Annotated in this window: 48 protein-coding genes and 4 tRNA genes (1 of these 52 running past the window's edge); 17 read left to right on the plus strand and 35 right to left on the minus strand. The window is 61.8% G+C overall.

Annotation, left to right across the window (positions count from 1 at the left end):
• On the minus strand, positions 1-1,639 hold a 1,639-nt coding region (locus tag GOEFS_RS22690; protein WP_007319934.1), incomplete at its 3' end, for a DUF222 domain-containing protein.
• A 161-nt stretch (positions 1,640-1,800) separates the two neighbouring features.
• Here GOEFS_RS22690 and orn point away from each other — a divergent pair.
• The 4 genes from orn (at position 1,801) to GOEFS_RS20825 (ending at position 4,009) form a co-directional block, all read left to right on the plus strand.
• On the plus strand, positions 1,801-2,400 hold the full coding sequence (orn, locus tag GOEFS_RS20810; RefSeq protein WP_040525835.1) for an oligoribonuclease: 600 nt from the start codon (positions 1,801-1,803) through the stop codon (positions 2,398-2,400).
• Positions 2,401-2,494: 94 nt separating this feature from the next.
• A tRNA-His gene (locus GOEFS_RS20815) sits at positions 2,495-2,567 on the plus strand.
• A gap of 407 nt (positions 2,568-2,974) precedes the next feature.
• Positions 2,975-3,154 carry a hypothetical protein gene (locus tag GOEFS_RS23315; RefSeq protein ID WP_138918094.1) on the plus strand — a complete coding sequence of 60 codons (180 nt, stop codon included), beginning with the start codon at positions 2,975-2,977 and terminating at the stop codon, positions 3,152-3,154.
• Positions 3,155-3,514: 360 nt separating this feature from the next.
• Positions 3,515-4,009 carry an MspA family porin gene (locus GOEFS_RS20825; protein ID WP_083837384.1) on the plus strand — a complete coding sequence of 165 codons (495 nt, stop codon included), beginning with the start codon at positions 3,515-3,517 and terminating at the stop codon, positions 4,007-4,009.
• 550 nt (positions 4,010-4,559) lie between these two features.
• On the opposite strand, the gene GOEFS_RS23320 is transcribed toward GOEFS_RS20825, so the two are convergent.
• Positions 4,560-4,874 (minus strand): hypothetical protein, encoded by a 315-nt coding sequence (locus tag GOEFS_RS23320; RefSeq protein ID WP_007319937.1) that lies wholly within the window; start codon positions 4,872-4,874, stop codon positions 4,560-4,562.
• Positions 4,875-5,999: 1,125 nt separating this feature from the next.
• Here GOEFS_RS23320 and zwf point away from each other — a divergent pair.
• Positions 6,000-7,532: a glucose-6-phosphate dehydrogenase gene (gene zwf, locus GOEFS_RS20835; RefSeq protein ID WP_007319938.1), complete on the plus strand. Its 1,533-nt coding sequence runs from the start codon at positions 6,000-6,002 to the stop codon at positions 7,530-7,532.
• Positions 7,533-7,541: 9 nt separating this feature from the next.
• Here zwf and GOEFS_RS20840 read toward each other — a convergent pair.
• Positions 7,542-7,615 (minus strand) — tRNA-Cys (locus tag GOEFS_RS20840).
• 133 nt (positions 7,616-7,748) lie between these two features.
• Between GOEFS_RS20840 and GOEFS_RS20845 the strand changes: the two genes are divergently transcribed.
• On the plus strand, positions 7,749-8,003 hold the full coding sequence (locus GOEFS_RS20845) for a hypothetical protein (protein WP_040525841.1): 255 nt from the start codon (positions 7,749-7,751) through the stop codon (positions 8,001-8,003).
• A 32-nt stretch (positions 8,004-8,035) separates the two neighbouring features.
• On the opposite strand, the gene GOEFS_RS20850 is transcribed toward GOEFS_RS20845, so the two are convergent.
• The 8 genes from GOEFS_RS20850 to GOEFS_RS20885 form a co-directional block, all read right to left on the minus strand.
• Positions 8,036-9,550, minus strand: a complete 1,515-nt coding sequence (locus GOEFS_RS20850; RefSeq protein WP_007319939.1) for a glycoside hydrolase family 183 protein — start codon at positions 9,548-9,550, stop codon at positions 8,036-8,038.
• 95 nt (positions 9,551-9,645) lie between these two features.
• A complete protein-coding gene (locus GOEFS_RS20855; RefSeq protein ID WP_007319940.1) occupies positions 9,646-10,788 on the minus strand; it encodes an acyl-CoA dehydrogenase family protein in 1,143 nt (380 codons plus the stop codon).
• Between the two features lie 94 nt (positions 10,789-10,882).
• On the minus strand, positions 10,883-12,100 hold the full coding sequence (locus GOEFS_RS20860) for a L,D-transpeptidase (RefSeq protein WP_007319941.1): 1,218 nt from the start codon (positions 12,098-12,100) through the stop codon (positions 10,883-10,885).
• A 134-nt stretch (positions 12,101-12,234) separates the two neighbouring features.
• On the minus strand, positions 12,235-13,305 hold the full coding sequence (locus GOEFS_RS20865; protein WP_007319942.1) for an SLC13 family permease: 1,071 nt from the start codon (positions 13,303-13,305) through the stop codon (positions 12,235-12,237).
• A 375-nt stretch (positions 13,306-13,680) separates the two neighbouring features.
• Positions 13,681-14,580, minus strand: coding sequence for a DUF4231 domain-containing protein (locus GOEFS_RS20870; RefSeq protein ID WP_007319943.1), 900 nt, complete (start codon positions 14,578-14,580; stop codon positions 13,681-13,683).
• Positions 14,577-15,128, minus strand: coding sequence for a TIR domain-containing protein (locus GOEFS_RS20875; RefSeq protein WP_007319944.1), 552 nt, complete (start codon positions 15,126-15,128; stop codon positions 14,577-14,579). Before GOEFS_RS20875 ends, GOEFS_RS20870 begins: the two co-directional genes overlap by 4 nt.
• Positions 15,129-15,318: 190 nt before the next feature.
• Complete coding sequence (locus tag GOEFS_RS23860; RefSeq protein ID WP_007319945.1) at positions 15,319-15,957, minus strand: hypothetical protein; 639 nt, start codon at positions 15,955-15,957, stop codon at positions 15,319-15,321.
• A gap of 61 nt (positions 15,958-16,018) precedes the next feature.
• Entirely contained in the window at positions 16,019-16,351 is a 333-nt protein-coding gene (locus GOEFS_RS20885) for a hypothetical protein (protein WP_138918096.1), read from the minus strand.
• A 77-nt stretch (positions 16,352-16,428) separates the two neighbouring features.
• Here GOEFS_RS20885 and GOEFS_RS20890 point away from each other — a divergent pair, with 77 nt between their 5' ends.
• A complete protein-coding gene (locus GOEFS_RS20890; protein ID WP_007319947.1) occupies positions 16,429-17,451 on the plus strand; it encodes a hypothetical protein in 1,023 nt (340 codons plus the stop codon).
• A 198-nt stretch (positions 17,452-17,649) separates the two neighbouring features.
• Here GOEFS_RS20890 and GOEFS_RS20895 read toward each other — a convergent pair whose 3' ends face one another.
• Both GOEFS_RS20895 and GOEFS_RS20900 read right to left on the minus strand, forming a co-directional pair.
• Positions 17,650-18,252 carry a hypothetical protein gene (locus GOEFS_RS20895; protein ID WP_007319948.1) on the minus strand — a complete coding sequence of 201 codons (603 nt, stop codon included), beginning with the start codon at positions 18,250-18,252 and terminating at the stop codon, positions 17,650-17,652.
• A complete protein-coding gene (locus GOEFS_RS20900; protein WP_007319949.1) occupies positions 18,249-18,830 on the minus strand; it encodes a recombinase family protein in 582 nt (193 codons plus the stop codon). Before GOEFS_RS20900 ends, GOEFS_RS20895 begins: the two co-directional genes overlap by 4 nt.
• 206 nt (positions 18,831-19,036) lie before the next feature.
• Here GOEFS_RS20900 and GOEFS_RS20905 point away from each other — a divergent pair, with 206 nt between their 5' ends.
• Positions 19,037-20,827 carry a restriction endonuclease gene (locus GOEFS_RS20905; RefSeq protein WP_007319950.1) on the plus strand — a complete coding sequence of 597 codons (1,791 nt, stop codon included), beginning with the start codon at positions 19,037-19,039 and terminating at the stop codon, positions 20,825-20,827.
• Between the two features lie 23 nt (positions 20,828-20,850).
• Here GOEFS_RS20905 and GOEFS_RS20910 read toward each other — a convergent pair whose 3' ends face one another.
• The 5 genes from GOEFS_RS20910 to GOEFS_RS20930 form a co-directional block, all read right to left on the minus strand.
• Entirely contained in the window at positions 20,851-21,828 is a 978-nt protein-coding gene (locus GOEFS_RS20910) for a BsuBI/PstI family type II restriction endonuclease (RefSeq protein ID WP_007319951.1), read from the minus strand.
• On the minus strand, positions 21,825-23,270 hold the full coding sequence (locus tag GOEFS_RS20915; RefSeq protein WP_007319952.1) for an Eco57I restriction-modification methylase domain-containing protein: 1,446 nt from the start codon (positions 23,268-23,270) through the stop codon (positions 21,825-21,827). Before GOEFS_RS20915 ends, GOEFS_RS20910 begins: the two co-directional genes overlap by 4 nt.
• Before the next feature lie 348 nt (positions 23,271-23,618).
• Positions 23,619-23,691, minus strand: a tRNA-Lys gene (locus tag GOEFS_RS20920).
• 220 nt (positions 23,692-23,911) lie between these two features.
• On the minus strand, positions 23,912-25,108 hold the full coding sequence (locus tag GOEFS_RS20925; protein ID WP_007319953.1) for a L,D-transpeptidase: 1,197 nt from the start codon (positions 25,106-25,108) through the stop codon (positions 23,912-23,914).
• Positions 25,105-25,326 (minus strand): DUF3618 domain-containing protein, encoded by a 222-nt coding sequence (locus GOEFS_RS20930; protein WP_007319954.1) that lies wholly within the window; start codon positions 25,324-25,326, stop codon positions 25,105-25,107. The genes GOEFS_RS20925 and GOEFS_RS20930 overlap by 4 nt, the downstream gene beginning before the upstream one ends.
• Before the next feature lie 175 nt (positions 25,327-25,501).
• Between GOEFS_RS20930 and bcp the strand changes: the two genes are divergently transcribed.
• Together bcp and GOEFS_RS20940 are read left to right on the plus strand one after the other, a co-directional pair.
• Positions 25,502-25,975, plus strand: coding sequence for a thioredoxin-dependent thiol peroxidase (gene bcp / locus GOEFS_RS20935; RefSeq protein WP_007319955.1), 474 nt, complete (start codon positions 25,502-25,504; stop codon positions 25,973-25,975).
• Positions 25,976-25,991: 16 nt separating this feature from the next.
• Positions 25,992-26,630, plus strand: a complete 639-nt coding sequence (locus GOEFS_RS20940) for a TetR/AcrR family transcriptional regulator (RefSeq protein ID WP_007319956.1) — start codon at positions 25,992-25,994, stop codon at positions 26,628-26,630.
• 4 nt (positions 26,631-26,634) lie between these two features.
• Here GOEFS_RS20940 and acpS read toward each other — a convergent pair whose 3' ends face one another.
• Positions 26,635-27,027 (minus strand): holo-ACP synthase AcpS, encoded by a 393-nt coding sequence (acpS, locus tag GOEFS_RS20945; protein WP_007319957.1) that lies wholly within the window; start codon positions 27,025-27,027, stop codon positions 26,635-26,637.
• Positions 27,024-36,374, minus strand: a complete 9,351-nt coding sequence (locus GOEFS_RS20950) for a type I polyketide synthase (protein ID WP_007319958.1) — start codon at positions 36,372-36,374, stop codon at positions 27,024-27,026. Before GOEFS_RS20950 ends, acpS begins: the two co-directional genes overlap by 4 nt.
• A 409-nt stretch (positions 36,375-36,783) precedes the next feature.
• On the opposite strand from GOEFS_RS20950, the gene GOEFS_RS20955 reads away from it, so the two are divergent.
• A complete protein-coding gene (locus GOEFS_RS20955) occupies positions 36,784-37,209 on the plus strand; it encodes an HIT family protein (RefSeq protein WP_007319959.1) in 426 nt (141 codons plus the stop codon).
• Positions 37,210-37,350: 141 nt separating this feature from the next.
• Here GOEFS_RS20955 and GOEFS_RS20960 read toward each other — a convergent pair whose 3' ends face one another.
• Complete coding sequence (locus GOEFS_RS20960) at positions 37,351-37,644, minus strand: rhodanese-like domain-containing protein (protein ID WP_050949994.1); 294 nt, start codon at positions 37,642-37,644, stop codon at positions 37,351-37,353.
• A gap of 198 nt (positions 37,645-37,842) precedes the next feature.
• Entirely contained in the window at positions 37,843-39,567 is a 1,725-nt protein-coding gene (locus GOEFS_RS20965) for a DEAD/DEAH box helicase (protein WP_007319961.1), read from the minus strand.
• Between the two features lie 198 nt (positions 39,568-39,765).
• On the opposite strand from GOEFS_RS20965, the gene GOEFS_RS20975 reads away from it, so the two are divergent.
• Positions 39,766-41,550, plus strand: a complete 1,785-nt coding sequence (locus GOEFS_RS20975) for an AMP-dependent synthetase/ligase (RefSeq protein ID WP_007319962.1) — start codon at positions 39,766-39,768, stop codon at positions 41,548-41,550.
• A 181-nt stretch (positions 41,551-41,731) separates the two neighbouring features.
• On the plus strand, positions 41,732-42,814 hold the full coding sequence (gene opgC, locus GOEFS_RS20980) for an OpgC domain-containing protein (protein ID WP_373278235.1): 1,083 nt from the start codon (positions 41,732-41,734) through the stop codon (positions 42,812-42,814).
• Positions 42,815-42,858: 44 nt separating this feature from the next.
• Here the strand turns inward: opgC and GOEFS_RS20985 are convergent, their stop codons facing one another.
• The 3 genes from GOEFS_RS20985 to GOEFS_RS20995 all read right to left on the minus strand — a co-directional run bounded on the left by GOEFS_RS20985 (position 42,859) and on the right by GOEFS_RS20995 (position 46,383).
• Positions 42,859-43,806: a dipeptidase gene (locus GOEFS_RS20985; protein WP_007319964.1), complete on the minus strand. Its 948-nt coding sequence runs from the start codon at positions 43,804-43,806 to the stop codon at positions 42,859-42,861.
• Between the two features lie 116 nt (positions 43,807-43,922).
• Complete coding sequence (locus GOEFS_RS20990) at positions 43,923-44,714, minus strand: SDR family NAD(P)-dependent oxidoreductase (RefSeq protein WP_007319965.1); 792 nt, start codon at positions 44,712-44,714, stop codon at positions 43,923-43,925.
• Between the two features lie 136 nt (positions 44,715-44,850).
• Entirely contained in the window at positions 44,851-46,383 is a 1,533-nt protein-coding gene (locus GOEFS_RS20995; RefSeq protein ID WP_007319966.1) for a DUF7782 domain-containing protein, read from the minus strand.
• A gap of 238 nt (positions 46,384-46,621) precedes the next feature.
• Between GOEFS_RS20995 and GOEFS_RS21000 the strand changes: the two genes are divergently transcribed.
• Positions 46,622-47,425, plus strand: a complete 804-nt coding sequence (locus tag GOEFS_RS21000) for a crotonase/enoyl-CoA hydratase family protein (RefSeq protein ID WP_007319967.1) — start codon at positions 46,622-46,624, stop codon at positions 47,423-47,425.
• A 396-nt stretch (positions 47,426-47,821) separates the two neighbouring features.
• Entirely contained in the window at positions 47,822-48,445 is a 624-nt protein-coding gene (locus GOEFS_RS21005) for a TetR family transcriptional regulator (RefSeq protein WP_007319968.1), read from the plus strand.
• Between the two features lie 158 nt (positions 48,446-48,603).
• Here the strand turns inward: GOEFS_RS21005 and GOEFS_RS21010 are convergent, their stop codons facing one another.
• The 9 genes from GOEFS_RS21010 to GOEFS_RS21055 all read right to left on the minus strand — a co-directional run bounded on the left by GOEFS_RS21010 (position 48,604) and on the right by GOEFS_RS21055 (position 56,031).
• Positions 48,604-49,380, minus strand: coding sequence for an enoyl-CoA hydratase (locus tag GOEFS_RS21010; protein WP_007319969.1), 777 nt, complete (start codon positions 49,378-49,380; stop codon positions 48,604-48,606).
• A 34-nt stretch (positions 49,381-49,414) separates the two neighbouring features.
• Positions 49,415-50,521, minus strand: a complete 1,107-nt coding sequence (locus tag GOEFS_RS21015; protein WP_007319970.1) for an enoyl-CoA hydratase/isomerase family protein — start codon at positions 50,519-50,521, stop codon at positions 49,415-49,417.
• Positions 50,522-50,606: 85 nt separating this feature from the next.
• Positions 50,607-51,176, minus strand: coding sequence for an HNH endonuclease family protein (locus tag GOEFS_RS21020; protein ID WP_304608046.1), 570 nt, complete (start codon positions 51,174-51,176; stop codon positions 50,607-50,609).
• A 379-nt stretch (positions 51,177-51,555) separates the two neighbouring features.
• Complete coding sequence (locus GOEFS_RS21025; protein ID WP_007319972.1) at positions 51,556-51,780, minus strand: excalibur calcium-binding domain-containing protein; 225 nt, start codon at positions 51,778-51,780, stop codon at positions 51,556-51,558.
• A gap of 158 nt (positions 51,781-51,938) precedes the next feature.
• Positions 51,939-52,124, minus strand: coding sequence for a hypothetical protein (locus GOEFS_RS21030; RefSeq protein ID WP_007319973.1), 186 nt, complete (start codon positions 52,122-52,124; stop codon positions 51,939-51,941).
• Between the two features lie 288 nt (positions 52,125-52,412).
• The gene (locus GOEFS_RS21035) at positions 52,413-53,036 is read right to left on the minus strand and encodes a hypothetical protein (protein ID WP_245549931.1); all 624 of its coding nucleotides are present in this window, start codon (positions 53,034-53,036) and stop codon (positions 52,413-52,415) included.
• Positions 53,037-53,301: 265 nt separating this feature from the next.
• Positions 53,302-53,634, minus strand: a complete 333-nt coding sequence (locus GOEFS_RS21040; RefSeq protein WP_007319975.1) for a histone-like nucleoid-structuring protein Lsr2 — start codon at positions 53,632-53,634, stop codon at positions 53,302-53,304.
• A 180-nt stretch (positions 53,635-53,814) separates the two neighbouring features.
• A complete protein-coding gene (locus GOEFS_RS21045) occupies positions 53,815-54,702 on the minus strand; it encodes a mechanosensitive ion channel family protein (protein ID WP_007319976.1) in 888 nt (295 codons plus the stop codon).
• A 1,244-nt stretch (positions 54,703-55,946) separates the two neighbouring features.
• Positions 55,947-56,031 (minus strand) — tRNA-Leu (locus GOEFS_RS21055).
• 120 nt (positions 56,032-56,151) lie between these two features.
• Between GOEFS_RS21055 and GOEFS_RS21060 the strand changes: the two genes are divergently transcribed.
• Entirely contained in the window at positions 56,152-56,586 is a 435-nt protein-coding gene (locus GOEFS_RS21060; RefSeq protein ID WP_007319977.1) for a hypothetical protein, read from the plus strand.
• A 5-nt stretch (positions 56,587-56,591) separates the two neighbouring features.
• Positions 56,592-56,948 carry a DUF3817 domain-containing protein gene (locus GOEFS_RS21065; protein ID WP_040525863.1) on the plus strand — a complete coding sequence of 119 codons (357 nt, stop codon included), beginning with the start codon at positions 56,592-56,594 and terminating at the stop codon, positions 56,946-56,948.
• 287 nt (positions 56,949-57,235) lie between these two features.
• Here GOEFS_RS21065 and rdgB read toward each other — a convergent pair whose 3' ends face one another.
• On the minus strand, positions 57,236-57,671 hold the 3' portion of the coding sequence (rdgB, locus tag GOEFS_RS21070) for an RdgB/HAM1 family non-canonical purine NTP pyrophosphatase (protein WP_007319979.1). 179 nt of this gene lie beyond the right edge of the window; the window shows 436 of its 615 coding nt (coding positions 180-615); the start codon falls outside the window, past its right edge; its stop codon occupies positions 57,236-57,238.

The raw sequence follows: 57,671 nt of genomic DNA on the forward strand, positions 1-57,671 counted from the left end.
GGAATGCCGAATGAGTATTGCCCGGGATCAAGGTGTAGCAATCTCGGATGCGGACAAACATATCGAGAGACGTAGAGGGCCGATAAGGATTGGACGGTTGCGTTGACGGCAGGACGATCTGCTGAGTCACCCGGTGCCGCGTCGTTGAAGCGGATGGAGTTGTGCCGCCGAAGCTTTCGGCGCACTCGTTTTCCACGTCCTGATTTTCGGCGCACTCGTTTTCCGCGCGCTGATTCTCTGCGCACGAATTCTCGGCACTCTCGTATTCGCCATCCGAGTTCTCACCCGCGCTTTGCCGCATCTGCGCCGTCCGGATGATGCGTTGCGCGCCGTGGGTCTCGGCGGCGTCGACGGCCGGCGAGGTGTCGGTATCGGTCAACGAGGTGTCAGTATCGGTTGGCGAATTACATTCCGGCACAGTCCCGTTCAGCGTGGGCCTGTTCAGTGGAAGACTGTTCGGGGCGAGGTCATATGACGCGTCGCGGTCCAGAGCCTCAATGAAAGTTGCCAGCGCATTGTCGGGCCCCAATGGCGAAATGATCGTCGTCGGTTCGTCAATGAGGTCCTGTACGTGATCTCCCGAGATCACTCCGTGCCCTTCCACGAATCCTGGATTGCGTTCTCTTCCATCGACCGTGGCCTTGTCTGCCACCACGTGCACGACGACCTTCGTCTTTACCGGCACCAGAGCGATGTCGTCAGCCGAGTCGACTTTCGAGATCGTTGCGGTGCAAGTCTGCGCGCCGTCGCAACCGCATTCGAACGCCACCTGATTGAGCAATGCGAATACCGCGTCTGAATTGCGTTGCGACACGGTCCGTGGATCGTTGGGGCACACCGACTTCGCCAGCGCCCGCACCGATTCAATCGACAATCGGACGCGCTCGCCGGTCATGGTCGCCGCAATCAACCCCATGTCGTCGCCTTGATTTGACGTCCACACTCGCCGATCTGCTTTCGCCGCCTCTCGACGCGCCCGCACGGCGTCGGGGTGCTGGCGGAAAACGATGCGATCCGCCATGTCGCGGGCGAGGTGTATTGACCAGGCGCCGGCACCGCGATCCAATTCGGCCGCGATAGCAGAATCCACTTCTTCCAGCGCGCTGGGCGTACCGCTTTGCGCGACTGCGGCCTCAGGTGCACCTCCATCAGATTCGTCAGATCCATCGCTCTCGTCAATGATGAGATCGGTGCGCTCAATGAGCTTCGCGGCGATGTCTCGATCTATCACGCCGTCGCGCATACGTTCAGCGACCCGCGGAAGCCGCGTCATGAGATCAACAGCCTCCTGCAGCATCCCCTCGGCCCTGCCCTGGCTCACCCCGAGCGCCATTCCGATCTGACTCGCGCAGTCGACAAAAGCCTTCCGCGCGACGGCGCCGGAACGAAAATCCTGGAGCGCTCGCGTCTCCAGTTCGAGAACCCGTTCCCGGTGCATCGCGGCGAACAGTTGGTACCGGTGATAGTTGAGGTAGCCCTCGCCCCGCCAATCGTGCAGAGCACCTGCCAGCAAGTCGCCCATATCGCCGGAGGCGGGATCGGTGAGGCCTAAAGCGTCGGGATCAGTCCCCGACCACGAGGAAGGCGCCGACGATAACCAGCGGTATCCGCCGCCCCGATGCTTCCTCCGGTCTCCCATACCTTGAACATACATTCGACCTATGACAACTCTCTGGCGTCAAACTCCTTCGCGTGCGGCGTCACTTCGGACACTTCCCGACCGCGCGATAACCGCCGTCGCCGCAGAGGCCAGCGATGACAGACCAAAGCCTGTCGGCCCGATGGCCTAGTGTTGAGCGCGTGCAAGACAAACTCGTATGGATCGACTGCGAAATGACCGGTCTGGACACGGTCAACGACAAGCTGATCGAGATCGCCGCGCTGGTGACCGACAGTGACCTCAACATCCTCGGCGACGGTGTTGACATCGTCATCGGCGCATCCGACGAAGCGTTGGCGAATATGCCCGACGTCGTCAAGGAGATGCACGCGTCGTCGGGCCTCACCGATGAGGTCCGCGCGTCCACGGTGACGATCGAACAAGCGCAGGCCGAGGTATTGGCCTACATCCGCAAGCATGTCCCGACCGCTGGATCAGTTCCGTTGGCGGGCAACTCAATTGCCACCGACCGCTCGTTCATCGCGCGGGATATGCCCGAGCTCGACGCCTATTTGCACTACCGCATGGTGGATGTCAGCTCGATCAAAGAACTGTGCCGACGCTGGTTTCCCAAGATCTATTACGGCCAGCCGCAAAAGGGGCTCGCGCATCGCGCGCTCGCCGACATACGCGAGTCCATTCTTGAGCTGCGCTACTACCGTGCGGCGGTGTTCGTGGAGGCCCCGGGCCCTGACACCGACGCGCTCGCGGCCATCGTCAAGGAACTCGGACCTGCGTAAACACGCGGTCGGTAAACCGATTGGCATTCCGGCGGTGCGACCCGCTAAAGTATGAGCCTGGCTCGTGGGAAGGTTCTTCCCGACGATGCCTATGGTGGGTGTAGTTCAGTTGGTAGAGCACCAGGTTGTGATCCTGGCTGTCGCGGGTTCGAGTCCCGTCATCCACCCGACAGGTCAGAGGGCATTTTCGCCCTCTGACCTTCTTCTTTTAGATCAGGACTGCAACGCTAGGTGCCTTTCCGCGAACCGAACACTCACGGAAGAGTCCCAAACGCAACCGTTCACAGATGTAATGCCCGCGTTCGCCGCTCCCCCTGGCCCCATCGCAGATGTATCTGCAAGCACTCAAAGTTGCGAGCCTGTGATGACGCTTCTTGATTGACTAGCCAAACTGAACAGTCGCTGCCAACCTCAAGGCGGTCGGTGTAGTTGCCAGCGTGTTCCACCTTCAACCGACAGTCGCCGAGCAATCGGAATCTACTGAAATTTGTTGGGGCACTTTCGATGTGGAGTTGCTGCATACTTTCCCAGCGAACGATTGTGCCGTTGGAGGCGAAGACCTGGGTGAGTTTGGATGACGGCATCGAGACCCGGCATGTGTTTCGACGTGCAGAGTGCGTTGATGGACGCGACTGATCTGGAAGCGTTGGCGGTGGGGTTGTCGTCGGCATCGGAACTGATACAGCGCGTGGAACAAGGGCTAGCCGCATGTTCTGTAGCGCACTTGATGACTCAGGCTGACCGGTCCCGCTAGAACGAGCAAGAAGCGCCCCACCTCGAACGGCTGAGTCTTGGTGGGGCGTTTCTATCAGATTGTCGGGCATCCTGTCCGCTCCTGCTCCAGGCGAACTGAGTCGATCTTCCTCGTCGCAAAAAAGAGGACATACAAGAAGTGCAATCCGTGGTTTAATAACTCCACCGTCTGGCAATCGCACTGATATGCCTGACTACAACACACGAGGGGTTCAACATAGTGTTACGCCGGACCGGGGGGATCGCTGCCATTGCCGCAGCCGCCCTTCTTGCAACTTCAGGATCTACAGGGACCGCGACGGCTGCTCCATCATCGTTCGCTGACCGGACGGTTTCTAAGCGCACCGATGACGGGTGGGTCGTGTCGGCGTCGAAGCTGCGCGAGAAGGTGCGTTCGGTGCCGCCGTTGGATCAAAGCCCCTGGACGCGAGAGGGATATCTTTCGTTGAAGGGCACCGCTGATATTCGCGGCGCTGGCAAAACTGCGGTGAACTCGGGTGCGCTCTCAGTGGGGTTTGCTGTCGCCTGCAACACCGATGTCACCTCCGGTATCACCCTCGGAGTTACCGGTGGTCCCACCGCGCAGATGTCGATCACCTACCCACCCGCACTGGTAATCGGCGCCCAAGTCCTCCCGAATGTCTCCACCACGCTTCGTCCCGGCACCATCTCCGACGTTTCATTCGGCACGAAGATACTCGCCGCCGCGCACGCCGGAATCGAACTCGACGGTGTCCACCTGAAAGTCTCAGGATGTCTCGGACCGGTTGCCGTTAGAGCGTATGTGTCGGTCGCGATCTCAACACCGTTGAACGACAACACCATTCACGTCTACGGCAAACCACACTACCTATGAAACACAACAACGTCGGTCGTCGGCTCATTGCCGGACTCGCGTCCACTACCGCCGTCGTTCTAGCAGTTGGACTGGCGACAACGTTCTCAGCCAGCACCACCGCATCAGCAGACGCACTCTGCGACCAAATGCGCGCCCAATACGGCTCCAACTGGCCGTGTATCAGCGTTCCGACATATACACCTCCACCAACTCAAAACACGCCGCCCCCGGCAACAACCGGAAATGGCGGCTCAGTGGCGGTCCGAACATCGGCGCCAACCCTGGACCAGGGCCCGGCGAAGGCAACGGAACACCCATCGTGCGCGTTCCGCACCAGCCAACCTACCTACCCCATACACCGAGGGCTCAGATCGGGCCTCAATTGCCCACGCCCTCCGGCTCCAGCGAAGCGCCGACCCCAACCAAATACAGCGATCTCGATGAATACATGCGGACAAATCGAATAGCCAAATCGTCGCCCACACTGAGTAATGAATACGCAACTTTGAAGTCACAACATTAGAAGTTCAAAATCGGCACCGCCGGAAAAGGGACCTACACCGACAGACTAAGCAAGACGATAGTAATCGACGCCGATAGTTTGAATGGAAACCCAGATGATCTTGCGCGCCCGCTCGCACACGAAATGGGCCACGCGCTCGATAATACATCCGTAAGATCGGTAGATGACCAGCTCACAGGCGAAGGGCACGCTGTACTTAATGAAATGAAAGTTCGCGATGACGTATTGCAGGCGACCGGGAAAGATCTCGGATACACTATGTCCGATAGCGGCGAAGATTCCGCTGCCTTGGATAAACTCTATAAAGAATGGCAAGGCGGTCGGCGGAGCCAGCAGGACGCGGCTTACGAGATCGGCCAACGTGTGGCGAAACTCCGACCCTCGACATGCCCTCAAATCAACTACCGCGAGTATTATTCGAAAGGGTGTCCGTAATATGGGCGTATTATTTTCCAAGTCTTCGGTCACTGCTGCAGCGACAGTGGTGGCAATGCTATGCGCTGGAGCCTGCAGTGCTGACGCATCTCCGACCAATTCCCCGTCAACGAGCAAAGGCACTCAAGCTGGTGCACCCGTCTGGCGACTAATCGCTGAGCTCGCGGATGACGCACCACACACCGCGCGGGGGGTGGCAGCGCGAACAGGAGCTGGACTCAAAACATATCCAGCCGATTCAAGTCGGAACGAGTTCGAAGGATCTGTAACATCCCCGCAGGGCGTTCATATCAACGAAGTTCTTGTCATCATCGACACTGAAAGCCAAAAATGGTCCTACAGCTTTGTGCGATTCAATCTCCCAAGCTGCATTGGTATTGAAGAGGCAAACGCTCAGTATGCCGGTATAGACAAGGCGCCAAGGAAAATCATGGACACATCATCCGATCCGACATATATACGTTCATTGAGAGTCAGGCCTAATGTCCAGCTTTCGCTAGGTTTCGGCACTCGGGACAATTGCCTTAGGTCCGTGGTTATCGAGCCAATATCCTGAGCAAAGAAAGTTCCTCAATGCTGGATACCGCCTCAGATAATTTTCAGTCTGGGCACCCGTTGGCGCCTCCATGAGCAACCATGACCGCACTAGCTGCCAACTTGGGCAGAGAGCCATCATGTCTGCCGCAACAGGAAGGTTGCAGTCAACTTGCTTTGGAAAGTGCATTGGAGCAAGCCAACAACTAAATATTTCCCGTCACGGAATTTCTGGTTGTGATCCTGGCTGTCGCGGGTTCGAGTCCCGTCATCCACCCCGAGAAATCAGTGCCCTCACTTGCCCGTGCAGGTGAGGGCACTGTCCTTTCAGGCGCCCCGTGAAAATCGTCCGAATAGGTGGTCGGCGAGGGCACATTGCCCTTGCTGGGCACCTATTCGGACGATTTTCACCGGCGCCGGGGCCAGCGGCCCGGGCACCGGTTCTAGCCCGCCACGACCCGTCCAAGGTCATCGAACCGAGCAGCGCATACGCCAGCGGAATGGCACCATGGCACGGTGACGTCGACAACTAACTCCACCCCACCCGACGCTGAGGACGCATCGCGCGAACCTCAAACCATTGCCTATCCGAGTCCAGCGGCGCAGGGCCATCGATCAGAAATCCACGGTCAACCGCACGTCGTCGTGCTGTTCGGAGCCACTGGCGACCTCGCCCGACGCAAATTGCTCTGCGGCCTTGGACATCTCGCGGTCTTGAAACTCACCGCGGATATTCGCGTAGTCGGTACCAGCCTCGACGACATGGACGACGAGAAGTTCCGGGCCTTCGCGCGGGAATCAATCGCCACCGTCGGTGCCCGCAAGATGACCGACGACGAATGGGCACAGTTCGCGCCGATGCTGCATTTCGTCCCGACGTCGGCGGGCCCGGAGGCCTTGGCCGCCAAGGTCGCTGAATGCGAGGCCGAACTGCCGGGCACACCACGTCGGCTGCACTACTTGAGCGTCCCGCCCAAGGCCGCGACGGCTGTCATCGACACATTGGTCCAGGCCAACCTCATCGAGCGGTCCCGGGTAGTCATGGAGAAGCCATTCGGCGTGGATCTTAATTCGGCGATCGCCCTCAACGCCGAACTGCACGAAGCATTCCACGAAAGCCAGATCTTCCGCATCGACCATTTCCTCGGCAAAGAGGCCGCACAGAACATCCTCGCGTTCCGGTTTGCCAATGGGCTTTTCGAGCCGATCTGGAATAGAAACTTCATCGATCATGTGCAGATCGACATTCCCGAAGAACTCGGCCTCGATGCCCGCGCGGCCTTCTACGAGCCGACCGGCGCATACAAGGATATGGTGGTCACCCACCTCTTTCAGGTATTGGCGTTCGTCGCGATGGAACCGCCGACAGCCCTTGAGCCTCGGGCGATTTCAGAAGAAAAGAACAAAGTCTTCCGCTCGCTCGAACCGATCGAGCCGAGCAACGTCGTGCGCGGTCAATACGCCGGATACCGACAGGAAGCCGGCGTCGATCCCGAGTCCGACACCGAAACCTTCATCGCCCTGCGCGCCCACATCGACAATTGGCGATGGGCCGGTGTCCCGTTCTATCTGCGCACCGGAAAACGGATGGCCGAGGGCAAACGCATCATCTCGATCGCGTTCAAAGAGGCACCAAAGTCGATGTTCCCGACCGGCTCGGGTATCGGCGCGCAAGGCCCCGACCACCTGACCTTCGACCTCGCCGACGAGTCGCGAGTCTCGCTGTCCTTCTACGGCAAACGACCAGGCCCGGGCATGCGTCTCGACAAATTGTCGATGCAATTCTCGACCGAGGAGACCGACCGCGCCGACGACGTACTCGAGGCCTATGAACGACTCATCCTGGACGCGATGAACGGCGATCACACGCTCTTCAACACCGCCGAAGGCATCGAATCATTGTGGGAACGTTCGATTCCCCTGCTGGAGAATCCGCCACTGGTGAAGCCGTATGCTCCGGGCTCGTGGGGGCCCAATCAGATTCATCAACTCATCGCACCGCATGCGTGGCGCCTCCCATTCGAAAGAGGTTGGCGCAGTAACGAATAGCGTGACCATTGGAGCGAGTGACGGGATTCGAACCCGTGTAAACGGTTTTGCAGACCGGTGCCTGACCACTCAGCCACACCCGCGGAAGTGCCACCAGACTGCTAGATAGTCGCGGCATCGACAAGGGTTGAAATCAGCGCCGCGCTAAACGGGCATGATCTGCAGAACTGCGCGGAAGTTCCGACAGGCCCTCGACATGCGCGTACCTTGGATTACATGCCCGCCAAATCATCGGGACTGATACTCCTTGCCGCTGTCTGCGCGTCGGCTGTTGCTCCCGCTGGCGTGGCGGCCGCTCAGCAGCCCGTAGCCACCTCTCGATACCTAGCGGCCGGGCAGCCGTCCATCGGCGACCCATGTAGCGGCGCCGAGACGGGACGACGTACTACAGACGCTGCGGGCCGCGCCATCATCTGCTACAAGTACCGCTGGTCACTCGACGTCGGCCAGCGCGCTACGCTCGCGCTTTAACCAATATCGTTGCGCGTCAACCGCATTCGAATTCAGTAATCCACTCGCGCGCGCATCAGCGAGACGTTGTAGTCGGTCCACGTGGACATCGTGAAGTAGAGATCATTGCCAGTCGACCACGGATGTAAGAATCCGCCGTATAGCTGCGGATAACGCCCGGAGTTCACCATCGGCGCGGCTTCCGACCAGGCCCCCTGCGGCGATTTCGACGTGCGTAACACGATCGAACCGCGCAAAGAGTCGAGATAACTGAGTTCCCAGCGAGCGGCTTTTTCGTCGTAGCGTGCCGACAATTCGCCGGTGGGACCGGCGAGGAGGACCGACGCCGCATTGCCGTCGCGAGCTGGAATCCAACGGCCATCGCGCCAGTACTGATAAGCGGTCTTGTTGAGTACTTGATCCTTCGGGACTCGTGCGAGGCCGATAGAGCCGATCCGCGAATTGGGCGTACCGAACATGTAGACGTAGTCACCCTGCGGGACCATGCTCGATACCTGGAACTGCGAAGTGCCAAAGATGTTGTCCCAGCGGGCATATGGGTCACGCGTCCACGTGGAGCCGCCATCGTCGGAATAGGCAAGGCCGCCATAGTTGGTCAACCACACCCCCGGAATCGGTCCCCAGGTCCGTACCGACATATACGTCATGTACTGGCGGTCACCGATGGCGAAACCCGACGTCGGGATGGTGGTCATCTCGTAGTAGTTGACGTGGCGCGAACTGAGCACCTGAACTGCGTGGCACCGACTGTCCTGGATCATCGTGTCGATCGCGAGGCCCTTGTGCAGGTCCTTGGCCTTGGTCGACGAGAAGCCGAGGATGTTGCTGCGCCAATCGCGCCCGTTGGCGCCCGGCGGCTTGAAACCCTTACCGAAGCTGTCGCCGAATGCGATGGCGACTTGGCCCGGCTTTGACTCCCACATGATGCCGAGGTCGGTGCCTTGCACCTGCCAGCGCTTGTCGGTGCGACTAGTCGACCCCTTACCCGTGACAGTCGACACCCAGCGCACCTTGCCGATCCGCGGTGTCGCGGGCTTGCTGGTCAGCGGAGCGGCATCGACTCCAGGCCGGACCGCTGCCGGCGGCTTCGGTTTGGCCGGTGGACTGGGATTGGGAACGACGATGGGAATGTTGATCGGATTGAGGTCGAATCCGATCTTGGGAAATTGAATGGACAGACTGCCGTTGCCGTCGGTCGCCTTCTTGGGCTTCGGCGGGTCGGTGATATCCGGGCACGGATCATGGCAGATATTCTTCGGCGCCGGTTCCGATTTGATGCGGGTGATTTTTTCCTTGGGCGCTGGCTCGGGCACCGGAATGATCTTGGGATATGGCAGCGGAATGCCAATCCGATCGGGCAGTTTTGGAATCAGATCTTGGGGTGTAGTCGGCCGTGGCTTGGGCTTCGGCGGGAGGTCGTTCTCGCAGCCTGAACTAGGTAAATAGTTGGCCGGCACGGCCTGCGCGTTGCCCAGTGGCGTCAACCCCGCACCGACGATAGCCGCTGACAGCGCCGATGCGGCGAGAATGCCCGCGCGTGCGCGCATGTAGAAGGCCTTTCGTCCGGGTCGGTGGTCGATGCCGCAACCAAGGTGGCAACACACTGGCAGAGAACTTACCACCGACCCGGACCAAGACAGCGCTACAGCGAGCGAGCGATGATTTCCTTCATGATTTCGTTAGTTCCCGCGTAGATCTTCTGCACGCGGTTGTCGGCCCACATGCGGGCGATCGGGTATTCGTTCATGTAGCCATAGCCGCCGAAAAGCTGCAGACATTCGTCCGCCACTGCCATCGCACGGTCACTGACCCACCACTTGGCCATCGCGACCGTCGGAATGTCGAGTTCGCCCTTGATGTGCTTCGAGATGCAGTCGTCGACAAAAACACGGGCGACCTTGGTCTCCGTTGCTGCCTCGGCGAGTTTGAACTTGGTGTTCTGGAAGCCGAAGATCGGCCGTCCGAAGGCGGTGCGTTCCTTGGTGTATTCCAAGGTCAATTCCACGGCGGCTTCCATACCGGCGACCGAGGTAACCGCGATGATCAACCGTTCCTGCGGAAGTTGCTGCATGAGCTGGATGAAGCCCTGACCTTCTTCGGTCCCCAGCAGATTCGACGTCGGGACGCGCACCCCGTCGAAGAACAGCTCGGAGGTGTCCTGACCGCGCTGCCCGATCTTGTCGAGTACGCGGCCGCGGCGGAAACCTTCGCGGTCGGCTTCAACGAGAATGAGCGAGATACCCTTAGCCCCTTCGGACACATCGGTTTTCGCGACGACGATGATCAGATCGGCCTGCTGCCCATTCGTGATGAATGTCTTGGAACCGTCGATGACGTAGTCATCACCATCGCGGATCGCCTTGGTTTTGACGGCCTGCAGGTCTGACCCGGTGCCCGGTTCAGTCATCGCGATCGCGCCGACGACCTCGCCCGATGCCATCTTGGGCAGCCACTTCTTCTTCTGCTCTTCGGACCCGTAGGCCAGCAAGTAGTGCGCGATGATTCCGTTGTGCAGGGTGACGCCCCACGAAGAGTCGGCGACGCGAGCCTGCTCTTCCATCAACACGGCTTCGTGTGCGAATGTGCCACCGCCGCCACCATATTCCTCGGGAATCGACATGCAGAGCAGGCCGACCTCGCCAGCCTTATTCCACAGGTCGCGGTCGACGTGATGCTGCTCGCGGAACTTCTCGCTGTTCGGCGCCAGCTCTTTCTCGCAGAACGCGCGAGCCATCTCCCGCAATGCGGTGAGTTCTTCTGTCTCCCAGGGGGATACCACAGCCATGTCTATCGAACACTTTCCTTCGACGGGTTGCTAACACCGGCGATCGTATCATTGCTCGATGTCAAGGTCGTCGTCGGCCAGCTGCCGGTCGTGGCTACGCGTTGCCTTTCGACCACACCGACCACGGCACATTCCAATCGCCCAGTCCGTCCGTTCCGGGGAGCCGGCCACCGACGGTGTGACGCACCTCTACCGGATCGCCGCGCAGGGTGGTGTTCATTACCCACAGGGCATTGTCTGGACTGAGATTCAGACAGCCGTGGCTCGTATTGGTGTTGCCTTGGGCCCACACCGACCATGGTGCCGAATGGAAATAGATGCCGCTGTAAGACATCTGTGTGGCATAGTCCACGGGCGTTCGATAACCATCGGCTGAGGTGACCGGCACACCGTATGTTGACGAGTCCATGACCAGCATCGAATGCTTGTCGCCGACCAGGTAGACCCCGTTGTCGGTGGGCGTAGCGTCCTTGCCCATCGAGGTTGGCATTTTGCGGATCACCTTGCCGTCTCGACGGAACACGACCTGCTTGGTCTTGTCGTCGGCAGTGATGATCATCGAGCGGCCGATCTTGAACGACGAGCGCAGATTCTCCTGCCCGAATAGGCCGCCGCCGAGGTCGATGCCGTAGGTGTTAACCGCGACGTCGACTTTGGTGCCGGTCTTCCAGTATTCCTTGGGCCGCCACCGTACTTCTTGGTCGCTGATCCAGTAGAACGCGCCCTCGACCGCAGGTGTCGTGGTCACCTTGATCGCCGCCTGGGCGGCCTTCTTGTTAGTGATCGGTTCGTCGAATTTCACCGCGACCGGCTGGCCCACGCCGACGGTCTCGCCGTTGCGCGGTACCAGGTACGCCTGAGTGAGATTCTGCGGAGCTCGCGTCGTAAACGACACGTTGCTCATACTCTCGCCGCCAACTCCGGCAGCCTTCGCGTTGACCGTATAGCGCCGGTTGTATCCGAATGGCTCCGCGCTGGTCCAGGTGGTGCCGTCGGCGCTCAGCTCACCTTTGAGGGGCGAGCCGTCGGCTTTGTTGATGGTGACCGAGGTGAGCGATCCACCGCCCGCCTTCACTGTGATCGGGGCGCCGGGCTGAATACCGATGGCGTCGTCGACCAGTGGCTTGTTTGCCCACTCGGTGACCGCCAACGTCGGCTTGAGCATGTCGTCGAAGCGCGCAGAACTGCCGACCTGGTCACTGTAGGTCGCTTCCTTGGTGCACGACGTCAGGCTGCCCACCAGACCGACCAACACAATGGCACTGAGTACCGGCACCAACCGTCGCCTCAATCCGGCACGACCATTCACCATGAATTTTTCCTGCTTCCGTCGCCAACCAACCGCGATATCACCGTGTGCGACGCGGGGCATTCCCACCCGCGCGCAAGAGTAACGTAAGTGTAAAGGAATACCTGGCGGGGCCGCATCATTCGCACGTCAGACAACTAGGTCGTACACCACAACACCGTGGTAGCGACCACGACAGCGACCAACGCGACCACCATCCCCTGCCCGACGAAACGTCCGACGCCGATATAGACCCCAGCCCGTGCACAACGCTGACGCCACAGAATCGTTGCCAGCGATCCCCAGATCGTCACGATCGGTCCGACATTCACTCCGATCAGCAACGCCATCAACCGCACCGGCGAGTCGGCGGCCGCCGACTCCAGTGCCAGATAGGCCGGCAAGTTGTTCACCACGTTCGCTGATGCCGCCCCGACTCCGGAAAGTCGCAGCAAGGCTCCCAGCCCATCTCCACCGCCAGCGGCCGACAACACCAGATCACCCAGCACGCCATCGGTGAGCACCCGCATCAAAGCCAGCAGTGCCGCCACCGCGATCGCCATATGCCATGGCACCGCGATGCGGCGTATTTGCTCGCGGTCGCGTACCCATAACGCGATCAGCAGGATCAGCGCCGCGGCAACCGCTGGAATCGCCGGCATCAGGCCGGATATGAACGCGGGTACCAGCGCGATACATACCGCGCACGCCACCGCGAATAGGACATGATCGCGTGGGAATTCGACGTCGAGATGCCGCTCGTAGCGCCCGCGCAATTGCCGACGGTAGAGCAGCGCCGCCGCCACGATCGTGATTCCGATGGCGGCGAGCGCCGGTCGCCAGGACAGCGCGAGATAACTCTGGTCGCCAAAATGATGCAGCGCCAACAGATTTGACAGATTCGACACCGGCAGCAGCAGCGACGCCGTATTGGCGAGCCAGACGGTGACCATCGCGAACGGAAGTGCCGGCATCTTGGCCTGCCGTGCCATCGCAAGCACGACCGGCGTCACGAGCACGGCCGTGGTGTCGAGGCTCAGGACGGCGGTCGACGTTGTCGCGAGTATCACGACCAAGAACCACAGTGCCCATACTCGCCCCCGGCCCCACCTCGCCGCTAACCGAGCTGCAGCGTCGAAGACTCCCGCATGCTGGCATATCTCAGCGACCACCGTGATGGCGAGCAGGAAGACGAGTACCGGAGCGACCTGCGCTACAAAGGATTCCACCGCTGCTCCACTGGCACAGGATAGGCACAGGTCGGCGCGAGCGGCCGAGCGCATCCCACTGAGAACCGCACCACAGTTACCTGCCGAGGACACGACGCCCCCCCCGAAGGGAGCAAACGGTTCGGTTCTCAGCAGCGGTAAAGCAAAACCTCCGCCCGGACAATCCGGACGGAGGTTGCTGGTGCGCCATAAGGGACTTGAACCCCGAACCCGCTGATTATGCCCAACACAAGCAGTGAATCTGCTGGTGGCAAACGTGTATCGACTGGTCAGAGCGTCCCCAACGGTTCGAAGGCGAGCCCTAGTCGTCCCTGGGCATACCCGCGTCGTCCTGCTATTAGAGGGTCGATTAGAGGGTTCCTTTTCGCTTCTGGTTCAGGAGCCACTTCCATACGGTCGAATGCTAGTTCTGGATGCCAGCCACGTGGTGTGCTCCCGGCTGATCGCCTCCTCCGCGTCGGCCACGACGAATGCCCAGCGTTCCTCTTCAACCGAGCGAAGCCGATTCGCCTGGATTCCCAGTTCTGCCGTTGCCACCGAGTACGCAGATGCCAACGGTGCGAACTGCTTCACCGCGACCCACGCGGCGCCGGCCCCAATGAACGCGGCGAACAGGCCCGCGAAGTCAATCTGCCAGTTCCCGAACAGCTTGCCCAACGCGAGCATCACCGCCGTGACCTCTGCCAGCACTAGGACAACGCGCCAGATCTGACCGCGCTTGCGATTGAATTCCGCTTTCCTGGCGTACCACTTCTTCTGATCTATGGTGCGCCCGTCCACATAGGCGTCGCGGCGCACTGGGAACGCCGCCGTGCGCAACTCATCCATGCGCTGGGTGACGATGACATCTGATGTTTTGAAGACGACGACGTCGGACACCTCGCGTGTGATATCCGACAGTCGCCGACGGAGTAGGTCGTGGGCGTCGGCGCGCGGCATGTCTGACGGGAACGGATCGGCTCCGATCGCATACCGCCAGGCGAGCGTCTTCGCCGACTCGGCAACCGCTCGCCCGTCGTACCACTTCTGCTCGGGCTTGCACAGCGCCGCAGTGACCTCGCAGCCGAGCGCCACGGAGAAGCCGATAAGGATCATCACGGCCGCGAGGTCGACGCGGCCGAATTGCCACGTCAGTGCGCCGCCAAGCGCAGCGAACACACCGCCGCCGACTTTCGCCCTAGTCAGGCGCAACGTGAGATTCTGGGCGCTCAGTGACGAAGTATCTGCGTCCCGCCACACTCCAGGAAGGTCCGCGTCGGCGAGCCCTGCGGTCATGCGTTTCGCAACCGCAGGGCGCGGGTGTTGTCGCGCAGACCAGCGCGCGACGTCCGGGCGTCGTACGCGATCTCGATCAGTTGGGCGAGGCTCTCGGTGCTCGTTGGGTACTGCCACCAGCGCGCGTATCCATCCCGCCCTTCCGCACCCGCGACGTTGTCATCGACTCGCGCCGGTAGCTTCTTGTCGTAGTAGTCAGCGGCAGACGGGAGCGTGATCGCCATCAATCCGCTGGCCGTCGCAGTCGAGGTGTTGCGGAGGGAGGCGGCGATCTCCCAGTCCACAAACTTGCGTCCCCACGTGTTGCGGCCTACCAGGACAATCGTGACGGTCGTATCGCGGAGGTACTTCTCGCGAATCTTCGACTTGATGTAGTCCTCGATTGTACTGTTGATGATGTCGCCGGACATGCTCGCGCCGATCCCTCGGGCTATCAGCACGTCGTTGCTGTGATCGAAGGTCTCGATGAAGTCCTGGACCTCCGACTCATCGTCGTGGTGATAAGAGATGAAACACTTCCGTCGAGTCTTCGTCGCGAGCAAGGACATATCTACTACTCCTGGGGATTCGAATGCGATGGCGATGCGCCACTCCGAACCCTAGCGAGACATCCTGACAGGGCGCCCCTAGATCACAACTTTGTCCCCCGGACAGCCTAGACCGCCCGTAGCCGGCGCTCCTTGGCGGCGGCGACCATCGGCGAGAGGTCGATCTCCGCGGCGACGTAGTGGCTCTGGTTCACTCGGTGTGGCCGAACCATTCTGCTCGGACGTGTGCCGGCAGATGATAGTAGAGAGTGTTCGCGGTCAGCGTCACGCGCTGGCCGAGGATGTCGGCGGTGCCACCGGTGGCGGTCGGCGTCAGCATGTACGTCTGACCCAGGACGCTGATCGAGTTCCCGTCGACGCTGACCGGCAGCACCACGTAGCCGGTCACGGCGTCGGCGTGCTTGATCGCGGTATTGCCCCGGTAGCGGCCGTCGGCGACTCCGCCTGCGGTGTCGGCGCTGGCCGTGCCGGCCCCGACGATGCCTGCGGCGCTGATCGCCTCGCCGGTGGTCAGTCGGTGTTCCTCGACGGCGGCCTCGACCTGGCCGGCGTTGGCCCGGTAGGCGCGACCGCACCGGCCCGCCACGACGTCGGTCAGCACCACACGGGTGCCGACCGGCAGGTCGACGCCGACCATCGACAGCGCTGCGAGGGCGACGTCCTGCGCCTGCCCAGGCGAATACAGGTAGTCGTGGTCCTCGGGGGTGAGCGCGTTGGCGGCGTTGTGCTGGTCAGCGGCCTCGGCGCGGCTGAGGCCGCGGGCGCCGGGTGCCAATCGGCCCTGGCGGATCTGTCGTTCGACCCAAGGATCGACGAGCGTGGTGGTCATGACGGCCCCTCCCTCGGTGTGGTGTTCGAGGTGGCGGTCGTCGACGGCTTCGCCGTCGCAACTACCCGTAGGAATCGACTCTCAGGCCCACCAGGTGCGCGAAAGGCGCAGGAGCACTGAGGATCTCGACCTCGTACGCAGCAGGAACGTCGGCGTACTCAGGCCCCTCACCCGTGTACTCGTACAGGTGGTCGTAGCACCAGTCGTAGACGTCTTCGTGATCCCGCGGCGCGGGAGCGGCGACGTCGTAGAGGTGCTCGAAGGCCGTTTCTGGGTACGAGTTCGTGACCTTGAGCTGCATGGCGATCTCGGCCATGGCAGCGCGGGCAAGCATCTCGGCCAGGGCGGCGGCGGTAACCGGGGTGAACGACAGGGTCTCGCCGTTGTCTGCCATCACGCTGACGATGGGCTCTGCGCCGCCGGTTGAGTCAATGTTGCGGAGGCTCACGGCCCGCGTGGGATACTGCCCTGATGATCGAACGGACGGTCAATTTCGAACGCCTCCGCTACATGCGTTGCGGAACCTGCTCTCATGAGTGGGAGGTCAGCGCCGAGTGGCTCGACCGCTTCGACACGCGCGACCAGTCCTGTCCGGCGTGCGGGACCGATTGCACCAGTGAGCACCGCCCGAACTTCTGGGTCCGTCCACAGGACCCTGTTTACGACGACAGCACGGTTCGGAGCCTGTACTGGTACCACTCGTCGACGCACGCCGTCTGGCCAGGCCGGGATTTCGACCCCGCTGCGCAGCTGACTGACGTCGCCAAAGAGCGGATGGAGGAGAGCGGGCTGTCTCCTGGGACGGTCGAGCGCTGGGTGGCGGGCCAGAAGGCCAAAGCACTCCACGTCGGCACCTACGAGGCCGCCATCGAGAACATGCTCCGCAGGATGGACAGTCAGAGCGATGCGGGAAGTCAGTTCTACCTCCACCGAGTTCAGCTCCGGTCCGATTGCGTCATCGAGCCGGGAATACACGCAGAGCTACCCAGCCTCATGGGCGACGTGGAACTAAGCGCGAAGTGCGCCCCGGATGTCAACGTGTTCCGGTACGTTAACGTCCACGAGGACCCGTCCAACGTGTCGCTGGCCATCGAGATCGGCGCGGTATGGCGGGTCCAGTCGGTACCGATCCCCTTGGTCGTCAGCACTGACGACTCTGAGTTGCGCGTAGCCACAGCGCGTCTCCTTGCCGAAGCGGGGAAACACGCCGTAGAGGAGCCGCCGGAGGACGACGATGATCCACACGAACGGCTGCTGCGTCGCCACCGCAAACAGGTGACACCTCTCGCGGCCGAAGCCGGGGTGCTCCAAGACGAGGCAGCCGATCAGCTGCCGTGGCTATGGCGGGCCCGATTGAGCGTCGCGTTCGACGAGGCAAGGTTCGCCGCCGCCCCGAGCACGTTTCCCGCCAAGCTCATCGGTCTTGCGCGTCTATTCAGCGATCCGCACGCGGTCATCGATACTCTCGCCGAGCAGCCGTGGCGGCGCGTGTAGCTGCACCATGAGGAGGAGAGGCGGTGGCGGGCCGAGTTAGTCGGCCGCGTCGCCGAGCGTGTTGATCGCATGTCCCAGATCCGCGGTTCACCGGAACATCTCATCCGCCTCCACGCCGGTCAGGTCCTCGTCGTCGCGCACGGTGTCTACTTACGCGCACGGTGCCTACTTAACAGCTTCGCCGCTCGCGTTCGCTCGTTATTCGCTGCTGTTACCGGTCAACAGTTTGCGACGACTGAGCGTCTCGTAGTGCTCCTGCAGGCGGCAGAATGCATCCTCGTCCTTCAGCTCAGGGAGACGGAGGGGCTTGTGCCCGTAGTTCTTGTGGAAGTCGTTGACGGCGATCTTGATCGCATCGAGATGCCACTTCAGGAACTCAGCACGCTTCCTCGGGAGGACCCCCCGGAAGTACTTGACGCCCCACCACATAGGCCACTTGCTGCAGAAGGCCTTGACGGTGATAGCCGCATACTCGACGGCGTACAGGAGCGTGAAGTAGTCGTTGATCGCCTTCTCGCGCCTCTCCTTGGCGTACTCATCGATCGGCGCCGTTTGCTTGGACATCTGCCGGAAGAGCCGGTCGCGGGCAGCATTCGTACGCTCGCTGGTCAGCTCGCGATGGAGGTTGTTCAGCTGGACCTCCGCTTCCCGGCGCCTGCCGGCCATGCCCACGATGACGATGGTGGCAAGCCCGACCATGAGGGCGGTGAGCGGTCCGGAGAGCACCTGGGCCCACCAATACCCCGACGGTGGCTGCGGATCACTGGTCACAGCCTCAGAGGCAGCTATCATCACGCTCACGACGCCACCTTCGTACCGGCGCGCTCGACGGCGCGGTAAACCGTCGCCCGGCTGACTCCGAAGTCCTCGGCCAGCTCGCCGACGGTGTGCTCGCCGGAGTGGAACAGTTCGACGAGACGCCGTTCCTGGTTGGTCGGGAGCTTAGGCTTCTTCCCCTTGAGCCGGCCTTTCGCCTTCGCGACGGCCATGCCCTCGCGGGTACGCGCACGGATCAGGTCGGCCTCGAACTCGGCGACCATCGCCAGTGCGTTGAACAGCAACCGGCCGGTCGGGTCGTCGGGATCGTGCGGGCTCTCGCCGATGCGGAGCTTCACGCCCTTCTCGGTCAGGCCCTTCACGATGTCCCGGGCGTCGGGCACGCTGCGGGCCAGGCGGTCGAGCTTGGTGACCACCAGTTCGTCGCCAGGACGGCTCGCCGCGGCTAACGCCTCGCGCAGACCGGGCCGATCGCGGTTGGTCCCCGTGTAGCCGGGGTCCGTATATAGGTGCTGCTCGTCGACGCCGAGCTTGGTGAGGGCGTCGATCTGGGCGGTGAGGTCCTGCTCGTCGGTGGAGCAGCGCGCATAGCCGATCTTCATGACTCAATCGTACGTTAGAGGTACTCTCATTGCGACTATCACCGGACGGGTCTTACGAGACTGTGCGACCTGGGCGGCCTGCCACCGGCCGGCCGCTCGGAGAGCGTCTCACTGAACGGGGACCGGCTTGCGGACATTCCGAAGTCACGACGAAGTCACGACGTGTCGACCCGGTGGATACCTCGGCCAATGCCAGAATTGTCTGCATGACTCGGATCGAGTGGACACGACTGTCTGGCGAGGAAGTCGAGGCGGTCGTCGGAATGCTGCTGTGCTCGCGATATCCCAATGCGTGGCGAGTGCGGCCTGGCCGCGGCGACGGAGGTGTCGACATTTTCGTCCCGCAAGATCCGGGCAGGCGCCGTCGAAAGGTATTCCAAGTCAAGCGGTTCGCGGAGAACCTGACGAACAGTCCGAAGCGGAAGATCGTGAGCTCGTTCAACCGGGTCGTAACGTCGGCCGAAGCGGAGGGGTGGGATATCGACTCGTGGACGTTGGTCATGCCGTTGGACCCGACGCCGGGCAATGAGGGCTGGTTCACGACTTTCACCGAATCAGCCGGGTTCCCTTGTGAATGGATGGGTCTGAATCAGGTCGAGTACTTGGTTAGTCAGAATCCGAAGGTGATCGACTACTACCTACGCGACGGTCGAGAGCGACTACAGGAACAGCTGGACCGGCTCGCAGGAATTATCGCGGGCCGCGAAGGTCGGTCGACGGGCGAGCCGCTTGAGCCCATCGATGTGAGAAACGATCTTCTGGACATATATCAGGCTATCAACGAGTACGACCCTCACTATCGCTACGAAGTGTCGATGACGGCACAGCCCCCGGAACGTACGTCTGCACACCGTGCCGGACTGGTGGCGGTCTCCGGATACGGATCCGATTCTCACGGGTGGGTCAACGTCAGCATCTTCGTGACGTGCATGGCTGCGCTGGAAGAGCGTCCACTCACCGGCAATCTGACGATCTACGCGCCCGAAGCCGGGACCGAGTTGGCCGAGCAGTATCGGAGGTTCCTCGATTACGGCACTCCGGTGGAGCTTCCAGAGGGGCAATCGGTGGTCGATTTCCCTCTTCCAGGCGGTCTTGGTGTTAGTAGCTCAGACGGAAGGCTCCAGATCGCACCTGTCGGTGACGACGGTGAGATCGAACCGCCGGCGAAACTTGTCGTCGGGGTGCTGTCTCCTGCGGGTGAGACGATCGCGGAGGTGCAGGTAGAGAGGGTCGAGCGTACCCAAGGTCCCAACGGCGGATACCGGACGGTATGGCGAGATGCTGCGGGGATGCTGCTGTTCGAGATTCTCGTCCCCAGCGATGCGTCGGGCACTGTGAACGTGAGCTTGGTGGGAGACTACGTTGGCCGAGCACCTGACGATGTCGTTGATGCGCTGGAGTTCTGGTCACATTCGCATAGGCCGAACTCAGTCGGGTTGTCTCGTGTCTACGGGCCGAGAGAGTACTCGACAATGAGGTCCGGCGAACTGCCCCGAGAGCCCGACAGTGAGATGAAGTCGATCGCGCGAACTGCGCGAAACCTCAGTGTAATCCAGGTACATACGTCACATCGACTGCTATTGCCATCAGGAATGACCCGGGCACAGGCGCTGGAGGTACACCGCATCGCGCAGATCATGTCGGGGAACGCAGTAAGAGGTACGTGGGCAGAGTTCGACGTGGTGCTACACGCTGGTGGGAATCTCGCGCTGGAAGTTGGCGACGAGATCTCGGTAGCGGTTGTTCAAGGTCTCGAACTTGAACTCGGCGGTGTGACAGTGTCCGTGGGCAAGGAGATTGCGCTACTGGAAGGGCGGGTCGCGGTGTTGACTGACACGAAGCTGAAGGTTGAGCCGCGTACAGGTGCCGATGGCGACGTCGAGGTAGTCGAGCTCAGGTTCGACGGTTCGGAGGACGACGGTCGCGTCTTCTACAAGGCCCTGAATGACGCGCAGCAGGAGGCCAAATCAGTGAGGACCGGGGATCAGCTCACGTGAGCGTCGTTCCTAGTGCAGCACCCTCATGCGTGCGGACCGAGGAAGCGGTCGCCGTTGAAGTGAATCATGTGGGTGGGATCTGAGGCGCACCAAACCTCGGTCTCCCACGCCAGGTCGGCGAGGAACTTCCGCATCGTGGCGCGGTCCGGGAAACAGGATACGTACACGAGGCCGGCCGTCGATCCGGCAAAGAGGGCCTGGAGTTCGCCGTGGCGCTTCGCGTCGACCGGTCCGTGGGTCGACGCTGCTTCCATGAGAAAGAGCCAATTCGTATCGCGTTGGTAGACAACGAGGTCAGGCATCTGGCCATGTGTGTTGACGGTCACTCCGAGAGATGCAAGGGTGTCGACGTCGAAGTGCATCAGCTTTGCGTCGGCGTCGCCGATGTACAGCACTTCACCGCCTGGCACGAACAGCGCACAGAAGTCGTCGATCATCTGCTGGATGAGGACGTTCTGGCCACCTCCGCTCAGGGTGAGGCTCTTGCCACCTGGGAGTGTGACCGGGATTCGCGTCATCTCGCGAGCCGCCTTGTACTTCGCTAGGAGTCCGGGTGCGGTTTCAAGGTAACCGGAAACGGCCCCAGCGAACCCCTGCGTGCCATACATCCGGATCGCGGCGAGTGCTTCGGAATTGACCCGATAGTTGTTGTGGCTTGAGTTCGTGAGACGCCCGGGATCGTCGTCGTTGTAGATCACGAATCCTGCGTCCCGGAATTGGTGCAGGGTTTGGCGCCTCAATGTCTCCCGGGAATTGGGGGCGTAGACGTTTCCGTTGTTGTGCGCACGGAGGACATCTTCGTATCGACCGTTGACCCAGAGGCGGATACCGTCGACGGTCAGCATCGGGTTCTGCGCTTGCGACCAGTCTGACGTCGGCTCGATCTGAAGCAATGCGAGCAGGATGAGTGCCGACCGGGTGTTCGTACGTACTGTGTCGAATCCGAAGGCTTCCAGAATCTCCTTGGCTTGGTCGAGTTTGAGGACGCCCGAGCGTGTCATGCTGTCACCGCCATAGTCGTGAAGAGCGCTTCGACCGCTGCGTCAATGCCGCCCTGGTCGGTCGCTGCAACTTTGCCGAGTTCTCGTAGTTGCACGAGGGACGGGAACCGCATCTGCCGAAGGTCAGTTGCGTTCACCTGCGTGTGACCTGAGAAGACACGGAAGTAGCTGTCGAGCTGCGTCGAGTTGAGAAAGACTACGAGACCACGAGCCGTTTCCTCGTCGATTCCGTGGCCATCCTGATGGATGTAGTTGAGCTTGTTGTCGAACGCCACTGCGCCGGATGAGCGCCATAGCCCCGCGACGACGCGACGCCGCTCCTCTTTGGCCGAGAACCTCTTGATGAGGACGTAGGTTCCGCCGGGCACGAGCAACTTGGCGGCAGTCTCGGGGTCAGCGAGGAACCATTCGGGCTTCTTGGCTCTGACGGGATGCTGCGTCGTACCGTTGTGGAGGTGAGTGGGGTACACCATGGGTGATGCGCCCTCGACCTGCTCGTGGTGGAGGAGCTCACGCGAGCGGAAATCAACAACACGCCCGGTCGACACGGTGAGGCTCAACTCGGCGAGTGTGTGAGAGACGTTGGCGGCCATCCACGCGACCGCCTCGGCATCGCGATCGGTCGCTGGTACATGGATGAAGTCCGGGGTGACGATGTCCGTATATGCAACTGTGCGTGACGTGGGTTCGGTTCTGTGGTCGTGCGAGGTGCCGACCCTCACACGTTCGGGGGTCCGCCCGACAGTTGCCGAGACGACGATCGATTCCTGGAGCACTCCGGTGTCGCCGAATACCTTCGATCTGCTCTCGAACGTGTGAATCGCGTCGATACCGGCCGTGTCGACGAACTCACGGCGGAACGACGAGTAGTAGGTGCCATTCATCCATGAGCGTGGCGTGATCGCGACCTGCTGCCCATCTTTATCGAGCAGGCGCAACCCGAGCGCTAAGAACGCTGCGTAAATGTTCGGAACGGATATGCCCGCCGCGCGCAGCATATTCTGCGGAGCGCTCCCGGTACGGAGCTTTGCGTACGGAGGGTTCTGGATCACCAGGTCATAGCGCGTCGACGTGCTGATAGCCCAGCTCAGGAAGTCCCGAGGCACCACATCGAAAGTTGCTCCGGTGAACTCAGATACGTCCGTGAGCGTCTCCGACAGCACCGGGTGGAGGACCGGATCGTCCTCGACCGCCGTAATTCGCAACTCCAGATCCGGTCGTTCAGATTGCAGGCGCATGGCAAGTGCCGCGGTAAGAATTCCACTGCCTGCTCCGGGGTCCAAGATTCGAACGCAGCCGCCAGCCGGCACCCGGGGCAACCCGGCAAGGATGCGCGCAGCTTGGAGTGGCGTGAAGTACTGGCCACGGGCTGACTGATCTTCAGCGTTCAACCTTGCGAGCGCAGCAGTGCGGCGCGACTCCGCGCGTTCGAGCAAATCCATAGGGGTAACCCTACTGAGCGCCACCGACAATCGGCCGGGAGGACACGTCGGTAGCGCCCGGCCAACAAGGGGATGGTGCCATGTCATCCATGCCAGAGAGCTGGCACGCCGGGCCTGGTCCAGGACTTACCCGGTGAAGGTGTCCATGGCTGCGCGGCTCGACCGACAGGGCGCCGCTCAGTTGAGTTGTTACATACCGAGCAGACGACGAAGCGCCGGTGCATGACGTGAGTTCTCCACAGCACACATGAGTGTCCCTAGCCGTCACTACAGTCGCATTAGAGGGCCCATTAAAGGGTTCAGACCCCTACCAGATTTCTCCGGTAGGGGTCTGAACTGCTGTGCTTGTGCGCCATCAGGGACTTGAACCCCGAACCCGCTGATTAAGAGTCAGCTGCTCTGCCAATTGAGCTAATGGCGCATGTCATCAGCACTGTTTGTGCCTGGAAAACATTAACAGCAAGTACGCCTCAATGTGAAATCGCCTGGTCAATCACCATTGCGATCGGCCCGACCAGGGGTCATATGCCGCATCGAACACGCACTGGCGCAACATCATTCGACGCCGCGGCACCCGACGAAAACGCCCCACGTCAGTCTGCTCGGACCGACGTGGGGCATCTTCTAAGAGAGCGCTTCGCCTACGCGTTGCCCTTCTTCCATTTGGACCACGGGATATTCCAGTCGCCCAGGCCGTCGTCGCCGGGCAGTGGCGGACCGACCGTATTCTTGACCTGCACGACGTCGCCGCGCAGCGCGTTGTTCAAGAACCATTCGGCATTGGCTGGACTCACGTTGAGGCAGCCGTTACTGACGTCATCGACGCCCTGGTCGCCAAGCGACCACGGCGCGGAGTGAAGGTAGATCCCGCTGAACGACATCCGGCTCGCGCTGTAGACCACTTCCTTGTAGCCCTCGGGCGAATTGACCGGCACGCCGTAGGTCGAGGAATCCATGATGACGCTGGGTACACGCTCGGCAACCATGTAGATACCGGTATTGGTCGGCGTCGAATCCTTACCCATCGACGTCGGCATCGTCTTCACGACTTTGCCGTTGACCGCGATCTTGATCTGGTGCGTGCGATCGTCAGCGGTGGCGATCAAACTCCGACCGACTTTGAAGCTCGTCGTCAGATTGTTTTGACCGTAGGTGCCGCCCCCGAGGTCGATTCCCTTGGTACGCACATCAACTCGAACCTTGGTCCCCGGCTTGAAGAAGTGCTCGGGCCGCCAACGGACCATCGAATCGGTGATCCAGTAAAAAGCCCCCTCGACCCCTGGGTCGGTGGTGACCTTGATCGCGTTCTCCGCGTTGCGCTTGTTTTCGATCGGAGCATCGAAGTTGATCGCGACCGTCTGCCCGACACCAACCGTCTCACCGTCATCGGTGATCGACGTCGCGTTGGCGAAATTCGACGCCGAACTCGTCGTGAAACTGATCTTGCGGGCGTTCTCACCGTCGACGCCGCGTGCAGCGGCGGTCAGTGTGTACTTGGCGCCATAGTCGAGCGAGTTGGCACTCACCCAACTAGCACCGTCGGGCGACGTTTTGCCTTTAACCGGGCCGTCGGGTCCAGTTACCGTTACCCCAGCCAGATCGCCGTTGTGCGAGGTGACCGTGATCGGCGCACCCGGCATCACACCGACAGCCGAATCACGTAGCGGTTTGTTCTGCCATCCGGTCACATCGAGTTCCGGCTGCGAGACAGCGCTGAACGATCTAACCGAGTTGACGACGTCGCTGTAGGACGGGGACTTGGAGCAGGAGGCGAGCGCCGTCGCGGTCACCCCAACGAGGGTGACCGCGATGGCAGCTTTAAGACGACGAGCTGTCACTTCACCACTTTCCGCACCAGCAGAAGCAGAATGAGCGCCCCGACGCCCGCGGCCGAGTACTTCACCGCAGGATGGTTCAAGGTTACGAGCGCCTTGCTCTTTGCGTCGTCGGCGAGTCGCTGTGGATTGGCTCGCTCGGCGAGTGCATCCAGCGTGTTCGCCAGGTCTTCTCGCGCACGCGCGATGTCCTGTTCAATGCGTTCGGTGTTCCCGCCCACGGACGGCCTCCTCGTTGCAGAAGAAAGTAGGGCCGCGGTGCCGGCCCCACGAAATTGTTTCAACCACCTGATGCTACAGGCTCGACAACGTGCGCCGACGCCCACGTTTTCCACACCCTGGCGGGTCCGCACCGCTGACAACTGTTGATCGGGTACATGGTTTAGCCTAGCCACTATGGCTGCTAATCATCGGTTGAGCGTCGGCGACGCCGCTCCCCCGTTCACCCTCCCCGATGCCGAGGGAAATTCGGTCTCTTTGTCCGATTTCGCCGGCCGCAAGGTCATCATCTACTTCTATCCAGCCGCATCAACGCCCGGCTGCACCAAACAAGCCTGTGATTTTCGCGACAATCTCGGCGAATTGACCGGGGAGGGAATTGACGTCGTCGGCATCTCCCCCGACAAACCCGCCAAACTAGCCAAGTTCGTGGAGAACGAAGGACTCAACTTTCCACTGCTTTCCGACCCCGACAAAGAAGTCTTGACCGCGTGGGGCGCCTTCGGCGAGAAGATGATGTACGGCAAGACCGTAACCGGCGTGATCCGCTCGACTTTCCTCGTCGATGAGCAAGGTGTCATCAAGGCTGCGATGTACAACGTGCGGGCCACCGGTCACGTCGCGAAGCTTCGCCGCGACCTCAAGATCTAGCACCTGCCCGCTCGTCATGGTGCCCTCACCCGCCAATGCCCCCCTGGTCCCCCGTAAACGGCCAACTCAGGAACGTAGCCGGCGCAAATTCGACGCCATGCTCACCGAGGCGCGGAGTCTGCTGATCGAAGTCGGATTCGAGTCGTTGACGTGTGAGGAGATCGCCGCTCGGGCCGAAGTGCCCATCGGCACGCTCTACCAATACTTCGCCAACAAGTACGTGATCGTCTGTGAGCTTGATCGGCAAGACACCGTCTCGGTGAGTAATGAGCTCGTCGAATTCGCTTCGGTCATTCCTTCCCTCGATTGGCCCAATCTCCTGGAGAAGGCGCTCGATCACCTTGCGGCACTGTGGCATAGCGATCCGTCCCGGCGCGCCGTCTGGCTTGCGGTGCAGTCGACGCCGGCGACTCGGGCAACGGCGAGCCTCAACGAGAAGATTCTTGCCCAGCAAGTCGAACGTCTACTCGCACCACTGACTCCCGACCAGCGGCCGCGCCGCCCGATGATGTCTCAAGTGTTGGTGCATACCGCCTACTCGTTGCTGAGTTTTTCGGTGCAGGACGGCCACGAGCACGAGGCAACGGTCACCGAACTCAAGCGCATGCTGGCCGGTTATCTCCTGCTCGAGGAAACGACCGCATCCGAAGACTGACCCGCTACGCCTCTTCGATCAGCGCGACCGCCGCGGCGGTGTCCCCGTCGTGGGTCAACGAGATATGCACCGTTGTACCCGCCAAGTGCTCCGCGATCTCGCCAGTGAGTCGAATCCCCGGTCGGCCCCACGTATCGGTTACCACTTCGATGTCGCTGTGCCGGATGATCGGCAATAGCGGTGAGCGAGAGAACCTACTGACCGACCACGCTTTCACGACCGCCTCCTTCGCCGCCCATCTGGCGGCCAGGTGCCGGGCGTCGCTGCCCGTCCCGGCGGCGGCGTCGCGCCGCTCCCCGACAGTGAACCGATCACCGAATGTTGTTCCCGCCTGGCGCAATTGCTCATCGAATTCGGAGATCGACACCACATCGATCCCCAACCCCAGCACGCTCATCGGGCGGGCCGCACCTCGTAGGTGCCGTCGGCATCGAGACGGCCGTCGGCCGACAGCAACAACTCGGTCTCCTGACCGGCCTCCGACGCCGATTCGTCGAAGCGACGATTGGGCGGACGCTGGTATGCCGGACGACCGCCACACATGGCTTCCAGCATGCGCTGGCTACCGTCGCGAAGGCGTTCGGTGCGGCGCGCACGATAGGCGTCGCGCGCCGCCTCATCGAGTGATGCGACAAACGCTTCCGGATGGACCACCGCGATCAGGCCGGAAACGTGGCCGAACCCAAGGCTGGTCAGCAGTCCGGCTTTGAGTGGGAAGCGACCGGCCATTCGCAAAGTCTCTCGCGGCCAAACCAGATGGTTGAACTTCTCCATCGCGTCGTCGACGCAGTCGAGGCTTCGATTCGGCGGTATGACGCCCTCACCCAGCATCTGGCACAGGCCGATCAACTGGAAGGCGGCGGCGCCGCCCTTGGCGTGTCCGGTCAGCGACTTCTGAGATACCACGAACAGCGGTGCGCCGTCGTTGCGTCCGATCGCCGACGCCAGTTCCTCGTGCAGCTTGGCCTCGTTGGGATCGTTTGCGCGCGTTGAGGTGTCGTGCTTGCTGATCACCGCGACGTCGTCGGCGCTGACTCCCAGCGAGTTCAACGCGGTCGCCAGCGGCGAGGTCGGCCCACCACGGGCCGCGCCAAGCGCGCCGAGGCCCGGAGCCGGGATCGATGTATGCACGCCGTCACCGAAGCTCTGGGCATGCGCGACCACGCCGAGGACGGGCAGCCCCATCTGCGCCGCCACGTCTCCGCGGGCCAACAAAACCGTTCCGCCACCGTTGGATTCGACGAATCCGCCACGTCGGCGATCATTGGCTCGCGAGAACCGTCGGTCGTCGATGCCGCGCGCACTCATCTTGGCCGAATCCGCCGTCGCCGACATATCACCGAATCCCACGATGCCTTCGATACCCAGGTCGTCGAATCCACCTGCCACCGCGAACAGTGCCTTACCCAGCTTTATCTTGTCGACGCCTTCTTCCACCGACACGGCTGCGGTGGCACATGCGGCGACCGGATGAATCATCGCGCCATACGAGCCGATATATGACTGGACTACGTGTGCGGCAACGACATTCGGCAGAGCTTCCTGCAGGATGTCGTTCGCTTTCGCCTCGCCCAGCAGCGTATCCAGGTATAGCGAGCGCATCGACTGCATGCCGCCCATTCCGGTTCCCTGAGTATTGGCGACCAGACCCGGGTGGACCCAGCGCATCAACTCTTCTGGCGAGAAGCCCGATGATAGGAAGGCATCGACGGTCGCCACCAAGTTCCACAGGGCGACCCGGTCAACCGACTCGGCCATGTCCGCTGAGACACCCCATCGGGTGGGATCGAATCCGGTCGGAATCTGTCCACCGACGGTGCGGCTCAACGCGAACCGGCGCGGAACGCGAATCTCGGTGCCCGCCAGACGAGTGACTTGCCAATCGCCGGTATCCGCATTCGGAACAACCCTGGTGCGCTCGGGGTCGGCTGATGCGAATGCGCGCGCCTCTGCTTCGCTCGCTACGGCGAAGGACAGGTCCTCGTCGAGGAATACCGACGTCAACAACGGCGAACTGTTGTCGACCATCTCGCCGTCATCCGCGTAGCGGCGAATGCCGCAGCGGGCGACGACCTCATCGTGGTAGCGGTCGGCGATATCCGCTTCTGCTACCGGATCGCCGGATTCGACGTCGTACCAACCGGGCTTGGGCGTTGACTCCCAGGTGACAAGCCCGGTGTTCCAGGCCAATTCCAAAACACCTGCGGCGGAGAGCTTTTCATCGACCTCCATCTCGAAGCGCGTTCGCGCCGAGCCGTAGGGCCCCAGTTCGCCGGCACCGACGATAACCACGAGGTCTTCCGGCGACACATTAATCTCCGACCAGGAGATCGGCGCCTGCCGTGGAGCACGCGCCGGAGCCGACAACGCGTTGATACTCACCTGCTCAGCGTCGTCGGTCTGCGCGTGGTCGGTCTCAGCAACGTCCTCGGCCTCCGCCGCCGCCGCGGCAAGCGCCTTGAGATCGATCGCCGCCGGATCTAGGCCAGCTGTGAAGTCCGCCAGGATCGGCGCCGTCCGTGCCGCCTCACGCTGCGCGGGAGTACATAGTTCCAACAACTCGGCGGCCATTTCCTCGGTGGCCCAGGTCTTTACACCAGCAGCCTCCACCGCTGCGACCATGCCGTCGTTGTGGCCCATTAGCCCGGTGCCACGCACCCAGCCGATAAGTGCATGCGCCAGAGTGGTTTTGGACTGCCACGACTCCTCTGCCGACCAGCGCGTGACGAGTGCGTCTAGCGCCGCTTTGGATTCGCCATAGGCTCCGTCGCCACCGAACATGCCACGATTCGGCGACCCGGGCAGCACTACGTGTACGCGCGCATCGATGTTGTGATCGGCGTGAACATCGGCGAGTCCGGCGATCAGTCGCTCGACCGACCACAGCAGAACTTTCATCTCCAGTTCAGCGCGGCCGCCCGCGTCGGTCAGATCACCGGCCACGCGCGGCGCGGCGAACGGGAAGAGCAGTGTCGGCTTCATCGCCGGCTTGACGACTCCCGTTGTGCTGCCGAGGTTTTCGGTCTGCTCTGCGCCGATCCACTCAACCAGGTCGTCGACGTCGGTGTAGGAGGCCAGGTTGGCGGGCGCCACCCACAATGCGGCACCCTTGCGCGCATTGTTCCGGTAGAGCTCTTTGTAAAAGTCAAGACGTTCGGAGTCCAGCCGCGACGTCGTCGCGATAACCGTCGCACCACCGGCCAACAGTGCCCCGACGACCGCGGCCGCGATCGACCCCGCGCTCGCGCCGGTGACGACAGCGATGTCGTCGGACCACACTCCGGCATTGGGTTCTTCAGCCTCCTGGGCGATCGCGCCAAAGGCCCGCGCGTGCACGGCATTCCCCTGGGCAAGTGCCTTGCCTTGCCACCAGGTGGCGTGCTGAGCCACGGTACGTCCCGCACCGATAAACTTGGCGGTCAGCGCCTCGAAGTCGGTATCAACGTCGAGCTCGTCGAGTAGCCACAACCGAGCCAGATCCTCACGGGCAGAGGCCCATCGGTCGTCGATGAGGACCGCGCGACCTTCGTCGAAGGATGGTGCCACCGTACGTGCCCAGTCCGAGCCAAGCTCGGAGCTCACGCGTTCGGCGAGCACCGCCGCCTCGTCGTCGACCTCTCCCAGGTCAGCGGACTCCTCGTCGACCAACCCGAGTTTGCTCAGTACCGTGTAGGCGGCCGACGCGAGCACACCGGAGCGCCCGGTGATGTTTTCGGTGAATTCGGATAGCGCAGCGGCATCTACAGTTGCGCCGCCACCGGTTCCGCCCGCACTCGGTAGCGAAACCGAAACTCCTTGTGCGGCACCAACGCTGGATACCGCGCGATCGATCAGCGCGTCGAGCGCTTCGACATTGCTCACCGGGCCGTCGAGCAGGTTGCCCAAGTCTCCGCCGCGAACGCTGGCGCCTTCACGCGTTCCCAGCGCGAGAGCGACCAACGTCTGCAAACCCCAACCTGATTCGAGCTGCCAGACGTTCGTCACGCGGTCGGTGATATACGACGGCCGCTTGCCAACTGGACCGAGCACCTTACGCATCTGGTCGCCGACCGCATCGGTGAGCACCGCGCCCAACGGGCGATAGCCACGCGCCAGCGTCTCCACGGTCGATGCGAGTGCGGCCATATCCGCTTCTGCCGCGCCGTCGATGGCGCCCAGGTTCAACTCCGCCCCGACGTCGAGTAGCAGTTGGTTCCGACGCGACGATACGCCGTCGCACAGTGCCTCGATGGTGTCGACGGCACCGATTTGATCGGTGCGCATCTTGGTCCACAACGCGATGACCGCGGTGACCGCATCGGACGGGCCGAACCGCAGATCATCCGGACGTGGTCCAGCGGCGGCCGCGGGAACCGCCGCCGGGACAGCTGCGGCCGGCGCAGCCTCGGTCTTGGGCTCTTCGGCCGCCTCTGATACCGAATCCGCTTCTGGCTCAACACCTTCATCCTGGGCCAGAACCGCAGCACTATCCCGCTCGACGTTGAGCACCTCGGTCACCGCATTGGCGAATCCGTCGAGTTTGAGCGTGTTGGTGGCCAACCCGGACAGCGTCGGGGCGCTCTTGACGCCGATCTCGACGAACCGCTGTATCGCCAGGCCACCTCGCTCGGGTTCGGAGAACAACAGATCCTGGGTCTCGATCCAGCGAACCGGTGACGCGAACTGCCATGCCAGCAACTCGATCAACACCACACGGGTTAGCTCGGACGGACGCGCTGCCCAGTACTCGAAGTCGGCGAGCACCGCGGCCAAGGGCTCCGAAGGCACCAATTCCGCTATCTCGGTGACGAATTCACGACTGAGATTGAATAGACGCGGCACCAGGTTCGGGATATACCGACCGATCAGGATATTCGGATCGAGGTCCGCGGGCAACAATTCCTCCAGCCGTTCACGGAAAGCCGGGACGCCGTCGCGCAGCACCGTGGAATGGAATGGAACGTCGATGCCAGGCACCAGAATGAAGGCCCGCTTGCCGCCGAATTCCGCGCGACGACGGTCAATGTCGGCTTCCAGGTGCTCCAAGCCCCGTACCGTGCCCGCGATCGCGTACTGCGAACCGCGGAGGTTGAGATTCACGACCTCGAGGAATTCGCCGGCATCGGCGCCGACCTGTGTCACGTAGTCGGCGACATGGTCGTCAGCCAGTCCGAATTGGCTGGGTCGAATGGCTGCCATTCGATAGTTACTGCGGCCCAAGTCATCCCGGGGAACAAGATGATGCATGGCCGAACCGCGCTGGAACACGACCTCGAGTACGGCCTCGAGCGGCAACACACCGGCGCAGGCAGCTAGTGCGTTGTATTCGCCGACCGAATGACCGCAGGTGATCGCGTTCTCAACGAATCCGCCAGATTCTTTCAGTTCGGCTACCTGCGCGACACCCAACGTCGCCATCGCGACCTGGGTGAACTGCGTCAGATACAGCACACCGTCGGGATGTTGGTAGGTTACGCCATCGGCGACCAAGGTGGTCGGGTTGTCACGAACGACCGCCAGGATCGAAAACCCAAGGGCCGCACGGGTATGCGCGTCAGCACGATCCCAAATCTCGCGGGCGGCCTTCGATCGTGAGCGTGCGTCCAGACCCATTCCGGCGGACTGTATTCCCTGACCAGGGAAAGCGTAGACGGTGCGCGGCGCTTCAAGTAGCGCCGTCGCGGCCATCACAAGGTTGTCATCGACCTTCGCGGTCACCTCGACGACCTCGCGTCCGGCATCGAGGCCAACCCGGTCGACTCGGATGGCGATCTGATCGCCGGTACGAACCATCCCCAAGAAGCGCGCGGTCCAGCCGCGGATCGGACGGGGCGCGGGGATCGGATTGCGCGCATCGGTCGCGGTAAGTACCTGCTGCGCAGCCGCTGAAAGCCACATACCGTGCACGATGGGAACACCGAGACCAGCCAGCTTCGCCGCATTGGCATCGGTATGAATTGGGTTGTGATCACCCGAGACGAACGCGAATCCATTCATCTGATGGGGCGCGGTGATCGTGGTCGCGCGGAGCAGTTTGCGCTGCGCCGACCGCTCGTCGTCGCTAGCACCACCGGCGCGCGAGGGGTCGACCAGCTCAGCTTCACCGAGACGACCACGGATGGCAAAGCGTTCCACGAACGACGCGACGACGGCATCGAACTCGACGTCGGTTACGCGGACCTCCACCTCGACAACCCGTCCAACGTTAGCGTCGACAACCGAGATCGCAGCGGCGTCGACCCGCAAATCCGTTGCTACCGCAGGAATTTCACCTACCAGGTGAACCACGTGATCGAGGTGGACCAGATCGAGAAGCCCTTCGACGACCGGTACACCGTCATCAGTCCGCGCAGCGCCGATAACGCTGAAAACACTGGGCCAGCAGGCACCGACCAACGTGTCGGGCACGGCGAAACCCAGCTCCTGGGCAGTAGTCGTGGCGCGCAGGTTCGTCGGCAAGGTGTAGCCGGTAACCGCGGCGTGATCGGCGACGCTATCCGGGTCCCAGGCCACGACCGTCTGCGCACTAACTCGGTTGTCGTCGGCGATCGTCGGCGCGAGCTCGCCGCCGGCCGCGACCCGCAGAATGTCGAGCATCGCGACGCTGGCGTCGTCGAGCCCGACAATCGGACTGCCGCCGTCGAGCACCGACGCCGGGACCTGGAGCGGGATCCGCACGGACGATCTCGCGATTGGTACGACTAGTTCGAAAGCTGTTGTAGCGGAGTCTGTTTCATCGACCCCAGCCAAGACAGCGCCGGTCCCGGCATGCTCGGCACGTTGCGGATCGACGATATTCCATTGGTCGCGGTCGCCAAGCAGCGCGATCGGACTGCGCACCATGCGACCGGCCCAGCGCACGTCGTCGGCGGCCAGCAACGCGGAAATGGCTCCGGCACCGGCCAATTCGCCGCGACGTCGCGAGTCAATCTCGATCGGCTGCTCACCAGCGGCGGCGAGATCTGCTGCCACCTGCGCCTCGAAACGGTTGAGCAAATCACCAACCGGCTCGTCGACGCGCGTGATACCCGCAACCGCCACCGGCCCGGGAATGATGCACACGGCGTCGGCACCGTAGCGGGGATCATGGGCCTGCCACAGCGAATCACTACGCCACCAACGACGTACGTCCTTATCGATGACCGGAACAAAGTTCACCGGCTTGCCGGGGGTCTTGCAGAGTTCGATGAAGAACGCGACGTCGGCAGGATGTAAGAGGTCGACCTCAACCGCGGGGTACACGCTGATCAACGCATCGATGGCGGCATACGGATCGTCGGTGGCCTCGGCTGCGGCAAACATCGTCGGAATCTCGCCGGTATCAGCATCATTCATCCGCGCCTCGGTACGCTGACACATCTCAATGAAGCGGCGCTGCCACGTGATATCAGCCCACGGCAATTGCTCGCCCGAGCCCAATCCCCCGTCGCTTCGCTCGCCCGAGCCCCAACCCCCCTCGCTTCGCTCGCCCGAGCCCCAACCCCCGTCGCTTCGCTCGCCCGAGCCGCCGACGGCGAGCGCCGCATAGCGCTCCAGCCATTCGCGGTAGGTCATCTGCGCGACGTCACCGAAATAGGGTTTCGCGGTCTTCGCCATCGCGCCGATGATCTCGGCACGTCGGTCGGCGACCAGATCGGCGTCGCCGGCGACCTCATCGAGCAACCGGCCGCAGCGCGACGCGGTGTTGTCGATCTCGTGAATATCGGCACCGAGCTGACTGCGCCCCGATGCGATACCGGCATGTGCGTGGCCGGCACCGATCCATTCGTCGCAGCCGGCGGTTTCCACCAGCAATTGCTTGACGTCGGGCGACGTGGTGGCTTCCAAGGTCGCCATGGCGGCCGTTCCGATCAGCACTCCGTCGAGCGGCATCGTCGGATACTGATGCCGGTGCGCCCAGGTGCCGAGCAAGTAGTCGCTGGCGCGGTCCGGGGTTCCGATGCCGCCGCCCACGCAGACTACGACGTTGGGCCGGGCGCGCAGTTCACCGTAGGTGGCCAGCAGCAGGTCGTCGAGGTCTTCCCAGGAATGATGACCGCCGGCGCGGCCGCCTTCGATATGCACGATGATCGGGTGGTGCGGAACTTCAGCCGCTATCCGGATCACGTCGCGGATCTGACTGACGGTGCCCGGTTTGAAGGCCACATACCGTAGACCGGCCTCGGCGAGTTCGTCGACGAGTGCAACGGCATCGTCGAGTTCGGGGATACCGGCGGTCACAATCACACCGTCGAGGGGCGCGCCCTGGGCGCGAGCCTTCTGCACGATCCGATTGCCGCCGAGCTGCAACTTCCACAGGTAAGGGTCGAGGAACAGCGAGTTGAACTGCGCCTGGCGACCGGGCTCAAGCAACTCGGTCAGCTTCGCGACATTCTGCGCGAAAATCTCCTCGGTGACCTGACCACCACCGGCAAGCTCGGCCCAGTGACCGGCGTTGGCCGCGGCTGCGACGATCGCGGGATCGACAGTGGTCGGGGTCATACCGGCCAGCAACACGGGCGAACGCCCGGTGAGACGGGTGAACGAGGTGTCGACCACGGTGCGGCCATCGGGCAAGGTCACCAACTGCGGCGCGTACTGGGTCCACGGACGCGGAACCTCGGGGACTCCGCCGGGGCTGAACAGATTGCGTTGGCCGACGCGCAGAGCAGTCGCGACCAGACCGACACCTGCCCCGCGAACCAGCGGTACCGACAACCGGGTCACGACGTCGGATGGGCCGAAGTCGAGGATCCATTTGGCACCGTCGGCGATCACGTCGTCGATAGTGGACACCCAGTCGACACGATCGATGAACACGGCCGCGGCGTGCCGACGCGCCCACTGCGGGTCGAGGCCGCAGTCCGCGGCCCAGCTCGCCACCAGGTCTACGGCGTCGGCCATTCCCGGATGGTGGAAGGCGATGGATATATCGAGCATGTCGAAGTCGGGTGCGAACGGACTGCCACCGGCGACCTTGCGTTTACGCTCGTCAGCCTCAGCCGCGGCCAGGCGTTCGCATTCGTCGCGCAGCGCGGCGAGATGCCGGGGCGCACCGGCGACGACAACGGAACGTCGGCCATTGCGTATCGCGACGACAGGCAGGGTGTGGTCGTCGCCTTTTCTCGACGCCGAATACTCCGCCAGAATCGAGCCGATCCGAGCCGGCGTGACATTGGAGATCGACAGCATCGGCGATCCGTCGGCCGTCACGGCCAGGCCGCGGCGCGCTGCGACGATTGATCCCGCCGCACCGATCAAGTGCGCGAGGGCAAGCAGGGCGCCTTCGCCAGCGGGTGTCTGATCCTGCTCGGCCGACAGGGCGTCGACCGAAAGCGCGCCCTGCGAATGGCCGACAACGCTCGACGGCGGGTAGGCCACGGTGTCCAGGCCCTGCTTGCGTAGCGCGGCGATCGCGGCGATCTGGGTGAGCACGATGCCCGGCACGGACAAAGCCGCACTCGTGAGAGTGCTCTCGGTCGGCGTAGCCTCGCCGGCGTCGAGGGCGTGTACCCAGGTCATCGGCGTAAATCCGTCGGGGCGGGCGATCAGCAGTTGACCGGCTACCGGGTCGAGAAGTCGAGTGGCGGCGTCGATGACGCGGCCAAGGCTCCGCTCGAGCTCAGCGTCGATGACCAGTTCCGCGAGCGTGGGCAACCAGTTGACGCCCTGTCCTCCGAAGCTAACCGCGTAGGGCTCACCGGCGGCGATCCGGTCGATCAGTGACGACGGACGGTCTGCATGGGAGGAGCGGGATGCATCGGTTCGAAACTGATCAACTGTCACGGGTACTCCTAGCGGGCAGGTTGAACACCGAGATGCTCACCTACGGTTTGGGGATCGTAGCGACGCCTTCGACTGCGCGCACTATGCTTATTTCTCCCGAACACGACTGTCCCCCAACACTTTTCAGGGAACCTAACTCAACTCCGAGTCCGGCTGACGTGTACGTGGGGTCAATGATGACACAGAAAAATGAGGGATCCCTCATGTTTTGCGCCTACCGATAGTTATACCGGCCAGTAACCTCGCGGGTAACCGATCGATGCCAACGTGGGTTGGTTCAATTGAGGGATATCGACCCTGCTAGAGGCACACAACAGTTGGCCTGGTGACCACAGTCACATCCACCCAACTATAGTTATCGAATTGTTACATTTCGCGCGACTGTCGCGCCCCGCTAAGGTCATTGCTCATGACGTCATGTGTCTTTTGTGCGATCGTCGATGGAACGGCTCCGTCGCGGCAGGTCTATGCCGACGACGATGTACTCGGATTCCTCGACATCCGGCCGGTCACTCGCGGCCACACCTTACTCATTCCCCGAGGTCACGCATCGAATCTTGCCGAACTCGATCCGACAATCGGCGGCAAACTCTTCATAGCCGGCCAACGCCTGGGCGCGGCAATACGCGCGAGCCGTATCGCTGCCGACGGTGTCAATCTTCTGGTCAATGACGGTCGCGCTGCGATGCAGACCGTGTTCCACACCCACTTGCATGTGATCCCCCGCCATAGCGGCGACAAACTCAGCTTCGCCAAAGGGCTGATCGTGCGTCGGGATTCAAATCCCGACGAGACCGCCGAAATGATCCGCGCGGGCGTGGCGGCGCTGGCTTGAGCGGCGGGACGCGCAGCGGGTAGCGGGTCAAGCTCAACTCTGCGAGGTCAAGCGTGCCGAGGCAGGTGTTCCCTCAGCACCGACCACAGCGCAGGTTTCAGCCAGCCTCCAGCCAAGCCAAAAGCGATTTTGATTACCGACCTAGCGCGAATCCCGTTGTGCCGCACGGTTCATCGCGGTGTAACCACCGTCGACGTAATGCACGTTCCGGTAGCCCATGTCGGCGATTTCGGCGGCGATCCGTGGAGCCTCCGACGGGACCGACACAACGGCGATCTCGGAGTCGTGGTGTACCCAGCCGGTCGACGTCCCGCCGAACACGCGACTGACCTCACCCGGATCCACTACGACGGCGCCGGGCAAACTGCCCTGGTGCCTGCGGACCTGTGGTCGAGCATCAACGACGACGCCGCGTCCCTGGCCGACGACCCGCATGGCACCGGTTGCCGAAATTGCGTCGACTCGGTTCCATTCCCCTGTCTTCCATTCCCCTGCGCCCACCTGCTGATCCACCGTTCTTGTCCATGCGTGTAATTCTTTGACCCAACTCCAGGTTACGGAATTATCACGACGGGGCAAGGGGGCGTGCGGAAAAGGTGAACGATTTGCTATGGAGAAGGTCGGATCAACGAGTCAGCCCCGACGCCGACCAGCCACTTTAGGTGCACCCCGTTTGGCGTAACCGCCTTCGCGACGTCGGCCATACTGGCCACCACCGTTACCACCGCCACGCCCGCGAGGTCCTTGGTCTCGACGGATATCGATCGGGTTCTTCCCGATCCGCGTATCGCGCAACGACGCGAGAGTGCGATTGTCCAGGTCTGCGGGTAGCTCAACCAAACTGAAATCGTCGCGGATGCTGATATTGCCGAAGTCTCCGCGGGTGAGCCCACCCTCGTTGGCGATCGCGCCGACGATGGCACCCGGCGACACCTTGTGCTTGCGGCCAACGGCGATTCGGTAGGTGGCGAAGTTGCCGCCGCCACGCGGTCCGCGATCGGACCGCTCCGGACGTTCCCGACGCTCGCTCTTCGGCGGGTCGGGTGCCATCAGGAAGCCGCCGTCGCGGGTCTCCAAGGCAAGAGCCGCCGCGACATCGGCCATCGCGACGTCATTCTCGCGCGCGTATTTTTCGACGAGTCCGCGGAAGAGATCGAGATGATCCGATCCCAGGTTCGCGGTGATCGAATCGGCGAACTTCTCCTTGCGCTGGGTGTTGACGTCGTCGACAGATGGCAGGTCGATCTCTTCGAGTGGCTGTCGAGTCATCTTCTCGATGGCCCGCAGCAGATGCCGTTCGCGAGGAGAGACAAACAGCAGTGCGGTACCCGACCGGCCCGCCCGACCGGTTCGGCCGATGCGGTGAACGTACGACTCGGTGTCGTGCGGAATGTCGTAGTTCACGACGTGGGAAATACGGTCGACGTCGAGGCCGCGCGCCGCGACGTCGGTGGCAACCAGGATGTCGATCGTCGAATTCTTGAGCTGGTTGATGGTCCGCTCACGCTGAGCCTGCGCGAGGTCGCCATTGATCGCCACGGCAGAGAATCCACGTGCTCGCAACCGCTCGGCCAATTCCTCGGTGGCCTGCTTGGTGCGAACGAAAACGATCATTCCGTCGAAGGTCTCAACCTCGAGTACCCGCGTCAGCGCATCGAGCTTGCGCTGGTGCGATACCTGCAAGTACTTCTGCGTGATGTTCTGTGCCGTAGCGGTTTTGGACTCGACGGCGACCTCGGTCGGGTTCTTCAGATACTTCTTCGCGAGGCGACCGATCGCCTTCGGCATGGTCGCCGAGAAGAGCGCAACCTGTTTGGAGTCAGGTGTGTCGGACAGGATCCGCTCGACGTCCTCGGCGAATCCCATGGTGAGCATCTCGTCGGCCTCGTCGAGAACAAGGAACTCGAGCTGAGAGATGTCGAGGGTGCCCTTGTCGAGATGGTCGATGACACGCCCCGGCGTGCCGACGATCACTTGCGCACCACGACGCAGTCCCGACAACTGCACGGTGTAGCTCTGACCGCCGTAGATCGGCAGGACACGCACGTCAGGCATATGCGACGAGTATTTGCCGAATGCCTCCGACACCTGCAACGCGAGTTCGCGGGTAGGTGCCAGCACAAGCGCCTGGGGCTTGCGTGCCGAGGAGTCGAGTCTGGAAAGAATGGGGATGGCGAAGGCGGCGGTCTTACCGGTGCCGGTCTGCGCCAAACCGACGACGTCATTGCCGGCCATCAAAGGTGGGATGGTGGCGGCTTGGATTGGGGATGGAGTCTCGTAGCCGACGTCGTCGAGTGCCTGACGAACACGTTCGTCAATACCCAATCCGTCGAAGGTCGCTGCAGATTGTTCAGTCATTTCTCTGATTACTCTAGCCCCTGAACCCGCTGCTCGTCGCATCGTCGGGACTGCTGCGACGACCGCCACATCCACCGTGTGACCGCTGCCACCAGACTGGTAGGGTCCAGAGCACCGAATTCCGCCAATGTCACGTCGCAAATCCGACCTTCCTGACGGATCCGACGCGGCGCGCCAGCCTGAAAGGGCATCCCGCACATGCAAGAGGTTTCCGCACCTTCCGTCGCTGATATCGATCCGAGCCGAACCCTGGTCGACACGATCCTGACCTACCGTTCCGAGCGCCCGACCCTCCCGTTGTTCAAGAAGCGCACCGACAACCAGTGGATCAACGTCACGGCCAAACAATTCGTCGACGAGGTGGACGCGGTCGCCAAGGGACTCATCGCAGCTGGTGTGCAGGCCGGCGATCGCGTCGCGCTCTTGTCGGCGACACGCTATGAGTGGACGCTCATCGACTACGCCATCTGGCGTGCGGGCGCGACGACCGTCGCGATCTACGACACCTCGGCGTCGGATCAAGTGCAGTGGATCTTGGAAGACTCGGGATCGTCGGTGATCGTCATCGAGACTCCCGCCCAGCAGGCACAGCATAAGAGCGTCCTCGACGGTGCCCCTGACCTGCGCGAAACCCTCGTCATCGACGATGGAGCGGTCGCGGATTTGGTGAAACGTGGCGCCGACGTCGATAACGCCGAACTCGACGCCCGCCGTGCGAATGCTTCCGCAGCCGACGCCGCGACACTGATCTATACGTCGGGCACCACTGGGCGGCCAAAAGGCGTCGTCCTGACACATGCGAACTTCATGGCCGAATGCATCGCGACGAAGGCCGCGATGGGCGACATGATGTCCGAAGGAAAGTCGACGCTGTTGTTCTTGCCGCTCGCGCACGTCTTCGCCCGTGCGGTCGTCTGCGCATCCGTGGAGAACCGAGTCATCCTCGGCCACACCAGCGATATCAAGACTCTTCTCGACGATTTCGCCGTTTTCCGTCCGAGCTACATCCTGTCGGTGCCGCGCGTATTCGAGAAGGTCTACAACTCTGCCGAGCAGAAAGCCATCGACGGTGGAAAGGGCTCGATCTTCGCGAAGGCTGCCGCCACCGCAATCGACTGGAGTAAGGCTCAGGACCAAGGCGGAGCCGGCCTGGCTCTGAAGGTCAAGCACACGGTCTTCGACAAGTTGGTGTACTCAAAGCTGCGCACCGCCCTCGGCGGACAGTGCGAGGCGGCGCTTTCGGGCGGCGCACCTCTGGGCGCCCGCCTCGGCCACTTCTTCCGCGGCGCGGGCATCCCGGTATACGAAGGCTACGGTCTGACTGAGACCACAGCCGGTATCACTCTTAACGGCCCCGACGCTCAGTCGGTTGGGTCAGTTGGCCGTCCGGTTGCCGGGTGCGCGGTCGCCATCGCCGACGACGGCGAGGTTCTTCTCAAGGGGCCCATCGTATTTGGCGGCTATTGGCATAACGAGGCCGCCAGCGCGGACGCCCTCGTCGATGGCTGGTTCCACACCGGTGACATCGGCAAGCTGGAAGATGGCTTCCTCCACATCACCGGCCGGAAGAAGGAACTCATCGTCACCGCTGGCGGAAAGAATGTCTCGCCCGCTCAGCTTGAAGACGTCATCCGGGCGCACCCGCTGGTCAGCCAGACTCTCGTGGTCGGCGACAACAAACCGTTCATCGCAGCACTGATCACACTCGATCCAGAGGCTGTGCCGAGTTGGCTGGACCGCAACAATCTGCCGGCATCGACACCGCTATCGGAGTTGACCGAGCACGCCGGCCTCAAAGCCGAACTGCAACAAGCCATCGACGCTGCCAACAAGACGGTGTCCAAGGCAGAGGCGATCAAGAAGTTCGTCATTCTCGATACCGATTTCACCATCGAGACCGGTGAGCTGACCCCGACGTTGAAGCTCAAGCGCAAGGTCATCCACGAGGGACATCAGCAAGCAATTGCCGATCTCTACACCTAGCAGCAGCGCCACTGGCGTTACGCCACCGGCGCCGGGAGCGAAGCGAGCGGGCCGAATGTGGCCGACGCCGGGAGCGAAGCGAGCGGGCCGAATGTGGCCGGCGCCGGGAGCGAAGCGAGCGGGCCGAATACATCCCCCGCCGGGAGCGCTCCCCTCTCGCGCGTCGGGGCGTGATCTTGGGATCGATGCTGTTCGAGGGCTCGCGATTTGGAGCATGATCAGCGAGCACTTCGCGTTGGGCACCATGCTCGCTGCCCCAACGCACGCGTTTCCCTACGTCGATGGCATGTCAGCATTCGTGCTGTTGTCCGGTCTCGTTCTCGGATTGGTGTACGGCGGCTGGATCGCGCGATTTTCGCTCGACTACGCGTACCGGCGCCTAGCCCGCCGGGTGGCTGTCTTGTATTTGTGCCAGCTTGCCGTTTCGCTCGTCGCGGTTGCCGCCGCATTCGCCGGGCATCGTTGGCTCACGCTATTGCCGATGCCCGATTCCTGGGCCGAAGGTGTGCTGTGGGCCGCGACGATGCGATATCTACCCAGTGGCGGCAATATTCTTTTGCTCTACATGTTGCTGCTCATCAGCGCCTTCGCTTTGTTCCCCGCGTTGATGCGCAACTGGTGGCCGCTCGTCCTTGGCGCCTCGACGGCTCTCTACGTGTTTGCTCAAGTCGGCAGTCCAGGCTGGTTTTACATCATGTCGTCGACGGACGGTGCGCCCATACAGAATTGGGCCGCTTGGCAATTCATGTTTGTGCCAGCAGTGGTCGTCGGCTGGAAATGGCGCGAGTGGCAGGTAGCCGATCGCATCGCGCGATACCTACCCGCCCTCGTCGTCGCATCGATAGCACTCTGGTTCGCTTTTCATTTCGTGATCGATGTGGGGCCGTGGCGCAGTATCGAGTCCGAGTTCGCCGACAAGGTGGATTTTGCTCCGGCACGCGCGGTCGGCGCATGGGTATTGATTCCGACCCTCTACGGGATATTCGGACTGCTCCTGAGTTGGTGGCGTCGGGATTGGCTGCGACCGCTGGTCATGACTGGGTCGCGCAGTCTGGATTCCTATGTGCTGCAAGCCATCGCACTAATTCTCGTGCCGATCCACGTCGCTCATCGACCGTGGGATTCCGCGACCGTCGTCGTCGTTACCGTGCTTGTCTTCGGCGCGTGTTGGGGCTGGGCGGAACTGCGCCGTGGGATGGGAATAACCAAGCTGCACAAGTTACCCGGTCAAGTTCCCGAGATCCTGCGGACGGTGAGCCGGTAAAAGTGCACAGCGCGGGTCGGTGATTGGCTGGGCCCGGGGCACCGTCACCACGACTGCGTCGCAACGCGCAGGAAGTTGCCACCTAGCACCGCGACGATGTCATCGTCTGCCCAACCTCGTTGTGCGAGATGCGATCCCAACGTGATAAACACTTCCGGCGACATCCACTGAATTGGCCCCCATCTCGTGTACGACTCGTCGAAAAGATCCGGGTTGGCGGTGACTTCTGCGAGGAAATCCGCCGAATCGAATGAATGGTCAGTACTCACCCCAACATGATCGATGCCGATCAACTCAACCGCGTACTCGAGATGCGTGGTCATCGCATCGAGCGTAGGGGTGTTGGGGCCCAAGAAGATTCCAACGCCGGTAATACCGACCACTCCGCCGGTTGCCGCACATGCCCGCGCTTGATCGTCGGTGATATTTCGCGGGTGTTCCCACACCGCCCGCATACACGAGTGGCTATAGACGACTGGTTTCGAGGAGACATCGCACATGTCGATCCCGGTTCGTGAACTGCAATGCGATCCGTCTGGCACAACGCCGGCCGCGTTCATTTCGGCAACGAGGCTCCGACCCCATCGAGTCAACCCGGTGTCGTCGGCGTCGAGACAGCCGCATCCCGCCGCGTTCGCATTGTTGTAAGTCGGCAACATGGTTCGAACGCCAAGCCGGGCGAAAGTGTGTAGATTGTCGAGATCTCCATCGAGCGGTCCGGAGTCTTCGAGATCAAACACCACCGCGATATCGCCTGCGGCACTGGATGTTTGGAGTTCGTCGACGCCGGACACCGTCGAGAGCCCATCGCGATCGGCGATCATTCTCCGATAGTGATTGAGCAGCACAAGCGAGTCGGCAAAACTGTGTGGCGCATATCCCGCGTTCACCGAAATCAGCGTCGTGCCGTCGCGCTGATAGCGCAGCAGCTCGCCCACATCGGCGTCGACCTGCAACGGCAGGCATGCGTGCTGATCCCACAGGAGGTTCACCGCTCCATCCTGACATGAAAGAATCACCGGCCACCGACCACTCACTCGACACCGACAAGGAGGCGCGGCGCATGGCATACCCGAACGTGCCCACGAACTCGGCACATCAACCGAAGCTAGCTGAGAGCACCCGGAGTTCCGCCACCGCCGCCATCGACGGCAATCCGCTGTCCTGTCACATACGACGACTCTTGCGAAACCAGGAAGGCGACTACCCCGGCCACGTCCTCAGGTGTGCACACCCGTCCGAATGGCATGACGGCCGCGAGGTCTTCGATCGAACCGCCACCGGTAGTTGCCTTCACGAGGCGGCGGCCCATCTCGGTTTCCACGAGGCCCGGCGCAACGATATTCGCGCGAATCCCGTTCCCGCGTTCCTCGAGCGCCAGCGTGCGGATAGCGGTTTCCAACGCCGATTTCGCCATCGCGTATGGCGCTGTATAAGGCCCCGGAGCTGCCGCCACGACACTGGAGATCGCAACGACATCACCCCGCTGCGCCTGCCGCATTCCTGGTAATACCTTGCGCAACAGGTTGATTGGGCCCAAGGTATGAACACTGAGCAAGCGCAGATACTCATCTTCCGGAGTGTCTACGACGCCGCGGCCGCGACTCGCGACTCCGGCGTTGCTGACCAATAGATCGACCGGGCCGAGGTCGGCGGTGATCGCATCCACCATCACGTCGAGAGCTCCCGCGTCATCGATCGACGCGGCGTACGCGGAGGCACGACCACCAGATTCTTCGATGGCACGCACCGTGTCGGCGGCTGCCTGATCATCGCGCCGGTAGTTGACTGCTACGGCGGCACCGTCGGCACCTAGTCGACGGGCGATCGCCGCACCGACACCGCGTGACGCGCCCGTCACCAATGCCACACGTCCGTGCAGTGGTTTACCGTCCGTCATAGTCGTCCTCTCGAAAGGTTGTAGTTATCAATCAACCTAACCCGGCTTCGGGGAAAATCGTCCGAATAACCTCCCGCCGGGGGCATATTGCCCTAGGTGGCCAACTATTCGGACGATTTTCCCGACCCTCGGTCACCTACGAATCGCGGTCCACCTCATGCAAGATGCCGCGTCCGATGGCCTCGCGGATCACCGGCATCGCGGCCTGAGCCAACGCGTCGGCGTCCACACCGTGAAATCCCGCCAATAGCTCCACCAGCGCACCAAGTGGCACTTCACCACGGCATCCCGCTAACAATGCCTTCGATACCTCGTCGAGTCCGAGAGCCGCACCGGGGCCACCCGGACGCCGCACCACATGCGAAATCGATTGCCACCCTTGATCTCCCGGTAATGATTGCTCTTCGAGCAGGACCGGCGCCGTGGACAACGGCAACGCCAGCAGCTCGGCGTCGGTCACGTCGGCCAGATAGCGTTGCCGCGCGAGGAACGCTTCTGCTTCCGGTCCGGTCACCTCTTCCCCAGCGCCAGTGATCTCCTCTAACACGTGCAGCGGTGCGGAATCATCACCAATATCTTTGGCGCGCAACGTGATAACCCCCATACCGATGCCGACGACGCCGTTCGCATCGAACCAGTCGGCCCATGCGCCGGCACGTTCGGCCAGCACCTCCGCCGACTCCCCCGCATCGGCAAGCCATAGTGAGATATAGGAGATGGGATCGGCGAGTTCCCGTTGCACCAGCCATACATCCAGCGGATAGTCGGCAAGCCACTCCCTCGGCCGCGCTTGCCAGTCCTCAGTGTCGAAGACCATCCAGTTAGCGAGCACAGTCGCCGTCCCACTCGGTGCCAGATGCGCGGGGAGATCGGCAATGAGCTTGGCGCACAACTCATCACCACTGACACCCGAGTCACGGTAGATATAGTCCCGTGCGCCCGCCCCGACGACGAACGGTGGATTTGAGACAATCAGCTCAAACTGTTGGCCAGCAACTGGGTCGAATAGACTGCCATTGCGCAGATCCCAGGTCATGCCGTTGAGGCGTGCTGTCGCACGTGCCAAGGCAAGCGCTCGATCATTGGTATCGGTCGCGACGATCTCATCCGCGTGTGCCGAGAGATGCAGAGCCTGGATTCCACAACCTGTGCCTAGATCCAGTGCCCTGCGAGCCGGGCGCCGAATCACCGCGCGCGCCAACGAAATCGACGCGCCGCCGATTCCCAGAACGTGGTCGTGGTTCACCGGCCCGTCGCGCAGGCCCGCATCCTGATCGGAGACGACAAGATAGTCACCGGCATCGTCGGCGTGCGGCCGGATATCCAACACGCTGCGGTACTCGCCAACGCCAACGGCCTCCAGCACACCGTTGGCGAGCAGATCATTAATATGCGTCGTCGAAAATGCCCGCCGCACAGCAGATTCGTCAATTGACTCCGCGAGGAGGAAGAGCCGGATCAGCGCCACCAACGCCGGGGATTTCGCCTCGGCCGCAACACAGGCACGCTGTGCGGGCCACCACGCCCCCGCAGCGAGAGCAGCATCTGCTTCGTCACCGAGGAGTGCTGACACGCCAGTGCCGTTGTAGCCCGCCGCGCGAAGGTCGATGCCGAGGGAATCGACGACGGATAGGTCAGCTAGCGGGTGGGCAGACATGTCGGCACTCATAGCGGCTCAATCTACCGGCGGACGGGCCCACCCCACCAGAATGGGTCGAGCCGGAAGGACATCACACCTGTGGGATCGGAACCGCCTCGACAACTGCGGCCGACGTCTTCAGATCAGATAGCGGCGATTAATCTACCCAAACGAAGGCCTATCCGATCGATTCTTCCGGTCACATTGCCGCACTTGACGATTCCACGGAACTGTTGCCGCCCGACGGCGCCAAATGATAGAGACAGTTATGACTAATGAAACGTCCCTAGCCGTCCTTGTCGAGAATCGCGGCCACGTCGCCGTCATCACCATCAACCGTCCAGAGGCACGTAATGCGGTGAACTCCGCTGTCGCCGACGGCTTGGGTATCGCGCTGGAAGAGGCCGATCAAAATCCGGAGATCCGTGCGATCGTGCTGACCGGCAGCGGCGACAGATCATTCTGCGCCGGCGCCGACCTCAAAGCGATCGCCAGCGGCGAGGGAATCAGCCCGACCGATCCGGCCCATCAAAAGTGGGGTTTCGCTGGCGTCGTCAGCCACTCAATCAGCACACCGGTCATCGCCGCCGTGAACGGGACCGCCCTCGGCGGCGGAACCGAGATCGTCCTGGCAAGCGACCTCGCGATCGCCGCCGAACGAGCAACCTTCGGTCTCCCGGAGGTCAAACGCGGCCTCATCGCTGGCGCGGGTGGTGCGTTTCGGATCGTGGACGCTCTGCCTAAAAAGGTTGGCATGGAGATCCTATTGACCGGACGTGCGATTAGCGCCACCCACGCCGCGGAACTCGGCCTCATCAACCGGGTCGTGCCTGACGCGGATGTCGTCGACGCCGCCATCGAACTCGCCGAGGAGATTGCCGCCAACGCACCGCTCGCCGTTCAAGCGTCCAAACGTCTCGCGCGAGGCATCTTCGACGGCGGGGTCCCGAGCGAGGACGCTCAATGGGCAGCCAACACCAAGGAGATCATCTCCGTCTTCTCTAGCAAGGACGCACAGGAAGGCCCTCGCGCGTTCGCCGAGAAACGCGCGCCGAAGTGGCGCGCGCAGTAGCGAATTATCATTGCCGCAGGGCCGGTCGGCGACACGCCGCCGGCCCTGATTCTTTCCTCCGCATTAAGGTACTCGGAACAAAAATTTCTGAGCCATGGCTTCTCTGGTGACGCCCTCCCGCGATTGCCACTGGCTGACGTAACGCGTCATACGACATTCGTCAGCAGCCTGAAACGCGAAACGTACTGGCGCACCGCATATCTCAGATTGCCATCCGAACCGCACCGATCTCGATCAGAGGCGGAGTCAGCCCCTTCCCGACTAGGCTGCGACACGCTCATGTCGCATAGGTGGACCGCCGATCGATCCGAAACCTATTCTTGGTAGCTAGCCGTGCGCAAAGGGGGACGCCATAGTGGGGTTTCCGCCAGTCGGACATCAAACGAAAGGTGCGTCATGCCACGCCCATCCAAGCCTCTGATCAGTCGAGATGCCGTAATACGGACTTCAATAGAAATCATCGACTCTGAGGGCTTAGATGCGTTCAGTCTGCCAAAACTGGCCAAGCACCTCGGAGTGCGAGCGCCATCGCTCTACCACCACTTCGCCGACAAGAACGAAATTCTTACTGAGGTCGCCCGCTATATCGCCGATACCACGGTGGCAATACCGCGACGCAAACCTGGCGATGATTGGCCGGAGTTCTTTGTCGCGCTGTCGCTGAATCTCCGACAGTCAATACTGCGGCATCGGAACGCCGCTCCTGTTCTGCTGCAACACCTTCCGCGAGATCTCTTCATTGCGACTTACGAGGACACCGCCCGTTTCCTACTCGATTCGGGCGTGCCGACCAAATTGCATGTGCGCATTCTCGACGGCTTGGAAAGCTTAACCATCGGCGCGGTACTGATGGAGGCAATGCGTAAGCCGAGCACCAAGTCGACGATCTTCCCGAACGTGAGCCCCAACTCGCAACCACTGTTGGCCGAGGCGCTCGCGTGTAACGAGCTGACACCGAAACAACTGTTTGAAGAGACTGTGCGGAGCTATCTGTACGGAATCGTCAGAGACAATATGTGAGCGCACACTAGGCCGCCGCGAGGCGCAGGTAACTGCCTCCATCGCGAGTGCGCAGACGAACTCGCGACTCGGTGCGTCCAGAGAGATATCGCGCGGCGACGGGCCGCCCCCGACAGAGTCGGGGTAGAGGTTCTCATGCCATGACGGGCCTCCCAGGCTCAGCGGTGCGTGAAGTTTGGCTCACGCTTCTCGACGAAGGCGGCCATCCCCTCTGTCTGATCATCGGTCGCGAACGTCGAGTAGAACAACGCCCGCTCGGCTCGCACGCCTTCGGCGAGAGTCGATTCAAAGGCGCGGTTGACCGCCTCTTTGGCCGCCGCCGTCGCCAGAGCAGACTTACCCGCGACGACCCGGGCCGCGTCGATGGCGGTGGCCAATGTTTCCTCGGTCGGAACGACTCGAGATACCAGGCCGGCGCGCTCAGCCTCATCGACCTTCATTTGCCGACCGGTCAGGATCATGTCCATCGCCTTGGATTTGCCGACCGCGCGGGTAAGCCGCTGCGAACCGCCGATCCCCGGAATAACGCCGAGGTTGATCTCCGGCTGCCCGAAGACCGCGTTCTCACCGGCGATGATGATGTCGCAAAGCATCGCCAATTCGCAGCCGCCACCCAGGGCGTAACCGTTGACCGCGGCGATTATCGGGGTGCGCAGCCGGGTGAGGTCGTCCCAGGCGGCGAAGAACTGCTGGCCGACGACGTCGGCATACGACTGGGACGACATCTCCTTGATGTCGGCACCAGCCGCGAACGCCCGCTCGGATCCGGTGATGACAATGGCACCAATGCCAGTGTCCGCGTCGAGTTCCGTTGCGGCGCTGACGACTTCGTTCATGAGTTCGGTGTTGAGCGCGTTGAGCGCCTTGGGACGGTTGAGGGTGATGACGCCGACGCGGCCGTCACGGGTGAGCAGGATGGTGGTGGGGTCGGTCATAACATTCCATTCAGAGTGGGAAGCATTGTCAGCGTTAGATATTCAGTTCGACGTCGTCGGGCAGCGGCGCGAAGAACTCGTCCACCGTCTCGGCGGACACATCATCGAGGGATGCAGGCCGCCACGACGGGTTGCGATCCTTGTCGATAACCTGGGCGCGGATCCCCTCGGCGAGGTCGGGGTGCAACAAGGACCTTAGCGACACACGAAACTCTCTGCGTAGTGAATCAGCTAGCGAGGCAGACGTTTTCGCCTTCCGTAGCGAACGCAGTGCCACAGTCAACGCGGTCGGACTCTTACTCTCAATCTTGTCCGCTACTTTGCTTGCCTCGCTGGTTCCTAACGCACGGCACGCGGCGACGATCTCGGGAACTGAATCTTGCGCGAATACCTCGCCGATCCAGTCGGCTTGCTCTACGAGCGCGGATTCCGGCGGAGTTTGCGCATACGCGGCAAGGGCGTCGGCCACCGACTTCGATGCCAGCGCTGCGCGAAAGTCGTCAAGAGCGACGGCGGGAATGTAGTGATCGGCGAGGCCGAGCGCGATAGCGTCGGCGCCCGACAGAGCGGAGGTAGTCAACGCCAAGTAGGTACCGAATTCGTTCGGTACGCGAGCCAGCAGATGGGTGCCGCCGACGTCGGGTACGAATCCAATGCCGACCTCAGGCATCGCGAGTCGAGTTCGATCGGTGACGACACGGGTGTTTCCATGAGCGGAGATGCCGACGCCGCCACCCATCACAATGCCGTCCATGAGCGCCACATACGGCTTGGGGTACCGAGCGATGTAGTCGTTGAGGCGATATTCGTCGGCCCAGAAGACCGCCGAACCGCATGCGGCCGCGTCAGCGTCGGTTGCCGAGTTCTCAGTATCTCGGCCCGAGAGACCCTGTGCGTCGGCGTGAATCGCGACGATATCGCCGCCCGCGCACAGACCGCGCTCCCCAGCTCCAGCGACGACGACGGCCGCGACCGAATCGTCGGCCTCCCAAGCGCGCAGGTGTTCGTCGAGGATGCCGGCCATTTCGTGGTCGAGCGCGTTGATCGATGCCGGGCGGTTGAGCACCAGGGTCGCTGCCGAACCGGAAACGAAGGAGAGGACCGATGGCGTTTGCTGCTCTTGCGGTGGTACGTCCGTCATCGAATCTGCCTCCTGGCCGTCCGGGGCGGTGTTGCCCTCCGAACAGATACTTGCATACCCTAGTAATTATTGTCGAGGTTGGGTATCAATCGCACGAGTCGAGAACTCGCGACATCGCATCGCGCTCGGCGGGTGTCACCCACACGCCGTATGTCGCCTTGACCGCGATCTGCCGCGAGATATACGTGCAGCGGTAAGACTTGTTGGGCGGCAACCACGTTGCGGCGTCGCCTGCACTCTTTTGACGATTAGCCGCTCCATCAACCGCTTGCAGGTTAGCTGGGTCGTTGGCGAATTCGAGGCGCTTGCCCGATGTCCACTGCTGCGCCCCCTTTTGCCACGCATCGGCAAGGGCAACGACATGATCGATCTGCACTTGGTTGGACGTTCGCTCGCCGCGGACGAAGTCGATGATCTTGCCCGTGTAGCGATCGTGTAGTGTGCCGCGCTCGACCTTGCAGGTCCCCGACCGTAGGACGACAGCAACCAGATCGCGCCGAAGTATGTCGTCGCGAGTATCGCAGCCGTTGTGTCCACCCGCGATTGAGACGTTGTCGTCCCATGCCCGCCCGAACTTGCTGCGGCCGTAGCCCGTTTTGGGCGCACGCCCCTTGACCGTGAGGGAATGGAGCAACGCACGAGACGATTCTCCCACTCGAGTTGTCGGGCGCCCACCGAGCTGTGGCGAAGTAGGTTGCGTTGCAACGGAAATCGATGAGATTCGTGAGGCCGGCGCGTCACTCGTTTGCTGCCCGGGTTCATCCACCGCGGTACATCCGCCAATCGCCACTACACACAGCAACATTGCCATCGCGCGCACGCGCATCACTCACCTCTGTCACCAATCTCAACAGCCGCGGATCGGCTCGGTTCATGGTGACACGAAGCACCGACAATGCTGGCCGGCCGACGATCATCAGCCCCTACCAGCCAAGGTCGACTACTACCCCACATCGAATTCGGGTTGTACGACAACTATTGACGTGTAGTGACGAATACCCGTGGGGTAGAACAAACATCGACGAGTCGTGAGGTTACTCGCAGGCGATGCCGTCGCCATCGCGGTCGAGATGGTCGGCGTATCCATCGTCGCCTTCACGCAACGGCGCTTTTCCGGCGTTCCGCACTTCGGTGCAGTTCTTGTAGTAGGTCGCCGCGGTCGCCCCAGGCGGAGCGGCGGAAGCGACAGCGGGCACCAACGCGAGCGATGTGGCGAACGCTGTGGCACAGATGAAGGCGGTTGCTCTGCGAATAGTCATCGGGTGTCCTGGCTTTAGGTCGAGGGTTCGCACCCATGCGACAACTGCACGGTGCCCATTCATCCTGCGCCTACCAAGCGGTCCGCGTTGGCGATTGAGAAATTACGCAGTTAGCTCGCCTAAGTACGAATAACGTTATGCCGCTTGCTATTTCAGTGCTACAGAATCGCAGACATCAACGCGATGAGAAACGACACGATAGCGACCACGATGCCTAGGACGAGGGCGATTCGCATCCCGCGGCGACGACGTCGCTCGATCTCCGCGTCGTAACCATCGACGTCGAATTCACCAGGCGCGACGTTGCCTTGGCCTGGCGTGTAGGGACTCGGAGAATCAGACATTGCGCCCCAGCTTATCCGACTGACCCCAATCCTCTACCGATCAGCCGACCTAGGTACCGACGGTCGGCATACCGTTGCTCCGGTAGCGGCCGGCGTCGTTGACGCTGAGCCGCCGCCCCGGCAGGTATTGCCAGCCGCGTTTCAGGTGATCTGACGACTGGAACTGTCCCCCTCAGCCGGATGGACGGCGATATAGCGCCTGCTCGCACCACGGGGACAGTTCCAGGGAAATCGGCTGCGGGCGACCATCACTGCCCGGACATATCCGGGCCGTCAACCCTCTCCCGTTCAGCCGACCTGCTGGATACCGACTGTCGGGAGGAAGAAGCAGGTATTGGCACCATTTTTCACAGTGCCAAGGATCGCCGACAACACCAGGCCTTGACCGGTCTTCACAGTCGCCGCGCGCACACCTGCCTGCGGAAGGTCGTTAAGGGCGGCCTTGAGTGGTTTCAGCGCGTTGTCGACCAGAAGTTTCGTGATCGGGTTATTCAACAACCCGAGGGCCGCGATTTGGTCGTCGATTGGCTTGAGAACGACATCCGACAGGCTCCCCATCGGGACGAAACCACCCTGAAAGCTGTTGACATTGAACCAGGCAACGTTCATGCCCTTCTTGTCGCCCGAATCATTGACGATGCCCGCCGGGACGAATCCGTAGAGGACTTCCCCGCTTTTGACGGTGTTCAAGTCATTGCCCAGTACTGGCGGGATACTACCGACGAGCGGCGTGTACGGCCCAGTCACTGCGCCTGCGACGGCCGGCACGATGCCGAGAGGGGCACCTGTCTCGGAGCAGAACGGCGCTATCGTCGGCCACAGAAACGGCTTGATTCCCAGCTTGGCCAGAGTGTCGTTCGCAGCTTGAAGAGTGTCGATGACACTAACGGGCGTCGCGTTGGGTTTAGGCAAAGAACGGAGAGCGACAAGTGGCGCGTCCTGCTTCGGCGGACCAGCTACTGCAGTAGCCGGTATCGAGAATCCAGCTATCGCCCCCGCAGCTGCCAACACAGCAACCCAAGTTTTCAATCGCCCCATGCGCATCGTTGGCACCTTTCGTAACAGGAGTACCAACGAAGCATGCCCTGGACGATTGGCACGCGGCAAACCTGATGCGCTAATCGCCGCCGTAACATGACCGTTCCGTGATGAACGCCGAACTGGTCGGGAGGAGATTTCAGTGCGCGGCGTCGAAGGCTTCGACGACTGCGGCGGGGATTCGTCCGCGCGCGCTCACTTCGTGGCCATTCTTGCGGGCCCAATCACGAATCGCCTGAGTCTGCTCTTTTGACCGCGTTCCGGCCGATGACAGGTGACGAACTCCGGTCGAACCACCACGCCGCGAGACTGCGATGTAACCATCAAGATGCTTCTGAAATTGCTTGGCGTGAGCCGCCGAGGTATCGAACTCATACTGCTTGCCATCAAGGCCGAATTTGATTGTGACAGGATCTGTCAACGCCTTGCCGTCGAGGTCATCGACATATTTCACTGTAGTGCGCTTCGCCATCGCCAAAATCCTTCGTCGTTTCCCCTTGGGGATCGAACGTAGCAGCCCAGCCGCGCAGAGACTGTGAAGGGAACCTGGGCAACCAGGTGTGTCGTCGGGTGGCCGGTTGAACAGCCTGATATCCGAACCGACAATGGGAGGCAACGCGTTGGCGTTGCCTCCCATCGGAATCTCAATCAACTATTGCGACCATCCTTGATTCGGCGGCTGCTGCGGCGGGTATTGACCGCCCGGTTGCCCATAGCCAGGTTCGGCGTGATGCTGGCCGCTGTGCGGTGGCGATTGATGACCGAACTGCTCAGTCACGGGTTGTCCATAGCCCTCGCCACCAGGCGTTTGATACTGAGCGCGGCCGTGCGCAGTCACATTCGCCGAAGTCCGCTCGGCGCGGCGCGCGGGAATCTCTTCTGAGATCTTCGCAAGCGCCCCCTCCCAGCGACTTTCCATCGGCCGGATCAAACCGCCACCGACTCCCACTACGACAACACCACCAACCGTCGCGAGAACTGCGATCAATACCGGGGTGGTGACCGTGGTAGCGATACCAACTTGATTCAACGCGGCGATAATGCCTGCCGCCCAGATGAATACCGACGCGCCGGTGCCGAGTAGCCGACCGTAAGAGGCACTCCCCAATGCGCCGACAACAAGATCCTTCACCGCTCGCGCAATCGCCGCGACGATGACAATAATCACGATGGCGATGAAGAGTTTCGGCAACCAAGAGACCAGCTTGGTCAGCAAATCACTAATGGGATTTGGTCCGAATACGCCGATTGCAAGCTGCAATGCCACCAGCAATATTGCGTAGTAGACCACTTTGGCCAGCAGCGACGGCGCATCGTAATTGCCTTTGGCCAGGACGCCGTCGAGACCGCTTCGCGCAGTCAGGCGATCAAAACCGACCTTCGCCAGGACAACGGTGACGATCTTCGCTAGCACCTTCGCGATAATCCAGCCGATAACTAGGATGACCAGGAACGCAGCGAGCTTTGGAACGAAATTTGCAATCGACCGCCAGGCGTCGGAAACGCCGGCGCCGTAGTCGATCGCGACATTGGTGACCATTCGTGCTCCTTGTCAGAAGTGGCGGTCGGGCGAATTATGATCGTCTTTGATTCGCCCGGCGCGATGTCGGATTTTGACATCATCCGCACCCTATTGGACATCCGACAGATGCAACACCACCTCCACGGTCGCGGACGAGTGAAATGTCGGTTTGGCGCGCGATTTCCCATCTGATCCGAAGGCAGGAAAATATACCACACTCATTCGCCTAGAATCATCGCTCAACCTGCGATATTGCGAAAACTATGGGCGCCAGTTACGAGAAGACTATACTAACCTAATAGCCGCGATTGATTTTTTCTATTGCCACCACGCTCACCAATTCGCAGGTCAACGCGCCCAATTGAATGAAACGATGGAAGTAACTTAGCTATATGAAAATGTCATCGCTTCGAAATACATTCGATTGGCGGGTCGGCGTCGCAAACTTAACATTTGCCACATTAGTATCTTCCGTCCTAGCGTTGTTTCGATATCCAGCCAATACCGGACCTGCGGCCCGCATCGCTATGAGTTGCCGCAGCGGGTCCCGCTGTCCGCGTCCACGGTCCCGCGCTGGGACTGCAGCGTGATCGGCATGCGGGACGTACGGTGCACTGATAGATGGAGGTAGATAGCACTTGCCCGCCGAGCATGACATCGACGGTCGATATCATTAACCCGAATACTCTCAGCAGAACCTTCGAGCCGCACCACACGTCACGGCCCGTCAACACACTGACTTACACTCCCACAGAGCAATGGGTACTAACCTTCGGAATCACCGTCGCTCGGGGCGCCAATAAGTAAGATAAATACAAAAATTGCAGCCGCCTCGATTCGGTACATCAGAAATAAAAGGACTGGACCAAAGCATCCGACCAAATCTCCGAACCAACCAAGACTAACTTCTCGGCGTCCGCTGACTCCATCTACCAGTACACCGACTCCGTCGACGAGCATCCCCACCAACACCGCGAGGAAAATTACCGCCACTACGGCTACCAGTATCGACTGCCACCGCCGCGATTCTTTGAATGCTTGACGGATAGTGGCTAGAGTGCCTTCTTCTCCCCCGCGGGCCATTTCAAAGATTGTAGCCGAGCCAGAATCGACGCGTGCGCATCCAGACCTTGCGGGACTTGAAACAGATAACTAAAGGTCAGATCGTATCCGGCGCCACCGACAGAATCTGCTAGAAAACATCAAGGAGATCGCACCGGCACGAGTGACCTACGGAGATATCCATAGCCTAAGCCAGATAATGGTGCGCGAGGGGGGACTTGAACCCCCACGTCCGAGGACACTGGAACCTAAATCCAGCGCGTCTGCCAATTCCGCCACTCGCGCGTGAGCGCACTCACTGTACCGCCTGAGCAGGTCGAGTACGAAGTCGGGCAGCCGTGACTGCTGTCACCTGGACCGATCCCGACGCCGCGCACCGTCATACCACCCAGGTACCGTCGAGGTATGCAATCGCAACCACAGTCCGCCCCTCGACGTCGGCATCGGCCCGCGCTGATCGTGCTGACTCTGGTTGCGGCTTTGGCGTGTTTGGTTCTTGCCTGGTGGCAGTGGGACCGCTACGAATCGGCGTCGGGAACGGCTCAGAATCTCGGCTACGCACTGCAGTGGCCGGCGTTCGCGATTGCGGTCATCTACGCATACCGACGGTTCGTCGTACTGGAATCCAGCCCGGAAGAACAAGCGAAAATCGCGGCCGATGCTCGCGGCGCGACAACCATCCCCGATGGCCTCCTCCCCGACCGCCCGACGACGCCGAGCGCCTCGGCCTTCGGCACGACGTCGGACCCGGGCGACGATGCCGACCTGGTCGCGTACAACCACTTCCTCAAGAACCTCAACAACTCAGATCGATCCTCCGCAGAAAGAGGCACCACGTGAGCGACGTGTCTACCAGCAACAACACCGGTGAGCCGCAGCCCGCGACTACGCCCGTCGAGAAGGTACGCGGCGCGCTGCTGCGCTATCGCGCACTCGCCTGGATTACCGGCGTCTGGCTGTTGCTCCTGGTGGTCGAGATGATCGCAAAATACGGCTTCGACGTCGATGGATTCGGCTGGGTCGGCGTGGTGCACGGCTGGATCTACTTCGCATATCTGATCTTCACCGTCGATCTCGCGATCAAGGTGCGGTGGCCGGTTGGCAAGACTGTCGTGACCGCGATTGCCGGAACAATTCCGTTCCTCTCGTTCTACTTCGAACACATCCGGACCAAGGACGTGAAGGAACAGTTCGGACTCTGAGGTCGCCGGGCGACCGTGGCTAAGTTGGCGATTTGGCCGGCGGGCGTCTCGATACACCCAAGACTCGCTCCGCTCGCTTGGCCACTCGACGATCAGTGGGGCGCGCCAAACCGCTTGGCCCCTCGACGATCGGTCGGGCGCGTCAAGCCGCTTGGCCCCTCGACGATCAAGTCGGGCGCGTCAAGCCGCTTGGCCACTCGACGATCAGTCGGGCGGGTCAAGCCGCTTGGGCACTCGACGATCAGTGGGGCGCGTCAACCGCCTTAGGCACTCAACGATCAGTTGCGCTACTCCCCCAACGCCTTTAACGCCGGAAGCAATTGCGTCAGGGCCTTTGCCCGATGGCTCAGCGCGTCCTTCTCTTGCGGCGAAAGCTCGGCCGAACTGCGTCCGGCGGCAGCATCGTCATCGGGGGCGAATAATGGATCGTAGCCAAAACCGTTGTCACCCTTGGGCTCCGGCAGCAACACACCACGCCATTCGCCGCGCACCACGGTCTCGTCGCCCTCAGGGCTAACCAACGCGCACGCCGACACGAACGCCGTTCCCCGACGCTCGGTGGGCACATCGCTCAACTGCGCGAGCAGCAATCGGTTGTTGGCCGCATCATCACCATGGACTCCCGACCATCGCGCCGACAATACGCCGGGCATTCCATTGAGTGCATCGACGGCGATGCCGGAATCGTCTGCCACACAAGGCAATCCGGTAGCTCGCGCACCC

Source organism: Gordonia effusa NBRC 100432, assembly GCF_000241305.1.
Classification (GTDB): Bacteria; Actinomycetota; Actinomycetes; order Mycobacteriales; family Mycobacteriaceae; genus Gordonia; species Gordonia effusa.

Excerpts from the sequence above, each read along its gene's own strand:
- GOEFS_RS20965 (WP_007319961.1), bottom strand. The coding sequence starts at position 39,567 with ATGACTGAACAATCTGCAGCGACCTTCGACGGATTGGGTATTGACGAA.
- GOEFS_RS20860 (WP_007319941.1), bottom strand. The coding sequence starts at position 12,100 with ATGGTGAATGGTCGTGCCGGATTGAGGCGACGGTTGGTGCCGGTACTC.
- GOEFS_RS21005 (WP_007319968.1), top strand. The coding sequence starts at position 47,822 with ATGCCACGCCCATCCAAGCCTCTGATCAGTCGAGATGCCGTAATACGG.
- GOEFS_RS20940 (WP_007319956.1), top strand. The coding sequence starts at position 25,992 with ATGGTGCCCTCACCCGCCAATGCCCCCCTGGTCCCCCGTAAACGGCCA.
- GOEFS_RS23860 (WP_007319945.1), bottom strand. The coding sequence starts at position 15,957 with ATGACCACCACGCTCGTCGATCCTTGGGTCGAACGACAGATCCGCCAG.
- GOEFS_RS23315 (WP_138918094.1), top strand. The coding sequence starts at position 2,975 with ATGACGGCATCGAGACCCGGCATGTGTTTCGACGTGCAGAGTGCGTTG.
- GOEFS_RS21030 (WP_007319973.1), bottom strand. The coding sequence starts at position 52,124 with ATGTCTGATTCTCCGAGTCCCTACACGCCAGGCCAAGGCAACGTCGCG.
- GOEFS_RS20910 (WP_007319951.1), bottom strand. The coding sequence starts at position 21,828 with ATGACACGCTCGGGCGTCCTCAAACTCGACCAAGCCAAGGAGATTCTG.
- GOEFS_RS20850 (WP_007319939.1), bottom strand. The coding sequence starts at position 9,550 with ATGCGCGCACGCGCGGGCATTCTCGCCGCATCGGCGCTGTCAGCGGCT.
- GOEFS_RS20870 (WP_007319943.1), bottom strand. The coding sequence starts at position 14,580 with ATGACCGCAGGGCTCGCCGACGCGGACCTTCCTGGAGTGTGGCGGGAC.
- GOEFS_RS20885 (WP_138918096.1), bottom strand. The coding sequence starts at position 16,351 with ATGGCAGACAACGGCGAGACCCTGTCGTTCACCCCGGTTACCGCCGCC.
- GOEFS_RS21060 (WP_007319977.1), top strand. The coding sequence starts at position 56,152 with ATGCAATCGCAACCACAGTCCGCCCCTCGACGTCGGCATCGGCCCGCG.
- GOEFS_RS20915 (WP_007319952.1), bottom strand. The coding sequence starts at position 23,270 with ATGGATTTGCTCGAACGCGCGGAGTCGCGCCGCACTGCTGCGCTCGCA.
- GOEFS_RS20905 (WP_007319950.1), top strand. The coding sequence starts at position 19,037 with ATGACTCGGATCGAGTGGACACGACTGTCTGGCGAGGAAGTCGAGGCG.
- GOEFS_RS21040 (WP_007319975.1), bottom strand. The coding sequence starts at position 53,634 with ATGGCGAAGCGCACTACAGTGAAATATGTCGATGACCTCGACGGCAAG.
- GOEFS_RS20900 (WP_007319949.1), bottom strand. The coding sequence starts at position 18,830 with ATGAAGATCGGCTATGCGCGCTGCTCCACCGACGAGCAGGACCTCACC.
- GOEFS_RS20990 (WP_007319965.1), bottom strand. The coding sequence starts at position 44,714 with ATGACGGACGGTAAACCACTGCACGGACGTGTGGCATTGGTGACGGGC.
- GOEFS_RS20960 (WP_050949994.1), bottom strand. The coding sequence starts at position 37,644 with ATGCGGGTCGTCGGCCAGGGACGCGGCGTCGTCGTTGATGCTCGACCA.
- acpS (WP_007319957.1), bottom strand. The coding sequence starts at position 27,027 with ATGAGCGTGCTGGGGTTGGGGATCGATGTGGTGTCGATCTCCGAATTC.
- GOEFS_RS20845 (WP_040525841.1), top strand. The coding sequence starts at position 7,749 with ATGCCCGCCAAATCATCGGGACTGATACTCCTTGCCGCTGTCTGCGCG.
- GOEFS_RS20875 (WP_007319944.1), bottom strand. The coding sequence starts at position 15,128 with ATGTCCTTGCTCGCGACGAAGACTCGACGGAAGTGTTTCATCTCTTAT.
- GOEFS_RS21000 (WP_007319967.1), top strand. The coding sequence starts at position 46,622 with ATGACTAATGAAACGTCCCTAGCCGTCCTTGTCGAGAATCGCGGCCAC.
- GOEFS_RS20955 (WP_007319959.1), top strand. The coding sequence starts at position 36,784 with ATGACGTCATGTGTCTTTTGTGCGATCGTCGATGGAACGGCTCCGTCG.
- GOEFS_RS21045 (WP_007319976.1), bottom strand. The coding sequence starts at position 54,702 with ATGGTCACCAATGTCGCGATCGACTACGGCGCCGGCGTTTCCGACGCC.
- GOEFS_RS21010 (WP_007319969.1), bottom strand. The coding sequence starts at position 49,380 with ATGACCGACCCCACCACCATCCTGCTCACCCGTGACGGCCGCGTCGGC.
- bcp (WP_007319955.1), top strand. The coding sequence starts at position 25,502 with ATGGCTGCTAATCATCGGTTGAGCGTCGGCGACGCCGCTCCCCCGTTC.
- GOEFS_RS21025 (WP_007319972.1), bottom strand. The coding sequence starts at position 51,780 with ATGACTATTCGCAGAGCAACCGCCTTCATCTGTGCCACAGCGTTCGCC.
- GOEFS_RS20890 (WP_007319947.1), top strand. The coding sequence starts at position 16,429 with ATGATCGAACGGACGGTCAATTTCGAACGCCTCCGCTACATGCGTTGC.
- GOEFS_RS20995 (WP_007319966.1), bottom strand. The coding sequence starts at position 46,383 with ATGAGTGCCGACATGTCTGCCCACCCGCTAGCTGACCTATCCGTCGTC.
- GOEFS_RS21015 (WP_007319970.1), bottom strand. The coding sequence starts at position 50,521 with ATGACGGACGTACCACCGCAAGAGCAGCAAACGCCATCGGTCCTCTCC.
- GOEFS_RS20855 (WP_007319940.1), bottom strand. The coding sequence starts at position 10,788 with ATGGCTGTGGTATCCCCCTGGGAGACAGAAGAACTCACCGCATTGCGG.
- GOEFS_RS20975 (WP_007319962.1), top strand. The coding sequence starts at position 39,766 with ATGCAAGAGGTTTCCGCACCTTCCGTCGCTGATATCGATCCGAGCCGA.